40 protein-coding genes are annotated in these 46,368 nt (G+C 41.4%); 23 read left to right on the forward strand and 17 right to left on the reverse strand.

Features of this window, described 5'->3' with window-relative positions:
* Positions 1–327: 327 nt before the first annotated feature.
* From WAZ74_RS03875 to WAZ74_RS03900, 6 genes are all read left to right on the forward strand, one after another.
* On the forward strand, positions 328–1,386 hold the full coding sequence (locus WAZ74_RS03875) for a TRAP transporter substrate-binding protein (RefSeq protein WP_422305996.1): 1,059 nt from the start codon (positions 328–330) through the stop codon (positions 1,384–1,386).
* A gap of 16 nt (positions 1,387–1,402) precedes the next feature.
* Positions 1,403–1,930 (forward strand): TRAP transporter small permease, encoded by a 528-nt coding sequence (locus WAZ74_RS03880; protein WP_422305998.1) that lies wholly within the window; start codon positions 1,403–1,405, stop codon positions 1,928–1,930.
* On the forward strand, positions 1,927–3,216 hold the full coding sequence (locus WAZ74_RS03885) for a TRAP transporter large permease (RefSeq protein ID WP_422306000.1): 1,290 nt from the start codon (positions 1,927–1,929) through the stop codon (positions 3,214–3,216). Before WAZ74_RS03880 ends, WAZ74_RS03885 begins: the two co-directional genes overlap by 4 nt.
* A 229-nt stretch (positions 3,217–3,445) precedes the next feature.
* A complete protein-coding gene (locus WAZ74_RS03890; RefSeq protein ID WP_422306002.1) occupies positions 3,446–3,664 on the forward strand; it encodes a dodecin family protein in 219 nt (72 codons plus the stop codon).
* A gap of 409 nt (positions 3,665–4,073) precedes the next feature.
* Positions 4,074–5,126 (forward strand): 5'-nucleotidase, encoded by a 1,053-nt coding sequence (locus WAZ74_RS03895; protein WP_422306004.1) that lies wholly within the window; start codon positions 4,074–4,076, stop codon positions 5,124–5,126.
* Between the two features lie 36 nt (positions 5,127–5,162).
* Positions 5,163–5,768 carry a rhomboid family intramembrane serine protease gene (locus tag WAZ74_RS03900; RefSeq protein WP_422306006.1) on the forward strand — a complete coding sequence of 202 codons (606 nt, stop codon included), beginning with the start codon at positions 5,163–5,165 and terminating at the stop codon, positions 5,766–5,768.
* Between the two features lie 215 nt (positions 5,769–5,983).
* Here WAZ74_RS03900 and WAZ74_RS03905 read toward each other — a convergent pair whose 3' ends face one another.
* From WAZ74_RS03905 to WAZ74_RS03915, 3 genes are all read right to left on the reverse strand, one after another.
* Positions 5,984–6,529 (reverse strand): hypothetical protein, encoded by a 546-nt coding sequence (locus tag WAZ74_RS03905; protein ID WP_422306008.1) that lies wholly within the window; start codon positions 6,527–6,529, stop codon positions 5,984–5,986.
* 301 nt (positions 6,530–6,830) lie between these two features.
* Positions 6,831–8,699 (reverse strand): sodium:solute symporter family protein, encoded by a 1,869-nt coding sequence (locus WAZ74_RS03910; protein WP_422306010.1) that lies wholly within the window; start codon positions 8,697–8,699, stop codon positions 6,831–6,833.
* 4 nt (positions 8,700–8,703) lie between these two features.
* Complete coding sequence (locus WAZ74_RS03915; protein ID WP_422306012.1) at positions 8,704–8,964, reverse strand: DUF4212 domain-containing protein; 261 nt, start codon at positions 8,962–8,964, stop codon at positions 8,704–8,706.
* Positions 8,965–10,281: 1,317 nt separating this feature from the next.
* On the opposite strand from WAZ74_RS03915, the gene WAZ74_RS03920 reads away from it, so the two are divergent.
* Positions 10,282–10,593 carry a hypothetical protein gene (locus WAZ74_RS03920; RefSeq protein ID WP_422306014.1) on the forward strand — a complete coding sequence of 104 codons (312 nt, stop codon included), beginning with the start codon at positions 10,282–10,284 and terminating at the stop codon, positions 10,591–10,593.
* A 40-nt stretch (positions 10,594–10,633) separates the two neighbouring features.
* Here the strand turns inward: WAZ74_RS03920 and WAZ74_RS03925 are convergent, their stop codons facing one another.
* Entirely contained in the window at positions 10,634–12,550 is a 1,917-nt protein-coding gene (locus tag WAZ74_RS03925; RefSeq protein WP_422306016.1) for a 4Fe-4S dicluster domain-containing protein, read from the reverse strand.
* A gap of 423 nt (positions 12,551–12,973) precedes the next feature.
* Between WAZ74_RS03925 and WAZ74_RS03930 the strand changes: the two genes are divergently transcribed.
* The 4 genes from WAZ74_RS03930 to WAZ74_RS03945 all read left to right on the forward strand — a co-directional run bounded on the left by WAZ74_RS03930 (position 12,974) and on the right by WAZ74_RS03945 (position 16,624).
* Entirely contained in the window at positions 12,974–13,702 is a 729-nt protein-coding gene (locus tag WAZ74_RS03930; protein WP_422306018.1) for a DUF1285 domain-containing protein, read from the forward strand.
* Between the two features lie 147 nt (positions 13,703–13,849).
* Positions 13,850–14,869 (forward strand): glutamate racemase, encoded by a 1,020-nt coding sequence (murI, locus tag WAZ74_RS03935; RefSeq protein WP_422306020.1) that lies wholly within the window; start codon positions 13,850–13,852, stop codon positions 14,867–14,869.
* Positions 14,870–15,075: 206 nt separating this feature from the next.
* A complete protein-coding gene (locus WAZ74_RS03940; protein WP_422306022.1) occupies positions 15,076–16,107 on the forward strand; it encodes a DUF4062 domain-containing protein in 1,032 nt (343 codons plus the stop codon).
* 217 nt (positions 16,108–16,324) lie between these two features.
* On the forward strand, positions 16,325–16,624 hold the full coding sequence (locus WAZ74_RS03945; RefSeq protein ID WP_422306024.1) for a hypothetical protein: 300 nt from the start codon (positions 16,325–16,327) through the stop codon (positions 16,622–16,624).
* Positions 16,625–16,793: 169 nt separating this feature from the next.
* On the opposite strand, the gene WAZ74_RS03950 is transcribed toward WAZ74_RS03945, so the two are convergent.
* The 3 genes from WAZ74_RS03950 to msrA all read right to left on the reverse strand — a co-directional run bounded on the left by WAZ74_RS03950 (position 16,794) and on the right by msrA (position 19,909).
* A complete protein-coding gene (locus tag WAZ74_RS03950) occupies positions 16,794–18,290 on the reverse strand; it encodes a lytic murein transglycosylase (protein ID WP_422306026.1) in 1,497 nt (498 codons plus the stop codon).
* A 228-nt stretch (positions 18,291–18,518) separates the two neighbouring features.
* Complete coding sequence (gene tmpT / locus WAZ74_RS03955) at positions 18,519–19,214, reverse strand: thiopurine S-methyltransferase (RefSeq protein WP_422306028.1); 696 nt, start codon at positions 19,212–19,214, stop codon at positions 18,519–18,521.
* A gap of 173 nt (positions 19,215–19,387) precedes the next feature.
* Positions 19,388–19,909 carry a peptide-methionine (S)-S-oxide reductase MsrA gene (gene msrA / locus WAZ74_RS03960; protein WP_422306030.1) on the reverse strand — a complete coding sequence of 174 codons (522 nt, stop codon included), beginning with the start codon at positions 19,907–19,909 and terminating at the stop codon, positions 19,388–19,390.
* A 231-nt stretch (positions 19,910–20,140) separates the two neighbouring features.
* Between msrA and cmoA the strand changes: the two genes are divergently transcribed.
* The 3 genes from cmoA (at position 20,141) to WAZ74_RS03975 (ending at position 23,305) form a co-directional block, all read left to right on the forward strand.
* A complete protein-coding gene (gene cmoA / locus WAZ74_RS03965; protein ID WP_422306032.1) occupies positions 20,141–20,944 on the forward strand; it encodes a carboxy-S-adenosyl-L-methionine synthase CmoA in 804 nt (267 codons plus the stop codon).
* Positions 20,945–21,011: 67 nt separating this feature from the next.
* Positions 21,012–22,070, forward strand: a complete 1,059-nt coding sequence (gene cmoB, locus WAZ74_RS03970; RefSeq protein ID WP_422306034.1) for a tRNA 5-methoxyuridine(34)/uridine 5-oxyacetic acid(34) synthase CmoB — start codon at positions 21,012–21,014, stop codon at positions 22,068–22,070.
* 50 nt (positions 22,071–22,120) lie between these two features.
* Entirely contained in the window at positions 22,121–23,305 is a 1,185-nt protein-coding gene (locus tag WAZ74_RS03975) for a DUF1176 domain-containing protein (protein WP_422306036.1), read from the forward strand.
* A 35-nt stretch (positions 23,306–23,340) separates the two neighbouring features.
* Here the strand turns inward: WAZ74_RS03975 and WAZ74_RS03980 are convergent, their stop codons facing one another.
* Complete coding sequence (locus WAZ74_RS03980; RefSeq protein WP_149491020.1) at positions 23,341–23,559, reverse strand: DUF2788 domain-containing protein; 219 nt, start codon at positions 23,557–23,559, stop codon at positions 23,341–23,343.
* 438 nt (positions 23,560–23,997) lie between these two features.
* Between WAZ74_RS03980 and argS the strand changes: the two genes are divergently transcribed.
* From argS to WAZ74_RS03995, 3 genes are all read left to right on the forward strand, one after another.
* On the forward strand, positions 23,998–25,827 hold the full coding sequence (gene argS, locus WAZ74_RS03985) for an arginine--tRNA ligase (protein WP_422306040.1): 1,830 nt from the start codon (positions 23,998–24,000) through the stop codon (positions 25,825–25,827).
* Positions 25,828–25,907: 80 nt separating this feature from the next.
* Positions 25,908–26,714, forward strand: a complete 807-nt coding sequence (locus WAZ74_RS03990) for an SPOR domain-containing protein (protein WP_422306042.1) — start codon at positions 25,908–25,910, stop codon at positions 26,712–26,714.
* A gap of 105 nt (positions 26,715–26,819) precedes the next feature.
* Positions 26,820–27,914: a PTS transporter subunit IIC gene (locus WAZ74_RS03995; protein WP_422306044.1), complete on the forward strand. Its 1,095-nt coding sequence runs from the start codon at positions 26,820–26,822 to the stop codon at positions 27,912–27,914.
* A gap of 186 nt (positions 27,915–28,100) precedes the next feature.
* Here the strand turns inward: WAZ74_RS03995 and WAZ74_RS04000 are convergent, their stop codons facing one another.
* From WAZ74_RS04000 to rdgB, 6 genes are all read right to left on the reverse strand, one after another.
* Positions 28,101–29,087 (reverse strand): c-type cytochrome, encoded by a 987-nt coding sequence (locus tag WAZ74_RS04000; RefSeq protein WP_422306046.1) that lies wholly within the window; start codon positions 29,085–29,087, stop codon positions 28,101–28,103.
* A gap of 504 nt (positions 29,088–29,591) precedes the next feature.
* Positions 29,592–30,638, reverse strand: a complete 1,047-nt coding sequence (locus WAZ74_RS04005; RefSeq protein WP_422306048.1) for an SDR family NAD(P)-dependent oxidoreductase — start codon at positions 30,636–30,638, stop codon at positions 29,592–29,594.
* A gap of 245 nt (positions 30,639–30,883) precedes the next feature.
* On the reverse strand, positions 30,884–32,197 hold the full coding sequence (gene clpX / locus WAZ74_RS04010) for an ATP-dependent protease ATP-binding subunit ClpX (RefSeq protein ID WP_422306050.1): 1,314 nt from the start codon (positions 32,195–32,197) through the stop codon (positions 30,884–30,886).
* A gap of 167 nt (positions 32,198–32,364) precedes the next feature.
* Positions 32,365–33,060 carry an ATP-dependent Clp endopeptidase proteolytic subunit ClpP gene (gene clpP / locus WAZ74_RS04015; RefSeq protein ID WP_422306052.1) on the reverse strand — a complete coding sequence of 232 codons (696 nt, stop codon included), beginning with the start codon at positions 33,058–33,060 and terminating at the stop codon, positions 32,365–32,367.
* Between the two features lie 463 nt (positions 33,061–33,523).
* Positions 33,524–34,867, reverse strand: coding sequence for a trigger factor (gene tig / locus WAZ74_RS04020; protein WP_422306054.1), 1,344 nt, complete (start codon positions 34,865–34,867; stop codon positions 33,524–33,526).
* Positions 34,868–35,433: 566 nt separating this feature from the next.
* Positions 35,434–36,087 (reverse strand): RdgB/HAM1 family non-canonical purine NTP pyrophosphatase, encoded by a 654-nt coding sequence (gene rdgB / locus WAZ74_RS04025; protein WP_422306056.1) that lies wholly within the window; start codon positions 36,085–36,087, stop codon positions 35,434–35,436.
* Positions 36,088–36,642: 555 nt separating this feature from the next.
* On the opposite strand from rdgB, the gene WAZ74_RS04030 reads away from it, so the two are divergent.
* From WAZ74_RS04030 to WAZ74_RS04040, 3 genes are all read left to right on the forward strand, one after another.
* The gene (locus WAZ74_RS04030; RefSeq protein ID WP_422306058.1) at positions 36,643–37,272 is read left to right on the forward strand and encodes a superoxide dismutase; all 630 of its coding nucleotides are present in this window, start codon (positions 36,643–36,645) and stop codon (positions 37,270–37,272) included.
* A gap of 200 nt (positions 37,273–37,472) precedes the next feature.
* Entirely contained in the window at positions 37,473–37,778 is a 306-nt protein-coding gene (locus WAZ74_RS04035; protein WP_422306060.1) for a putative quinol monooxygenase, read from the forward strand.
* 74 nt (positions 37,779–37,852) lie between these two features.
* Positions 37,853–38,251, forward strand: coding sequence for an Imm7 family immunity protein (locus WAZ74_RS04040; protein WP_422306062.1), 399 nt, complete (start codon positions 37,853–37,855; stop codon positions 38,249–38,251).
* Positions 38,252–38,380: 129 nt separating this feature from the next.
* On the opposite strand, the gene WAZ74_RS04045 is transcribed toward WAZ74_RS04040, so the two are convergent.
* From WAZ74_RS04045 to WAZ74_RS04055, 3 genes are read right to left on the reverse strand one after another with little or no spacing between them, the layout of a single operon-like run.
* A complete protein-coding gene (locus WAZ74_RS04045) occupies positions 38,381–39,253 on the reverse strand; it encodes a DUF72 domain-containing protein (protein WP_422306064.1) in 873 nt (290 codons plus the stop codon).
* A gap of 32 nt (positions 39,254–39,285) precedes the next feature.
* Positions 39,286–39,792 carry a diacylglycerol kinase gene (locus tag WAZ74_RS04050; RefSeq protein ID WP_422306066.1) on the reverse strand — a complete coding sequence of 169 codons (507 nt, stop codon included), beginning with the start codon at positions 39,790–39,792 and terminating at the stop codon, positions 39,286–39,288.
* Positions 39,793–39,845: 53 nt separating this feature from the next.
* Positions 39,846–40,865: a polyprenyl synthetase family protein gene (locus WAZ74_RS04055; RefSeq protein WP_422306068.1), complete on the reverse strand. Its 1,020-nt coding sequence runs from the start codon at positions 40,863–40,865 to the stop codon at positions 39,846–39,848.
* A gap of 906 nt (positions 40,866–41,771) precedes the next feature.
* On the opposite strand from WAZ74_RS04055, the gene fadB reads away from it, so the two are divergent.
* The 3 genes from fadB to WAZ74_RS04070 all read left to right on the forward strand — a co-directional run bounded on the left by fadB (position 41,772) and on the right by WAZ74_RS04070 (position 46,173).
* Positions 41,772–43,931 (forward strand): fatty acid oxidation complex subunit alpha FadB, encoded by a 2,160-nt coding sequence (gene fadB, locus WAZ74_RS04060; RefSeq protein ID WP_422306070.1) that lies wholly within the window; start codon positions 41,772–41,774, stop codon positions 43,929–43,931.
* A gap of 229 nt (positions 43,932–44,160) precedes the next feature.
* Positions 44,161–45,333 carry an acetyl-CoA C-acyltransferase FadA gene (gene fadA / locus WAZ74_RS04065; protein ID WP_422306072.1) on the forward strand — a complete coding sequence of 391 codons (1,173 nt, stop codon included), beginning with the start codon at positions 44,161–44,163 and terminating at the stop codon, positions 45,331–45,333.
* Between the two features lie 264 nt (positions 45,334–45,597).
* On the forward strand, positions 45,598–46,173 hold the full coding sequence (locus tag WAZ74_RS04070; protein ID WP_422306075.1) for an isochorismatase family protein: 576 nt from the start codon (positions 45,598–45,600) through the stop codon (positions 46,171–46,173).
* The last annotated feature ends 195 nt before the right edge of the window (positions 46,174–46,368 follow it).

The following is a 46,368-nucleotide window of genomic DNA, read 5'->3' on the forward strand; positions in this document are numbered from 1 at the left end:
CCGGCCATGTGAGAGTAGGTCATCGTCAGCTCTCTATTCTAAAAGTAAAACCCCCTTACGCGAAAGTGTAAGGGGGTTTTCTTTGGCTGGGGTTTGCGAATTAAAATAGATGTTTTTTCTTAAAAAAACTCTATTTGTTATATTAAATATATTCTACATTAGTAATCTAAAATGATTTGACTTATATCGTTATAGCTGCTAATTTTAAATAGTGTTTTAACTTTAGTTAATTAAAACTATATGTGATGCTGATACGGATTTTGGCACTATATTGCATTGATCAGTATGAGTTCACGCCCTATCAATAGTTATCAAAAGGAATTGATAATGAAGTTAGCTCCTCTTTTTTCAATAGGTGCCTTAGCAGCTATTAGCCTTTTAGGTTGTTCTAATCAAGCTTCTGACGGTACTGATGCTTCCGCAACTAATTCTCAAGAAACAACGACATTACGCTTCTCACACTTTTGGCCAGCAACATCCTCTATTAGCACAGAGGTCTTTGAACCTTGGGCGAAGAAAATAGAAGCAGATTCTAATGGTCGTTTAAAAATAGAGTTGTACCCTTCAGCGGGTCTTGCTAAAGCCGATGTGACTTATGAATCTACAGCCAAAGGTACGATTGACATTGGCTCACAAGCACATGGCTATACCAATGGACGCTTTCCTTTAACTCAGATTACTGAGCTTCCCGGCTTATCAAATTCAGCCACTCAAATGGGTTGTATGCTTCAGACGCTGTATGAAGATGGCACTTTAGCCAGCGAATATGAAGATACTCATCTGCTATTTATGTATGGCGCTGGACCGGGCTCTTTGCATACTACCAATAAATTAATTCGTACACCTGAAGATATGAAGGGTATGCGTATTCGTCGTCCTTCTGCGGTTGCCGGTGACATTATTGAAAGTGCTGGTGCATCACCAGTAGGATTGCCTGCTAATGATATGTATACCTCGTTACAACGCGGTGTTGTTGACGGGCTTAGTTTCCCTTGGGAAGCCATTACTGCTTTCAAAATCGATGAAATTACCAAATACCATACTAATATTCCTTTTTATAGCTCGGCGCTTATGGTCACTATGAATAAAGATAAATATGAAAGCTTGCCTGATGATTTAAAAAAGGTATTGGATGACAACTCAGGTATGGCGCTTGCTAATAAAGTCGGTGAAGTCTTTGACAAGCATGATGGTATGGCAATACAAGCTGCTAAGGATAAAGGCGATGAAATCGTTGAAATTCCTGATCCACTGAATGATCCAGATTGGAAAGGACCCCTTGAAAGAGGTACGAAAAAATACTTGACTGATGTCAGTGCTCTAGGTTTAGACGCAAATGGTGTTTATGCTAAAGCCAAAGCCGCCAGTGCAGCCTGTAAGGTTTAACCTAAAGGAGTGTCACATGGCCTACTTGGTCAAACTTAGCGTTCTCATCTCAAGGCTATGTCAGTTTATTGGTGGTGTCAGTCTGATTATTATTGTGCTGACCACCATGCTGGATGTTATCGCCCGTTATATCTTTAAGCTCACCGGTGGTGAGTTTGGATTTACGGTTAAAGGTAGCGTTGAGATTGTCTCTTACTTTATGCTCTTTGCTTTGCTCGGGGCCTTTGCTGCTTTTGTTGAGCGCTCACAAATCATCGTTGATGTCTTCACCCAAAAGATGTCAAAACCTGTCAAAGGCTACATGATGGGCACCTTTATGATGGGTTTCTTTATCATCGGTATTGTGTTCGCATGGGGTCTTTATGAGAGTGCCTTTGATGCGATACAGTATGGCAAAGTTACTCAAGACCTTCGCATATCGATGATGCCTATTTATGCTATCAGTGCCTTCTTAAGTATTCTACTTGCCATTCGATCATTGATTGAATCCATCAATATCTTTAAAACAGGCGAGTTCTTTGACGCTGAGGAGACAGGCGCATGAGTCCAGAAATTATTGGTGCCATTGGTTTGTTATGTATGATTGCGATGGTCATGCTGCGTGTTCCTGTTGCGCTTGCTATGTTAGGGGTAGGTCTGGTTGGTTTTGGTGCCGTGACAGCGCCTATTGGTGCGGTGCAAATGCTAAAAGACTTACCGGTCGATGTCTTGGCAAAATATGATTTTAGTGCCATTCCTTTATTTATTTTGATGGGCGTCTTCGCCTCTCATTCAGGTATGGCAGGAAAGTTATTTGACGCGACGAGAACCATCTTTGGTGGCGTAAGAGGAAGTTTGGGTATCGCTGGTATTGGCTCGTCTGGTATCTTTGCCTCTATTTCAGGCTCATCATTGGCGACTGCCTCTACCATGACCAAGGTTGCACTGCCGCAAATGGAAAAGTATGGTTATCAACCAGGGTTTGCCTGCGGTATTTTAGCCGCTGGTGGTACTTTGGGGATTATGATTCCGCCCAGTATTGCGTTACTGGTCTATGCCATCTTAACCCAGCAGTCAGTCGGTGATATGTTTATCGCTGGTTTTTTACCAGGTATCCTTGGCATGGTAATGTATTCAATCACAGTCATGATTATGGTGCGCTGGAAGCCGCATTTAGCGAGGCGTGGAGAGCCCACTTCTTGGAAACAAAAACTGCTATCTTTGACAGGTCTGATTCCTTTTAGCTTTATCTTTATCGTGATTATTGCTGGTATTTTCTTTGGGTTGTTTACTCCTACAGAGGGGGCAGCAGTTGGTGCCTTTGTATCCTGGGCTTATGCTTTCGTCAAAGGCATGCGCATGACAGGGCTTAAGCAATCATTGATTGAGACGCTTGCTCTCTCTGCAGTGGTCTTTTTTATGCTATTGGGTGCTGAAGCGTTAGGTTACTTTATTTCAGTATCACGCTTGTCTTATAGTTTAGCGACGTGGATTGGTACATTGGCGGTTAGTCCAATGATAGTACTAATCTGCATCTTAATTATGTACTTTTTGCTTGGGTTATTTATGGATGCCCTAGCAATGCTAGTCATTACGATTCCAGTGGTGTTCCCAATCATTGTTGCACTAGGTTATGATCCAGTGTGGTTCGGTATCATTGCAGTATTGACGGTAGAGCTGGGATTAATCACGCCGCCGATGGGGATGAATATTTTCGTGATTAAAGCCATGGCACCGCATATTAAGCTGTCCGATATGTTTAAGGGGGTGATGCCCTTTATTGTGTCCGACTTGATTCGCTTGGTCCTTTTGGTAGCGTTTCCGGCGATATCTTTGGTGTTATTAAGCTAAAATTTAATCAGAAAAAAGCTAATCAATAAAAAATTATCGTCTTATATGTTCAGATCAAATTTGCGTAAGTGTAGTTAGGTTTAAATATTACTACTACATAACTTAACCTTTGGGTACTGTTGAAACAAACTGTTCAAGCTATTATGAATATGGTTCAAATGATTTAAGTAAAACTATTAGTCATTTGAGCGAAAATAATACCACTCATAATCACAAGGAAGAAACCATTATGACTATCGCAAAGAATATTGAGATTAGCAGTACATCTAAGACCAGTTTTGAAGATGCAATTCAAAAAGGAATTGCTGAAGTCGCTAAGACCATTAAGAACGTCCAAGGGGCGTGGGTAAAAGAACAAAAAGTAGGTATTACTGATGGAAAAATTGATAAATATCACGTCATTATGATCGTTAGCTTCGTTGTTACTGATGATTCTGATTTAGGCTAGCTGATTAATATCTAGGCTTATCAACTAAATATAAATTAGTTGTCAGCGTTATATCTTACAAAAAGAGACTGCATTGGCAGTCTCTTTTTTGCATAATTATTCGCTCTAAAATATATTATCAATAATGAGCTCAGAATATTTTTTCTCATTAGTCTTTGAGATTTTAGGGTTTTTGATTTGAAATTTTCTGACCCTTTTGCCATATTGTTGTGATAATAATATGGCTTTTTTATGCAATTGAGGTTATAGGCTAAAAGTGATAACAGGACGACGACATTACCATAACTTTTATCCTTATTATAAAGTTTGAAAGATGTAGTAAACTCGATACACCTTATTTACAGACCTTGTTTCTGTATTATTTTCATATAAATAGTATGCTTACACAAAATAATTAAGTAGAAAAGTTATGGCAATCGATTTTAGTAATACCTTAATAGTTGCGATATCGGCAACTGCTTTGTTTGATTTATCGGAATCAGAAGATCATCTATTACAGTTGTTGCAGCAGCGCCCTCGTGAAGCGGTTAAAGAGTTTCGAGATTATATGGCAGAGCGTGAAAATGATCCGCTTACCATTGGCGCAGGTTACCCACTGATTAAAGCTTTATTGAATTTAAATCATTATTGTAAAGAATGTAATAGCAAAGAGTCTGGTATCAATGCGCCTTTAGTTGAGGTAGTTATTGTCTCAAAAAGTAGTCCTGATACGGGTATCCAAGTACTCAATGCGATTCGTGAACATGAATTAACCATTTCACGTTCAGCTTTTATATCGGGCAGCCCTGTCGCACCTTACATCAAAGACTTTAACGTTGATTTATTTTTGACGACCAATCGAGAGGATGCACAACAGGTAGCCGATGCTGATATTTGTGCCTGTGCGATATTAGATGCAACGCCGGTAAATACTTATGAGCTAGATACGAAGCAGCTGCGTATTGCCTTTGATGGCGATGCGGTATTGTTTGATGATTCAGGTGAGCTGCTTTATAAGCAAAAAGGACTGCAAGCTTTTCACGATCGTGAGGCAGAAATGCGTGATCTGCCAATAGAGAAAGGCCCGTATGCAGAGCTATTAATCAAGCTGTCCAAAATGCAAGAGCGTCTGCCTGCAAGCTTGCACTCGTGTCCTATGAAGATTGCCTTAGTGACAGCACGCAACGCGCCTGCTGACCTGCGAGCTATCAAAACATTGCGTGACTGGGGGGTGGATCTTGATATGGCATTTTTCTTAGGCGGTCTTGAGAAAACTTCTGTATTAAAAACCTTTGCCCCACATATTTTCTTTGATGATTCAGTTAAACATATCGATGCGGCTCGTGGCTTTGTACCGACGGCATTGGTACCTTATCATTCAACCTCGTTATTACATGCCAATAGTGTTATGAATGCTGATAAAGATGCGGCATCGTTATCTTTTAAACCACTTAAAAATAAGATGTTATCTGTAAGTCATTAATAGCCACTTAATCAGATCAAGAGGATATAACAGCAGATGAAGTGGCAGCAAGTGATGACGCTCGTAATTACCCGCATTAAACAAGTGATTGGTTTATATGCTTTTGTTTTATTACCAATGTGGGTGATGTTTTTCCTGAATGAAGTGGTATTTTTCGGTCTATGGAATATCTTTGGTATTGTGCCACGTACATTGGATATGGGCAGTATGATTGGAGTATTTGCTTCGTGGACGATGCATGTCAATTTTTCGCATTTACTGGGCAATACTTTGACGTTGTTGCAAATTCTGTTTTTATTTGGATTATTTGAAAACAATGCTTATCGTACTATTCTTAAGCTGATTGTCGCCTCAGGCATAATGACTTGGTTGATAGCCTCACCATTATCTATTCATATCGGTGCGTCAGGATTGTGTTTTGCGATGCTCGGTTATATGGTAGGTGGGGCAGTGTTCGCAAGACGTTGGGGTTATTTGTTAGCTTGTATCGTGATGGGAGCAGGATATTGGCTCACCATTAAGCAAGGCTTGATACCGCAACAGGGTATCTCGTTTGCGGCGCACTTTGGTGGTCTATGCGCCGGTTTATTGTTGGGTGCCAATTCTAAGCACGCCTATACAAGAGTAAATAATCGTCATTAACTGAATTTTTAAGCAAATATGTTAATAAAGTGTGTTCAATAACATGTTGAGATATAGTCAGTCCTAACTAAAATAAGTACAAATATTACAACGCGCTACTGGGGTAAGTTTTTCTTGCTTGCTGTGCCTACGCAGACAGAGGCGGCGCAAAACTTATCCCAGTAGCACTGTGATTGTTAATTATAAACTGGTCTGTAGTCAGATCAACGACTGAATTATTTTTTATTGACACAAACATTGATAAATAGTGGATCATTTTTCTCTAATGGACGCCAAGCAGTGGTTTGTTTCACATGCTCATCGATGCTCAGCTTACTGTCTTTTTCTTGTAGCACATAATCTGCACGTGCTGGTGCTGCACAGTCAATAACTTGCGGTACTTGCTGCACACTTCTACGTCTCTCAAACAAATATAAATTGACTAAGTAAATGTCTGGGTTATCAGCATTAGCCCGAGCGTTTCCGCTATCAGCCGCTATAAAGCGCAATGTTTGTGGTTTAACATATGACCATGGGCGAAACCACGTACCTTCTTCAACCTTCTTAACGACGTGAACACCTTCTGGAAGCTGTTCGAGCTGTTGACCGAACCAGCTGTACTCTTGGTTTATTTGAAAGCCAAAGATGCCGATAGCGCCAAACAATGGAATAAGCCATTTTGGTGCCTTCTTACCGGCGAGCTTGCTGAGGTGAGTGATAACTAGTGCTATTCCAGCTAAGCCAAATCCGGCCGCTATGGTCGCGATAAACTCAAAAAGCATAATACTTTTCCTTAACGCTATCAGCGCATTTAATTCCAGTTTTCAAAAATCAATAACCGTTTTTAGATTTTTTAAGCGTACTTATTATAAAGCTTGAAGTCGTCTTTCTCATTATTTTTCTACTTTATAAACAAGTGAATAAAATAATCATTTGTTATAAATCCCATTTCTAATAATACTGTTTATAACAAGATTTTTTATCACAACAATCGGATAAAAAAATCACTCACAAGCAGCTGCTGCCTGTGAGTGATATATTATCGTAAAATAGCATTGTACTTCACTTGGTAGCTTATATAGCTTAGTGGTCGATTGCGCCACCAGCCCCACGTGGAGAACGTACACTTTCAACAAGTTCTTGGATATGTGCTGGTGGTGGAGCAGTCGCATAAGATACTGCAAATGCTACGATAAAGTTAAGCAATGCACCAACCGCGCCAAATGATAGTGGCGAGATACCAAACAACCAGTACTCTTCAGTATCAGGGAAGTTTGCAGTGCCCGTAATGAAGAACCAACCTTTGAAGACAAAGATGTAAACTAAGATACTAATCAAACCCGTTAACATACCAGCGATAGCGCCAAGGTTGTTAATACGCTTAGAGAAAATACCCATCATTAATACTGGGAACAGTGATGCACCCGCAATACCAAAGGCTAATGCAACGACCTGTGCGGCAAATCCTGGTGGATTAATACCTAAGTAGGTAGCAACCACAATCGCAATCGCCATCGTGATACGAGCATATTTCAATTCTTGCGCATCAGTAATGTTTGGATTTAAGTTACGTTTGATCAAGTCATGACTGATAGCTGATGAAATGGCGAGTAGTAGACCAGCTGCCGTTGATAGCGCTGCTGCCAAACCACCTGCGGCGATAAGACCGATAACCCAACCAGGTAGTTGTGCAATTTCTGGGTTAGCCAATACTAAGATATCAGCATTCACGTCTAACTCGTTACCTGCCCAGCCTCTGTCAACAAAGATACCATCACGCTCTAAAGCATGCTCTGCTTTTGCTTTGTCAACGGCAGCCGTTGCAGCAGCGACATCACCGCCGTCAGTTGTTGCGGCAGCTAATGCTATCTCTGCTGCACCAAGTCCACTATCGGCATATAACTGAATGCGACCATCATTATTGAGATCTTTATACTTAATAAGACCAGTGTCTTCCCAAGTATTCATCCAATCTGGACGATTATCATATTCGATAGCAGGGGCGTCAACACCTTGTGGATAAATAGTATCGATTAGATTTAAACGAGCCATCGCACCTACTGCTGGCGCAGTGAAGTATAATAGCGAGATAAACACTAGCGTCCAACCAGCTGTCCAACGGGCGTCAGCCACTTTAGGAACGGTGAAGAAGCGAATGATAACGTGTGGTAAACCCGCTGTACCAATCATCAGTGATAACGTAAATAGCACCATGTTTAGCTTGTTCGGTACATCAGCGGTATAAGCGGTAAAGCCTAAGTCAACGACGATTTGATCAAGCTTAGTTAGGATAGGAATACCTGCTTCAATATGGTTTGAGAACAAGCCAAGACCTGGAATCGGGTTACCCGTCAACTCAAGTGAGATAAAGACTGCAGGAATCGTATAGGCAATCATTAGAACCACATACTGCGCAACCTGCGTGTAGGTAATCCCTTTCATACCACCAAGTACCGCGTAGAAGAATACAACAACTGCAGCAATAAGCAGACCAGTCGTACTCTCAACTTCTAGGAAGCGTGAGAATGCAACACCAGCACCGGTCATCTGACCGATAACATAAGTGGTTGATGCGATAATCAAACAGACGACTGCAATCATAGCAGCTGTCTTGGAATAAAAACGGTCGCCGATGAAGTCAGGAACCGTAAACTTACCGAATTTACGTAGGTAAGGTGCTAGGAGCATGGCTAGTAGAACATAACCGCCTGTCCAGCCCATCAAATAAGTCGATGCGGCATAACCGCCCGTTGCAATAATACCTGCCATCGAGATAAATGACGCAGCACTCATCCAGTCAGCAGCCGTTGCCATACCATTTACTACTGGATGCACACCGCCGCCAGCAACGTAGAATTCACTGGTCGAACCAGCACGTGCCCACCAAGCAATACCGAAGTATAAAGCGAAGGATAGACCCACAAAAATAATATTAATCGTAAATTGACTCATAGGGCTATTCCTCGTCTACACCATATTGTTTATCGAGTTTATTCATGCGCCATGCATAGAAGAAGATTAGGGCGATAAATACTATAAGAGCCCCTTGTTGTGCAAACCAAAAGCTTATATCAGTACCACCTATCCTAATACCTGACAATAATGGGCGTAGCAAGATGCCAAAACCATAAGAGACTAAAGCCCAAATGACGAGGCTAATCTTAATGAGACGGAGATTGGCTTTCCAATAACCGGATGAATCGTTGTGGTTCTCCATAGGACAACTCCTTTTGCCTAACATAAAAATAAGGTTACTGATTTGAGCCTGACAAGTCATTGTGCTTTAACGTCTATCACACTGTGCGATACAGTTTGATACGCTGTCTATATTACAATTATAAAATCTGCATATAGGTTGCTAAAGCAGAATGACCAATCAGTATGAGTAACCCAAAGTTATCAAATACATGAGCAAATTTTATATCCGTTAAATCTATATAAAAATTGATAGTCATCTGCTCATTTTTGCTGAAAACTGCACTGTAAATTATTGCTATTAATCGTATCCACCTAATTGTTTAACAATAGGTATTGGCGATAGTTTTATCAAATTTATAGTATTTAAATATGGATGTTATCGAGGAGGGTCGGTGTTGGCTGACAATCCTCTGTCTTACTTATTATTATCTTCATCTTCCTGATGATATTGTTTTAATAGTTAAATTTTTTATTTATTCCGATAAATATTGCAAGTGGTATTTATGAACTTATTAGGAATATATACAATATTGACTTAATTAACAATAAATAAATTTAATTTACTTTATGTAACTAAATATTTGCTTCGTAGAAACTATGGCTCACTTATGTTAACGAAAGTTGTTAAAGCCAACAAAGTTAATAGGATAGCACGCTAACGCCTTATTTATACTAAGGATTTAATTTTATAGATATATTAAGGACTATTAGTGCTAAACGGCATTTATATGAGAAATATAAATAATAAAACAATCATTAAATGTTATGACAATACGTTTACTGATTCTAAATATGGTTTATATAAAGCTTTTTAAATATGTATAGACAATATTGAGTCTTTAAAGTTTATTAAAAATTAAGATATATAAAAAATAATTTTTATAAATAATAAAAATACTCGTTAAAAGTTTGGAATTTATTGAAGGCTAGAATAGATGTTTGAAACAGTTAAATGACTGATAGTTAGTTAAAATGTAGCGATATGATGTTCGTTATTTACTTTATAAATATACTGCCTAAATATTGAATAGATATTAGCTATTTATTAAGACGCAAAGCGCTTAATAAGTATTATTGAAATGTTGAAAATAAAGATAATTTCATTAGGGCGTGTCCTCATTTTAAAAATGGTGATAAAAATAAGATAAATTGCAGGCAAACAAGGAAAATAGCGCAGTTAATATCGGGATATTACCCAGCTATTTGACGACGTTTGACAAAATTTAGCTATTTTTATTCCATTTAGATGTCCATCGATTGAATTGAGGACACGCCCTAGTCATATCAATCTATAAAACATGCTAAAAGCATAAAATATCAGTGAGGAGAAAGTAGTATGGGCGAGGGGCTAACAGGGTGGTTTGATAACATCGTGAATTACGGTGTTAGTATAATTTGGGGTAATAATGATTGGTTGATCGCTAGTAATCCATGGTATGGGCTACTGATGTTCGTTTTGATTGGCGCGGGTCTTTATTTTACCGTTGCGACACGTTTTATTCAGTTTCGTCACTTTGGGCATATGTGGCAGTTATTACGGATATCCAGTCAGGGGCGTAAAGATGATGGCATCAGCTCATTTGATTTTTTTATAAATAAAAAAACCGCCTTTATTGCTAAGAGCGGTTTTTTTTGGAGCATTTTTTGAAAGAAGCACTTTTTTAAAAAATAACTATCTAAATCATGTTTTACATGTTTGGATAGTTAGGACCGCCGCCGCCTTCTGGCGTGACCCAAGTGATATTTTGTGACGGGTCCTTGATATCACAAGTTTTACAATGCACACAGTTTTGCGCATTGATAACAAACTTAGCGCCTTCAGCATCTTTCACTATTTCATACACACCAGCTGGGCAATATAGCCGCGCAGGCTCAGCATATAAAGGTAAGTTAATTGAAACAGGAACTGTTGGATCGGTTAGTTTTAAATGTACTGGCTGATCTTCAGCATGGTTGGTATTTGAGATAAATACCGACGATAACTTATCGAATACCAGTTTACCATCCGGTTTTGCATAGGTTGGCTGATAGGCATGAGCCGCACGCTCTAGCTGATCATAATCTTTTTGATTGTCATGAATGGTCAAAGGCATTTTGCCACCCAGCAGATTTTGCTCTAGAAAGGTGAAAGCACCACCCATCCATTGTCCCATACGGTGCATGGCTGGGGCAAAGTTACGTGCTTCATAGTTGTCTTGATATAGCCATGACTCTTCATACATGGTGCTATAGGCCACTACTTCATCATGCTGACGACCCGCTTGCACGGCCTCAAAAATAGCTTCGGCTGCTAACATACCTGATTTCATTGAGGTATGTGTACCCTTGATTTTGGCAGGGTTTAAGAAGCCAGCGTCATCACCAGCCAACACGCCACCGGGGAAGGTGAATTTTGGTAATGAGTTTAAGCCACCTTTGGTCAATGCACGAGCGCCATAAGACAGACGCTTGCCGCCTTCTAATATATTACGAATGAGTGGGTGCAGTTTTAAACGTTGCATCTCATCAAAGGGTGACATATAAGGGTTTGAATACGATAAATCGATGACCATACCAAAGCTAACTTGGTTATTTTCATCGAAATATAACCACCAACCGCCAGAAGAGCCGGTATCCGTTAATGGCCAACCTGAACCATGCATCACCACGCCTTCTTCATGCTTCTCAGGCGTCACTTCCCACAGCTCTTTTAGACCAATACCATAATGCTGAGGATCTGAATCTTTATCCAGATCAAAACGGCTGATCAGACGCTTGCCTAAATGACCACGGCTGCCTTCGGTAAAGATAGTGTATTTAGCTAGCAACTCATAACCCGGCTCAAAGCTAGATTTAGCCTCACCATTGGCAGCAACGCCCATATCGCCAGTGAGTACGCCTCTGACTGAACCATCGTCATTGTATAAAATATCATCAGCAGGGAAGCCTGGGAACATCATTACTTCTAGCTCTTCAGCTTGCGCAGCCAACCAACGAACGACATTGCCTAATGAGACAATATAGTTGCCTTTGTTGTGCATGCTGGCAGGAACGATTGAATCCATCAGTTTGGTAGATTTGGTCGCTGAACCCAGCATATAAACGCGGTCTTCAATCGCTGGCACATTTAGCGGCGCGCCTTTTTCTTTCCAATCTGGGATTAATTCATCCAAAGCGCGTGTCTCAATGACCGCACCAGATAGCGTATGAGCGCCAAACTCTGAGCCTTTTTCGACCACACAAACCATAAATTCGTCGTTACCCGCTGCGATAGCGAGCTGACGTAGACGGATTGCGGCAGAAAGTCCGGCAGGTCCACCGCCAACGATGATGACATCAAACTCCATCGATTCGCGTTCAATTTCAGGCTCTGTCGCTACAGGCTCTACGACTGGCTCAGGCGTTTTTTCTATTACTATTGTCTCAGCTGCTTGTTCTTCCTCAGCGAGCGCTTCAGCTGGTACTTCTTGCATTACAGCTACTGGCTCTGTTGTCTCTAGATTTGCCGTCTCTGTCGCTACTGGCGTTTCTGTCGTTACTGGCGTTTCTGTCGTCTCTGTATTCACAGTGTCGCTATTCACAACATCGCTATCAACGACTGGCATTTGATTGTCTTGCTCTTGCATACCTACTCCTAAACTTTTAGTGGCTTATCTCAGGGCATCATTAGCTTAACAATTGAATCATAAGGTTTGCAGCGCTAACTTTACTCAGACATATGGCTGCCCGATAAAAATGGTCTTTTCGAGATCAATTGACGACGTTAGTGTTAAAAGTTTTCTAAATAAACTTTTGCACATAACATAATTTGGCACATAACGTAAAATGTGTCATTAATACAACACCCACTAGACCATTTTAAATAAGAAATCGTTACTCATTATAAAAGAAAAGTCCGACAAACACGATAAGCATTTATAGCCATCAGTATTAAGGTAATATTGAGGTAGTGAGGGCGCAATGACGATATGGTTTCATCATACCCGAAACTAAAATTTATAGTAATAACAGATTTGCCAAACTTTGATTACTAAGTAAAGGATTCTAAGATGAATGACAACAATAAAAGGGTCGATACGACTAGCGGAGATAGTGCTCAAGCCCCAAGTGATATGGTATCAGAGTTAAATAATATCGATGCGCTTAGCCAATATTTTAAGTCTGAAGCAGGAACACGCGAAGGACGTGCTATACCACCATTAGAGAAATGGCACCCTGAACAAGTTGCTGATATGGATTTGATTATTAAAGCTAATGGTGAGTGGTGGCATGAAGGGGGGCATATGACGCGTGAGTCATTAGTCAGTTTGTTTGCTAGTATCTTATGGAAAGAGGAAAATAATGGCACCGTTGAGTATTTTTTGAAGACGCCGGTGCAAAAACTTCGTATCCAAGTCGAAGACGTACCGCTACTTATTAATGATGTCGGTATCGTTAATGAAGATGATAATAGTTGGTTGGAATTTACGACGACCACTGGTGATGTGGTACGTTTAGATGATGAGCATCCTATCCGCTTAAATAGTTATGTAGCTGACGGTAATAGTGATGCTAATAGCGTTGATAGCGTTAACAGACATGAAGAAAATAAACGTTCACAAACCGATGCGCAAATACGTCCTTATATGGAAGTTCGAAACGGTTTAACGGCGCTTATCGGTCGTAATGCATTTTATCATTTAACCGACATTGGTGAATTGACAGAGCGTGATGGTGAGACGATACTAACCCTGCAAAGTGGTGGTAAATCTTATCAGTTATCAATGCCAGCTGAATAAAAATAAGAATCTACTCATTAACGCTATTTATTTAAATTTTTAGCATTCCAGTCTCTAGAGTTCCAGTTTTTAATGTTTAAATAAATAGCAACTCTATCAGTAGGATTAGTATGACGATATTTATATGCAAACGGCGGTAAAATAGAAATGAAAATTGCTGCAAATGCAGTGAAGAATATAATCGATACAGGTTCAGTATTCTCTGATGACGATACTTTTAAAAAAAAGGCGGTCAATAGTACGGTGATCAATAGGGATGTGGTGAATAGTGATGTGGTGAATAAGCTGGTTAATAAAGACCGTAACGGCCCCATTGGTTTGTTTGATTCTGGGGTTGGTGGCTTGTCTGTGTATCTGCACTTAGCTCAGCAATTGCCCAATGAGCGCTATGTTTATTATGCTGATACCTTACATGTGCCGTATGGTAATCGCGATAGTGAAGATATCAAAGCGTTGACACTGACAGCAGTAGAATGGCTGTATCAACAAGGTTGTAAGCTCATCGTTATTGCCTGTAATAGTGCCTCTGCCTATGCGTTAGAAACCGCAAGATATCATTATCCGCAGCTGCCTATTGTAGGTTTAGTACCCGCACTAAAACCTGCCGTACTGGCGAGTAAAAATGGTCATGTCGCGGTACTGGCAACCAAAGCGACTTTAAACGGTGCGTTACTTAATGACGTTATTACTAGCATTGCCAGTCCTAACGCTACCATAGTCACCAAGTATTTTGATCCTCAATTGGTGCCTTGGGTAGAGTCAGGTATGCCAGAGAATAGTGAAACTGCTCAGCGTTTACGCCAGCAATTACAGTTATTTTCTAAATCTGGGATAGATCAGTTGGTACTAGGTTGCACTCATTATCCGTTTTTTAAGGATTTTTTATTGCAAGAAATTGAAGAGCATAATCTGTCGATGCATGTTATTGATTCAGGGCAGGCGATCGCTGAGCGCGTCAAGCAATTGTTGCTAGTAAACCAGTTATCAGCGTTGCCTACAGACAGTTTGGACGACAATGCTTCAGAGAATAATGATACAACGATGATAAATGATCAGCAGCCGTTGACTTTTTATGCGACTAAATATGATGAGAAGCTGGCTCTCTTGATACAACGCTTACTTGGCGAGCAAACATATTTAAAATATTATGTTTTCTCTAAATCTTAGCGCCCTCTTAATCTTAGCATGAACTATCCATATGATTAATAGTAAGACAGCTGTTATAATCCCGTATTACATTAGTGGTATTAGAAATAAACTGAACGCATTTTAGCAATATTATGCTAGGCTAAGCTAGAATTTGCTAAGCAGTATATTTAGACTGTATCTTCTTATTGATTTATGTGACTACCTAACTAAGCTTAGAGGTGATTGTGCCAAACCGTCGCTATCATATTCACGTCATATGCGCTGACAATGACCAGTTGTTGGTCTTGGATAGTGTGGCGGTGTTTTTTCAGGCGCGCGCCTTTTTGACCCATGACGTTTCTAGCAAATTGCCAAGAGCATCGCTATATGGTCGCCAATGTATTGATGCCTGTGATTATGCCTTGATGATTATTGGTGATAGCTATGGCACTGCGCAAAATACGGGTGTCAGTCAAATGCATTTGAGTTACTTAAATGCCAAAGCCAAGCTCAAACCTCTGCTGATATTGGTTAAGAAGCATCATAATGATGCCATTATCAGTCGGCAGTTGCATGATTTTACCAGTACAGTCATCAAAAAAGCCGATAAAATTTATTATTATGAAACAGAAAATGATATCGAACCATTGCTTGTTCAGGCTTACTATAAAATGGTTGCCGGTCACCAAGTCAGTGACGGTTGGGTAAGAGTGGGTGACGAGCTGATGAAGTCTAATAAATCAGCGGTTTCTGAAGAATCGATTAATAGGTTATTAGTGAACAAAGTAGCTAAACAAGCTCAAATCAGCTCTGTAGTTCCTAACCATCTTATGGCTGATAATGTCAGCAAACCAATTGTACTAACCGAAACATTCGAGATTCAATATAAAGCTCAAGCTTATGAAGGTGGCAATTTAACAGACGTGGCGAGATCGATGCTGCTGACGTGGCAAGAGGTGTTAATCGCTCTGATGAAAATACCTGCTACCTTTTCAAGCTACGGTTTACAAAGCGCTATCAATCGCTTAGTTGCGATTAAAGCTGAGTCAGATATTAAAAGAGATATGCCAAATGTCCACGCTGTATCACGTTGTCAAATTTCTCAAGATGACTTAAACCAGTTACAACGTCAATTGGTCGCTGCCAATTGGATACAATTAACGACTTATGGCACTCGCGTAACACAAGAGCTTTGGAAGTTAACTTTTTATGCAAAAGGCTTATCGGTAGAAAAAAAACCAAAGACAGAGAGCCCATCACCTTTACCATTGAGCTAATTTATATCATCAATTGTTCTGCTCATAAACTTCATATTTATTATTATCCTAATATTTAGAATTGTGCTTGGTGTTCTTTCCTATGTTTATATTTTGGGACTACGGCTACGTTTTGTAATACAAAGCATACGTCCAAATGCTTGTGAATATCTTTGCAAGCCGTGATAATATATAGGATAAGCACATAATAATACTGAATAACTAGGGAGAGTAGACAATGAGTAATGCTAAAAATGATGCGCTAAAGAATGAATTAAATAGCTTAGAAGAAACTATGCATGAGGCAAACCAGTTTCATACGTTAGAAGAGCAAGTGGCGGATATGAAGCGTCGCGGCACCGATCCTACCCAAGCCTATAAGGATTTAGATAGAAAAGAACAAGATGCTGACTGGGGTGATGCGACGTGGAAAGAAAATGGCAAATGGGAGCCAAAAACCCCTGCTGACCTAGATGATAAAGCTCGTGAAAATTGGGATGGTGACAACGGCAAACCGAACCCACCACCTATTGTTTAAGTTTTAAATCTGAAGATAGATATAAGTATATACTTAAGGCTACTATATAAACTGTGCCAATATATACACTGTACCAAATCATAGAAAATTAGAGAGCTAACACGATAAAAAAAGCCACGCTAATTAGCGTGGCTTTTTATTTTAGTAATAATTAAAAGATATTACCCAATTAAGAGCCTTCATCAATACGTACCAGTTTAATAGCACCATCAGTACCTGTTACGCGACGATAGCGCGTTGTGCCTGAATTTGATGGACTGATCGTTGTAGGCTGCGAGTAGCTATTTGGTGCGGTGCTTTGCTGTTGAATCAATTGTCCCATACGGTCAGCAGGGGCAGGGTTTAAAGAACGACTGTTTGCTGGTTGTCCATATTGATTGCCATATTGATTGCCATATTGATTGCCATATTGTGAATTATTAGGCGTCGTATTACCAACGATAGCACGATAAAATTTCTGTCCTGCGCGTCCATCAGCTGGAAAAATGCCACGGCTAGATTGGTATTGCTGAATGGCAGTACGAGTATTATCACCGATGATGCCATCGACTGCGCCAATGTCATATCCTGCATTTAATAATGCTTGCTGAATCGCTCGAGATTCTTGGCGACCAATACCAGGGTCGTCAGTTGGCCAAGCTGTGATAAAGTCGGTTTTACTGCTGCTCTCGCGAGTAATTAGATCTGATAAATGAGCAATCGCTAGTGCATAGCTTTCTGATGCGTTATATGAATAAAAAGTATCGAAGTTTTTACCGACTAAGAATGCAGGACCGTCTTTACCAGCAGGTAATAGTAATCCAGCACTACTTAAGTCAGAAGGTAATGGACTACCATTAGCAAGCGTTAAGCCTTGATTGCGCCAGTGGCTCATCGACTTTTTATCTTTACGATTAGAGGCTGCCCAAAATCCACTTGGCAGTTTCACTTCATAGCCCCATGCTTCACCTGAACGATAGCCACGTTTGTCCAAGAAGTTTGCCGTAGAGGCGAGCGCATCAGGAACACTATTGACTAAGTCGCGACGACCATCACCATCGAAATCAACTGCCAACTCTAAAAACGTGCTTGGCATAAATTGCGTTTGTCCAAAAGCGCCTGCCCAAGAACCTGTCATATCGCTTGGCGCAATATCGCCTTTTTGCACAATTTTTAATGCATTAGCATACTCACCTTGGAAATAGCTTTGACGTCGATCAAAGCAAGACAGTGTCGCTAAAGACTCGAACAAAGGCTTTTTGCCTAATGTCTGCCCAAAGTTAGACTCCACACCCCAAACGCCTAATACGTGCTCGGCTTTGACACCGTAGCGCGATTCAATTTTACGCAACGTATCTGCCCACTGACGTTTGGCACGGATACCGTCTTCTACTCGTTCGGTGTCAACGAGTGATGATAGATAATCCCATACGTCTTTTTGAAATTCAGGCTGATAGTTGAGCGACTGAATCACACTCGGGTCAGGCTCAGAAGGACGATAGTTGTTAAAAGTATAGCTATCGACACCGCGGAATTTACTAGAGTTTTTTAGTCCATCTAGACACTGCTGAAACTGAGCATTAGACAAGTTTGGTGCGTCTGGCTTGGCAGCTTGGGCGGTACTGGCAAGACTTAAACCAATGGCTGCCGTCAATAAAGATAAGGTGGACAAATGAGTCAAGCGCATAAAAATATCCTATAAACGTCAAAGTAGCTATTAAAAGAGTAGTTATTAGAAACTGGCTATTAGAAAGTAAAGCAAGGCGACTAAAAGTCGATTTTACTTAGAGTAACCAATCTCAATAGTAAAGAAAAGGTATCGCAGCACTCAGTTACTATAAGCTGACGCTGGCGTGAGGTTAGGAGAGGGTTTTGGGAATAGGAAAAATTATGATTGTAAGGTTATTTTTATATTTTATTGACTCAATAACCAAATATATTCTTTCACTGCCATCTCAGGTGCGGCATTCAAAACTGATGCTTTGCCTTCAAGCTTATTTATTTGGTAGTGAGCGCTATAATACTGCTGAATTTGCTCATGAGTGATTGAAAAGGGCGGTCCTGCTCGCTCATTTTGATCGTAATTGAGTGTCAGTAATAATTGAGGTGAATTTTGACTGAGGTCGATTACTTGCTGGCTATATTGGGGGCGCAACTCTGGTGGCATGGCAATCAATGCCGCTCTATCATACACCGCGTCAACGTGACCGATATTATCAGCGCCTAAAGTGAAAATATCGGCAACCCATAGCTCTATTGTTTGACTTAAAAGCTGTCCTTGATAGCATTTAATATTTGAATTTTCACTATGCGCTTTTATCGTGTAAGAGATACCTTGCTCAATAAAGAACTCTTGCACTGCTGACTCGACCAATTCGATACCTACAACGTCGTAGCCTTGGTCTATCAGCCATAGCATGTCAATTGATTTACCGCATAAAGGTACAAAGACTCGGCTACTTGCTAGCAAGTCTAAAGTTGAGAAGTATTTAATCAATAATGGATTGACCTCCGGTTGATTAAACCCAATCCGCTTGTTTTGCCAACGTTCTTGCCAAAATTCAGGGTTCATATTATTACCTTTATTAGTGGTGTTTTTGGTGTGAGGCATTTTGGGGCCATACACTTTTATAGTTACTGACCTTTTCCAATCTACGTTAATACTAACATCATAGTAGCCAATAAAAAGGCCAAGCAGATTAGTACTTGGCCTATTATTGTTGATTTGGATGATAGGTTAAATTTAAACTTTTGATTCACCCTTTTATTTAGCTGAGCATCATTCTAGCTAGTCATATACTGGCTAAATTCTTTGCGTAATTTTGCAAGTTTTGGTGGGATTGCAAAATTACAGTAAGCTTGACCGGGGTTTCTGTTGAAAAAGTCTTGATGGACTTCTTCAGCTTCATAGAACTCAACAGCAGGATGTACTTCAGTAACGATATTAAGACCCATATCGCGTAGCTTATTGATGGTGCGATCGATGGTCGGCTTTTGATCTTCGTTGGTATAATACACCACGCTACGGTATTGGCTGCCGACATCATTACCTTGGCGGTCTTTAGTCGTAGGATCGTGCGTGCCAAAGAATACATCAAGCAATACTTCTAAGGGTAGAACAGACTCATCAAAGGTAATGTTAATCACTTCGACGTGTCCGGTATCGCCACCACAGACGGCTTGATAGTTAGCGGTAGTAGCTTCGCCACCCATATAGCCTGATACGACAGACTGTACACCTTTAAGGGCTAAAAATACCGATTCGGTGCACCAAAAACAGCCACCGCCTAATATAATATTTTGCATAAATTTTCCTATTCTTATCACTGTAAAATATGAGCCAAGCATTTTTTGCAAATCTAGTTTGCTTAGCGATATACATTTAGCTTAACAGCGCAGTTGCCCGCGATAAGTAACAAACAGTAATGTTATAATGTGCTTTTGCTATCCTTATTTATTTTCTATAAATAGCATCAAAAAAACTGCTAAATACTTTTAAGCGCTTAATACTCTTAATCTAAGTTCTATTATCCAAAAATGAGTCACCCCATGAGCCAATCTAAGCCTGCTACTTTTAATAAAGAAATCATTAAGCATGACACCCTTTTTACCACGCCACTCGATAAGGCAGCGCGCTTTTCCTTTGATGAGCAAGTAGTGGCCTGTTTTCCCGATATGATTCGTCGCAGTGTTCCGGGTTATGGTCAAGTGCTAGCAATGTTGCCAATATTTGCAAAGCGTCATTGTAAATATCGTCAACAAAATGAATCGGGTCAGCGGGTTAGCCGCATTTATGATTTGGGCTGTTCTCTTGGTGGCGCAAGTATGGCGCTAGCTGGAGAGTTTGCTCCGCATGATTTACAAATTAAAGCAGTCGATATTTCACCAGCCATGACTACTGAAGCTAGTACGTTATTAGCAGATAACTATCCTGAGCATAATATAGAAGTTATCACCGCTGATATCAGAGATATTGAGCTCGAATCTTGTGATATGGTCATTTTGAATTTAACCTTACAGTTTTTACCAGCTACCGATAGAGTGGCGGTGCTTGAAAAAATTTATGCCGCATTAAGTGAAGGTGGGATACTGGTATTGACCGAAAAAACCCATGCTTTTGATGAGCAATATGATGCATGGTTGGTAGAGCGTTATTATGATTTTAAACGTGCTAACGGTTATACCGAAATGGAAATCAGCGGCAAACGCAATGCACTAGAGAATGTTCTCATTACCGATACCTTAGATGAGCATCATGCGCGTTTGGCGCAGGTTGGCTTCCAGCGGCATTTAACGTGGTTCCAGTTTTTAAACTTTGTCTCTATCGTGGCGTTTAAATAGCATTTACTATTCGAATATTAGTTTTTAATCTCTTTTTACTCTCCAATAATCACGGTAATCCGCTTTTATGCTTAACGACACTATTCTCCACGCTGAACGTGAACTGTATTTAACCTTGTTGACACTGGCGCAGCAACAGCCAATGGCTTATGAATGGCTCAAGCAGTTACCAACGTGGTTAAATGACATAAAAGACAAAGCCAACTATGCCCATGCGCCTGCTTATCAGGCATCGGTAGCACGATTGCCAAAATTAGCCGTCGACAATGTGCAGTTAGATAGCGATATCTTGACAGTTAATGCACGGTTGAGTGACTCTGAGCGTAAACAAGCGACTGCTCTGTTAAAGCAATTGATGCCGTGGCGTAAAGGGCCTTTTCAAATTGGTAGTAGCCAAAATGAAGGGGAGCAAGCTGAGCCAATTTTTATCGATACCGAATGGCACAGTGATTGGAAGTGGCAAAGAGTTGCCCCGCATTTGGGTAATTTAAAAGGGCGTCGCGTTTTAGATGTAGGCGGTGGTTCTGGTTATCACGGTTGGCGTATGGCAGGAGCAGGGGCGGATACCGTTATTATCATTGATCCATCATGCTTGTTTTATCATCAGTTTATGGCTATTCGTCATTTTGTTGGCGCAGCAGATACTCGTGCTCATGGTACGGGCAGTTACCGCACTCATTATATTCCAGTACCACTTGAGGCATTACCTGAGAACAGTCAGCTGTTCGATACGGTATTTAGTATGGGCGTGCTCTATCATCGCCAGTCGCCATTTGAGCATTTACAACAGCTTAAAGGACAATTGGTCAAAGGTGGCGAGCTGGTACTTGAAACCTTGGTTATTGAAGGCGATGCCAATACGGTACTGGTGCCGCATGACCGTTATGCGCAGATGAATAACGTGTATTTTCTACCGTCTGTAGCGGCACTAATTGGCTGGCTAGAAAAAGCTGGATTCTCAGAGGTGCGCTGCGTCGATGTGGCGGTGACTTCTACCGATGAGCAGCGGAAAACGGAGTGGATGACCTATCATTCGTTAGAAGACTTTTTAGATGTTAATGACTCAACGAAGACTATCGAAGGCTATCCTGCACCGATGCGTGCCACGATTCTTGCAAAAAAATAGCACTTATGACGGCAGGCGGCAGGTGAGCATAAAAACAAGGAAAAGAGAGTGTGAGAATATCGACTACTGTGATTATGATTGCTGCCAGCTTGTTATCAGTGCCTGCGATAGCGGATGATGCTTATGGCACGCCGTTTGACGGCTGGGGGTTTGTCAAAGACGACTGGCAACTGGTCTGTGATAATACCTTGACTTGCCGAGCAGTAGGTTATGCAGATGAAGGTTTGATATCTGAAGAAATACTTTCAGCTAGTATATTGATGACGGTCGTAGCCGGTGAAAAACTGCCTAGTGCAGAAGTTGTTTTGAGTAGCGAGGACTATGATGAGCAAGAAAAATTGGTGAGTGATCAATTATCAGAAAATACTAATAAAGTTGAGCTGTCATTAAATGATAAGTCTTACGGTATGGTGCAGTTTTCATCTGACGGCAGAGGGCAGTTAAGTCGCGCCCAAATACAGCAACTGCTCAAGCTTGCTAGCCAGAATGCTAAGATACAGTTCATGTCAGGGGTTTATCAATGGCACGTATCCGATCAAGGGTTGGCGGCGGTATTGCTGAAACTTGACGAAGTACAAGGTCGCGTAGGCACATCGCTCGCATTTATCAGTAAAAACAATCCCAATCGACAAACACCTAAAAAAGCGTTGAAAATACCTATCGTTAAAAAAGACTATGGCTATCTAGACGATGCCGCGCTAAAAGAAGGTAAGCAAGTGCTCGATCCGAAAAAACTGGCGTACTTCCAAGCAAATATAAGTCGTTGGGTCGATGTTGATGCTAAGCAGTTTATAGGCTCTGAAGATACTACAGGTGATTGTGAGCTTATAAATCCTAAAAGTGAGTCTTCTATTAACCTAGCGAAATATTCTAGTAATAATCTTGATTGGGATTTTACACCGGTTAATGCCAACTATACCTTGGCCAGTCACCTCTGTTGGCAGGGTGCCTATAATATGGGTGCAGGATTTTGGCTGATAAATCATGCTAAACCAAGCAAGCCACAACTGATTACGACATCAGCGAGTGATTACTCTGATGGTGAAATTTACGCTATTCATAAGGATAGAGGAATAGGTGACTGCTGGAATAGCAAAACATGGGTATGGAATGGCAAAACCTTTGCAATGACGGAAGATTCCAGTACAGGAATGTGCCGAGGCTTCGCCGGTGGCGCATGGAATTTACCAACTTACACCAGTAAAGTCATCAAAAGCGATAGCAAGGTTCAGTGAGTCGTAGCGGTACTTAAGGGGTATTGAAGCGATACTTAGATAAACCACCGTGTAAATGCCATTTCTATTAATACTTTTAAAATAAAACCGATAAACCCAGCACCAAGCGCTAAAAACATCCAAAATGTACCCGCACGCCCTGCATCGGACTTTTTAGATAGATCCCAAATAATAAAAAATAAGAAAGCAATAAAGATCGGTAATAAAACGTACATTCCCCAACTGGTGACTGTACTAGCAGCAATCGCAAACATGGCTTTATCCTATATATGGATGAGTAAATTACCAGCTTCTCTATTATTTATTTTTATGGCTTTTAATAAAATACTTATCAATAGTCGAATAAGATTTCAAAAGTCACAATATGTAGAGAAGTGAATAATAGATGGCGTTATTATAACGTGGAATAGACTGGGTATAAATGTTTCGTAAACCTCAAGCAACAGGAACGCTACAATAGCTCTGACCCGCAAGTCATTTGGCGCTTATAATAGTTATTAAAAGTAGTAATCAAAAACAGCTATCGAATAATAAGCAGTGCCAATCAACTATAATAGTTAGAATTTTATCGCTATTTTTGGTTCAAATAGTGCAATAGCCTGTAAAGGTTGTTATATTTATAGGTTACTTATCTTTTCGCCTTATTTTATATTCCATCAATTTTCTGTTTATTTATGTGAGTTTATAGTCCTATGTCACAAGCCCAAATCGATACGCTCGCCTCACTATTTGACAGTGCGATTCAAGTCCTCAAAAATGACGGCGAACTACCGGCTGATTGGCAAAATAACAGCCAAATTACGCGTACTAAAGATGCCAGCCATGGTGACTTTGCAAGCAATATCGCCCTGACCGCTGCCAAAGCAGCAAAAGCCAATCCACGCCAGCTCGCTGAAAAAATCGTTAATGCCTTGCCTGAAAATCAAGATATCCGCCAAGTAGAAATTGCAGGTCCAGGATTCATTAATGTATTCTTAAATAGCGAAGCCAAATTTGCGGTCTTAGACGATATTTTTAATCTGCAGGAGCGCTTTGGTTTAAGTAAGCAGTTTGATGGACAAAAAATACAGGTTGAGTTTGTATCAGCGAATCCAACTTCGAGCTTACACGTGGGTCACGGTCGCGGTGCCGCATTTGGCATGAGCGTATCAAACTTGCTTGAAGCGATTGGTTATGACGTGACGCGTGAATATTATGTCAACGATGCTGGCCGTCAGATGGATATCTTAGCGACCAGTACTTATTTACGTTACTTAGAAATTAATAACGAAGCAGTTATTTTCCCATCAAATGCTTACGTTGGCGACTATGTCCGCGATATCGCAGAAACGCTAAAAGTGCAGCATGGTGATAGTTATGTACATAGCTTCGCAGAAGTCGCTAAAGATGTACCAGAAGATGCGCACTATGAGATCAATACTGATGGCGAAAAAGTACTGCTATCAGGTGATAAAGAAGCCCATATCGATGGTCTGATTGTTAATAGTAAAGCTTTGCTTGGTGAAGGCTATGAGCTGTTTTTAAATGCAGCATTGATTAGTATTTTGGCTGATATCAAAGATGATCTAAATGACTTCGGTGTAAGCTACGAGTGCTGGTTTAGCGAAAAATCGATTGATAGCGAGATTGAGCCAGTCTTACAGATTTTAGACGATAAAGGTTATCTATACGAGAAAGACGGTAATATTTGGTTTAAATCGACGGATTTTGGTGATGAAAAAGACCGTGTCGTCCGCCGTGCCAATGGGCAAAGTACCTATTTTGCCTCTGATATTGCCTATCATAAAAATAAGTTCGATCGTGGTTTTGATAAAGTTGTGAACGTTTGGGGCGCAGACCATCATGGTTATGTCCCACGTGTGAAAGCTGCCTTATTAGCGCTAGGTATCGATGCCGATCGCCTTGATGTCGTACTGGTACAGTTTGTGGCATTATGGCGTGGTAGCGAAAAAGTACAGATGTCATCACGTTCTGGCAAATTTGTCACCTTACGTGAGCTGCGTCATGAAGTAGGCAATGATGCCGCGCGTTTCTATTACGTCGCGCGTAAGCCTGAAGTGCACGTTGATTTTGATTTAGAGCTGGCAAAATCACAAAGTAAAGATAATTTGGTTTATTACATTCAGTATGCACATGCGCGGGTGTGCCGCGTCCTTGAGAAATTAGCCAGTAGTGGTTTAAATGTTGATGATGCTATTGGTGCCGAGCAACAGCAGTTACTTACTGCGCCTAGCGAAGATGAGCTGATTAAACTACTAGCTGCTTATCCAGCTACTTTGTTACGCTCAGCGACAGGCTATGAGCCGCACATACTAACCAATTACCTGAAAGAATTAGCCGCGCTATTTCATGGTTGGTACGACAGCAATCGTATCCTACCAGTCAGTGTGACCTCAGGCGAGACACCAAGCCAAGAAGAAACTGATATGATGCAAGCCCGTCTACGCTTGTCTAAAGCAGTAAGGCAAGTATTGAGCAATGGGCTAGGTTTATTAGGGTTATCTGCACCGTCTAGCATGTAAGATAAAAGCAGACGACTGATAGTAATAATTCGACGATAATTTGATAACGACAGATATATTCAGTAGGGAGAACGAGATCCATGTTAGCCAAAAAACCAAAAGGTGCCACTGAAAAGCGTAAAACGAGTAGTGTGTCAGGCTTATTATGGATGTTTGTTGGCGCGGTTTTGACACTCATGATTGGGGTGTTTTTATACCTTTCACCGTTGTTTAACTTTAGTCCTGGTGATGGCAATGCCGTTACGGATCCTAATAAACAAGTACAGCAACGGGTTGATACTGATACTGATAACGGTGATTATGAGTTCTACGATATTTTACCCAATCAAGAGATGGCGACTATCCCTGATGAAGATTTCGGTCAGATAGAAAACGGTCAAACAGGTCAAATCACAGATTTTGAACCTGATGTCGTTGTCAATCAATCTGAAAGCACGACGCCAAATCGTAACGATGATGCGGGTAATTTTGGTATCTCTGAAAGCACGGTTATTGAACCAAGTCGTGGCAATAACGCTGGCAGTAGCAATAATAGCGATGATATTGTCATCGTTGAAGAAGATGCGACTTATGATGGCACACCAGCTGCTAGTAATAGACCAAACACGGCTAATGCAGGTAACGCGAGCATCCAACCAGCCAAACCTGCTGCAACTTATATTTTGCAAATAAACAGCTTTGGTGATGCGGATGAAGCGGATCGTCGCCGAGCGCAAGTGCTTATGGCTGGTGTCGATGCTAAAGTGGTAAAGAATACGACTGGTAATGGTTTGCCTATTTATCAGGTTATCTCGCGCCCGATGAATAATCGCCAAGCAGTTGCTACTGCGCAACAGCGTTTACAAAACAACGGTATCGATTCTATTATTGTTGAACAACGTCGTTAAGATTGGTGTTTTAGTATCATTTAACAAGTAAAAAGCGTCACAATGACGCTTTTTTTATCCCTTTTTTTTAGTACCTTCTATCAAACTTCATATAAGAGCATAATGATGACTGTCACTAATTCAGAAGCTGCAACCGTCGGTATGATGAAAGCTTTCTTTCAAAAATACTTTATTGATGCCTTTACGGGCATGGCATTGGGACTTTTCGTTACCTTAATTGCTGGTCTTATTATCTCGCAAATCGGAGGCTGGCTAAATATACCAGCACTAATTGCGGTTGGTAAGCTGGCATCAGTGCTGATGGGCGCGGGCATCGGTGTGGGTATCGCTTATTATCTAAAAGCACCAACGTTAGTGATGCTGAGCTGTTTGGTAGCAGGTATGCTGGGCGCGCATTCTGAAGCGCTGATGACAGGAACGTTGTTTACCCCACAAGTGGGTGGACCTGCAACGTTTGTTGCGCTGCCAGGCAATCCGATTGGTGCGTACTTAACTTCCGTCTTTGCTTATCGAGCTGGTACTTGGGTCGCTGGTAAGACTAAACTTGATATTTTACTAGTGCCTTTATTGGTATGCGCGGTCGCATTAGCAGTATGTGCGCTACTTAACCCCCCTGTCGTTGCTGCTGTCAATGCGATTGGTCAAGGCATTCAAGCAGCAACGACTTTACAGCCATTATTGATGGGCATCGTGATTGCGGTGGTGGTGGGTATATTACTAACGATGCCGACGTCTAGTGCTGCTATTTGTATTGCGATTGGACTTGGTGGCGTGGCGGGTGGGGCAGCGGTAGTCGGCTGTGCAGCCCATATGGTTGGCTTTGCAGTAGCCAGTTATAAAGACAATGGTATCAGCGGTGTGATATCTCAGGGTTTGGGAACCAGTATGCTGCAGATTCCCAATGTCCTCAAAAAACCACTCGTTTTATTGCCTGCTGTGATTGCTAGCGCCATCGTTGGTCCTATTGCGACTGTAGGTTTTGGACTTGCTTGTACCGCAACAGGCGCCGGTATGGGCACGGCTGGATTGGTCGGCGTGTTTGGTGTGATTGAAGCGTCACAAGAGATGATGAGTACGGGTCAGTTATGGACAGCGATTATTTTATTGATGTTTGTATTACCCGCTGTGATTGCTGGACTGGTGGCTTATATGATGCGCCGAGTTGGTTGGTTGGTCGATGGTGATATGAAGCTGCCTTAGATTCATGCACAACTCTCAATGTACAACGCTCAATGCTTAAAATTATCCTAATAATTACTTATAAGAAAGCCCAGCTATTAAATAGTTGGGCTTTTTTTATTCTACATTTTATAGATGCTTTTTTTTATAAAAGCTTTGTTTATAAAGGCTTTGTTTATGAAAGCTTTGTTTATCAAACCTTTAAAATTAACGACGTACATCTTTAGGCGCATCGCCATTTGGCCAATCTTTATCTTTATTGGCTTTTACAGGGCGCGGTAAATGGGTAAAGTAAGCAGCAATATCGACCGCTTCTTGATCACTTAGTGAATTGCCTTGACCAAAGGGCATTTTACCTTTAATAAATGCAGCGGCAGTATAGGTACGTGCCATACCTGCACCATCGTTAAACGATTTATCGCCAGCAACCGCTGGATAGAGATAAGTACCATCGTCATTGTACTGGCCTTCACCTTCAGCGCCATGACAAACGGTACATTTCTCAGCAAATAGTTTTTTACCGTTATCAGTATTTGGCTCTAAAGTTTTATCCACTTTAACAAAACCGCGACCTTCAGGTGAAACCCCGAAAGGGAGATCTTGTGACAACCAGCTCATGTAAGAAACCATCGCATTCATGTCATCTGAACCTAGATCAAGCGCTTTCCCATTCATGGAGCGCTCAAAACAGCCATTAATGCGCTCTTGTATCGAGTTGACGCGACCAGCTCGTGTACGATAAATAGGATAAATACTTGGCATGTTATTCCAAGGCGCAGCAAAGGCTTCTGAGCCGTTACCCAAATGGCAGCTGGTACAGTTCAGCTGATTACCAACATTATCTGGCAACTCTTTATAAGTATGATTAGCGATTTGTAAACCACGGCGTACCGCTGCGCCATACTCGTCATCGGGAATAGTAGACTCGTCTGGCATTTTAATAGCAGGTTTGGCACTTGCTGTAGCGTCGCCGCCTACAGTAGCAGTAGTGTCATTGGCCGCTGGCATACTACCTTTTAAGGTATCGGCATAGGCTTGAAGGTCTTTTACGCGTGCTATTGCTGCTGCTTCTTCGACACGGTCAACGGCTTTGATATCATTGCTATCGCTACAGCCGGTCACACTGGCTGCACTAATCGCAAAAATACTGGCTAATAACAAGGAGGAGGACTTGGCGCGCGGGAAATTTTTCATTGGAATATCCTTATTTTAAAAAATAATATATGAATCTGGATTTATGTGATAATTTAGCTGCTCTAGTGGCAGAACTAACCTTTTATTTGGGATGGACAGAATACTCAAAGTGCTAAAACTAAGGGTGATGGCTAGAGAAATGATAAATATATTTAAGAGTTCAGAGCAATCTTATTCCTTCTTATTCCTTCTTATTCCTTAATCAGTCTAACCCTAGCTATCAAAATATAACAAGCAATCAATCTGTAAGTTGCTAGTAACATAATTGTATCAAATACAAATATGTAAAGTGTTTTAAAATTGAAATTAAAAGCCAATTTAGCGCATTAAAGATCAGATTTAAGCAAAGTGCTTATTATAAAATGGCTATTATGAAGTAATTTTTATAAGGTGCTTAGTATTTTGATGATTAAAAAAGCGCTTAAACGTTATCGCGTTTAAGCGCTTTTTTAATCGAAGTGTTTTTTATAATAGCTTGCTTGCTATTACTGATTCAATATTGAGTTACTTAGCGATTGCAGCCTTGTTAGCAGCATTTTTAGAATACTTTTTACCTTTGATTTTACGAGACAGCTTATTCATATCATTTAATACCTTGCTATAACGTGATGGGAACACGCGCTGGACAGCATCTATCATTTTGGCGTCACTTCCAATCAAGCAGCGCGGCTGGTTCGTCGCTGCGGCATGCAAAATAACCCAAGCAGCATCACTGGCATCAAATTTTAAAAACTTATTAAAGCTACTGATGGATTTACGACCGCCGCGCATACCGATATCTTTGATACTGTCGTTACCACGTGCGCTATTGGCGATGTTGGTTTTAATACCACCAGGATGAATACAGGTTGCTGAAACGCCGCAATGTTGAATGTCTAGCTCTTGGCGCAAGCTCTCGGTAAAGCCACGTACGGCAAATTTACTGGCATTGTAGGCAGATTGTGAAGGCTGAGCGGTTAAGCCAAATAGGCTTGAGGTATTCACGATATGACCATGTTCTTTAAACTGGCGGTATTTTTCATTCTTATCATTACTATTGAATTTATTAGCACTAATATCAATTTCGCTTTCTTTAACACTATTTTTAATTAACGGCAAAAATGCTTTAGTCCCATAGACGACACCCCAAAAATTAATATCCATGACCCATTCAAGCTCGCTAATGCTGCTGCCTTCGACCGTGGAATACAGCGCTACGCCTGCATTATTAAAGATGAAATTCACTTTACCGTGCTCTGCCATGACATTATCAGCCCATGCTTCAACGGCTTTATTATCCGAGACATCAAGTACCGTTGTAGTCGCTTTAATATCGTAATTAACGAGCATCTCTTTGGTTTGTATGAGCTGCTCAGCGTTGATATCAGATAACGCCACATGACAGCCCATTTTGGCTAAATGAATGGCAAGCTCGCGACCCATACCAGAGCCTGCGCCAGTAATAGCAGCGACATGATTATGATAATAAGGCGCAATATCAAGGTCTGGATCGACAGAAAAAGGCAAGTGTTGACGTAGGGAGGTTGCTATAGCAAATACGTTATTAAGCATGATGAACAATCCTTTGTTTCATTAATAATTTTTATTTCGTTAATAATATTGGTAGACAATGGGGGTCTACGGATATTTCTACCTTAGCATGCTTTATGGGAAATACTGATAGCGATTGATAAACGCAGCTGTCATTTTTAACCACTATATTGGCTGTAATAAATAAAATAATAAATATTAGACATAAAAAAAGCGTCTAGCATAAAATATGCTAGACGCTTTTTTTATAAAGCAGGTAAGACTTTTTAAGCGTCTATCGCTATTTGCTCTGAGTCATCGGTAGAAAAGGTGATTTCAGGGATTTTACCTTCGTTAATCACTTGTTCATCAACAAGTACGGTCTTGGCATTTTCCATAGAAGGCAGCTCATACATCGTCTCAAGGAGTGCGTTTTCAACGATAGAGCGCAGTCCACGTGCACCTGTCTTGCGCGCCATTGCCTTTTTAGCAATCGCATCAAGCGCTTCTTTAGTAAAGGTAATGTCAGCACCTTCCATATCAAACAGGTACTTATACTGCTTAACCAAGGCGTTCTTAGGTTCTGTCAATATCTGAACCAATGCATTTTCGTCTAGCTCTGTAAGAGCAGCAAGCACAGGAAGACGACCGATTAGCTCAGGGATAAGTCCAAACTTGATCAAATCTTCAGGCTCTACTTGTTGCAGCAGCTCTGAGCTACGTTTACTATCGTCTTTTGAGCTGACATCAGCATTGAAGCCAATGCCTGTTTTTTCAGTACGCTGCTGGATGACTTTGTCAAGACCTGCAAATGCGCCCCCAACAATAATCAAGATATTACTGGTATCGACTTGGATCAGCTCTTGCTGCGGATGCTTACGACCACCGTGTGGCGGAATAGCAGCAACCGTACCTTCGATAAGTTTTAGCAGCGCTTGCTGAACGCCTTCGCCTGATACATCACGCGTGATGGAAGGGTTGTCGCCTTTTTTGCTGATTTTATCAATCTCATCGATATAGATGATACCTTGTTCCGCTTTACTGACATCATAATCTGATGCTTGTAATAGCTTTTGTACGATGTTTTCAACATCTTCACCGACATAACCTGCTTCGGTCAAAGTCGTTGCATCTGCCATCGCAAAAGGCACATCGAGTAGACGTGCTAAGGTTTGGGCAAGTAAGGTCTTACCAGAACCAGTAGGACCAATCAGCAAGATGTTACTTTTAGACAATTCAACCATCGCATCATCAGCGCCGATCTTCGCTTTTTTGCTGTCATTGGCTAAGGTTTGGCTGACTTTTAGACGTTTATAATGGTTATAAACCGCAACCGCCAATGCTTTTTTGGCAGCGTCTTGTCCGATGACGTATTCATCAAGTTTGGCGCGCAATTCTTTTGGCGTTGGTAGCTTTTTATTGACCCAAGAAGTGTCAATGTCGCTATCGTCGTCACTATCTTCGTCAGTGTCGGCAATGAGGTCAGTACATAGCTCAATACATTCATTACAGATATTGGCATCGTCAGCAGCAATCAGCTGCTTCACTTCACTTTTTTCTTTGCCACAAAACGAGCACTGCGGGGTATTATCTTCTGCCATAAAAGGCGCTCCTAAAATTTAATGCTTATAAATATGCTGAATGTCTACGTCGATGCTTAAGCGTGTGATGCTTTAGTATATAGAGCATGGCACTCGAGCATCGCGGCTTATCAAGGCTTTTATACAGTTACTGTTATGGCAACTATTAGAGTCACTACTTATAGCGACTATAAAGAAGCAGGACGGCGCTCTAATACTTCATCGATTAGACCATATTCTTTTGCTTCTTTAGCATCTAGCCAATAATCACGCTCGACGTCTTTTTCAATTTTTTCTACTGGTTGACCCGTACGCTCAGCCAAGATCTCATTTAAGCGCGCACGAGTTTTTAGGATTTCGCGAGCATTAATTTCGATATCACTTGCTTGACCTTGCGCACCGCCTGAAGGCTGATGAATCATCACGCGAGCGTTAGCCAATGCGTAACGTTTGCCTTTTTCGCCAGCAGCCAATAAGAATGAACCCATGCTGTACGCACCGCCCATACAAATGGTTGATACTTCAGGTTTGATAAAGTTCATGGTATCAAAGATTGCCAAACCGGCACTGACTGAGCCGCCCGGTGAGTTGATATATAAATGAATGTCTTTATCAGGGTTCTCAGCTTCCAAAAATAGCAGCTGCGCGACGATCAAGTTGGCCATATGGTCTTCGACTTGACCAGTCAAAAAGATAACACGCTCACGTAATAGACGCGAGAAAATATCAAACGAGCGTTCACCGCGCGCTGATTGCTCAACGACCATAGGAACTAATGCCGCTTGTGGCGCGCTGTGGGTATGTTGTGCACTTTGTACATCGTTGTGCGCACTCATCAACATATCAAAATGCGGGTTGGCAGTGATGCGATCATAATCTGTCATAAAAATATCCTGTTTATAAATATAAAAGAGTAGAGGCGTGCAAATCATTAATTTTTTATTGGTGTTTATCATTGTAAGCATTGATAGCTTGTAATAAAAGCTATCAGCAAATAAAACTTATTGAGCTGAGTAAAATTACCTATCGCACAAGTAGCTGAGAAATCATGGCGATTGATCCTAAAGGTAGTGTTAGCTGCTAAAAATAATTGAGCTAATGGTAACTTTTTTATCAGCGTAATAGTAACTTTTTAATGTGACAAATTAATGTGACAAATGATAAATGACTCCCTATTAATAAGGCGTCTATAGCCATTTATCAAGGGCATTACCAATAAATTGTTTATAAAGATAGCATATACGTTACCAATAAAAATGCCCTAACAATCTGTTAGGGCACTGTATTAGAGCATTTTTGCAGCAATCTTAGCAGTCATTGCCAATAAATGGCAAAGGGCTTGCTAGATTACATCGCTTGCTGCTGTTGTTGCTGAGCAGCTAGTAAGTCTTGATAGCTCACTTCTTTATCAGTCACTTTACCTTGAGCGATTAGATAGTCAACCACTTGGTCTTCTAGTACGACAGACTCAATGTTCGCGCGCTGCTGCTTGTCATTGGTATAGTACTCGATCACTTCACTTGGATCTTCGTAGTTTTCAGCCGCTTCTTTGATGAAAGTCTCAACGCGTTCTTGATCTACTTCTAAGCCTTTGGTGTCGATAACGCGAGCAACGATGATACCAAGACGGGCCGCACGTAATGCTTGTTCTTCGAACAATTCATTCGGTAGCATACCTTTATCAAAGCTATCAGCGTTTGCGCCGAACTGCTGAGAAAAACGTTGCATCATCATGCTGCGTTGACGGTCGATTTCTTGCTCTAACATGGCGTTTGGTACGTCAAACTCGTTCTTTTCTAGCAAAGCATCAAATGTCGCTTGTTTTACTTGGCTACGCGCTGCGTTTTTGATTTCGCGTTCCATGTTTTTACGAACGTCGTCTTTTAACTTCTCAACGCCGCCTTCTTTAACACCGAACAGCTCAAGGAACTCTTCATTGATTTCTGGAAGCTTAGATTTTTCAACTAATTTTACGTTGATTTTGAACTGAGCTTCTTTACCCGCTAAGTTTTCAGCTTGGTAATCTTCTGGGAAAGTCACGTCGATAACTTTCTCTTCGCCAGCTTTCATGCCTTTGATGCCTGCTTCAAAACCAGGAATCATTTGGTTGCTACCGATAACCAGTTTGAAGTCCTCAGATGAGCCGCCTTCGAACTTCTCGCCATCGATAGAGCCTTCAAAATCAAAAGTGACTTGATTGTCTTTATCCGCTTTGCCTTTTTTGACGACGAATTCTTCACGTTGTTTTTGTAGGTTTTCGATCATAGTATCAACGTCAGCTTCATCAACCTTGGCAGTATGACGCTCAACTTCGATTTCATCGATACCTTGTACGTCTACTTCTGGGAAGATTTCAACGGTCGCTTGATAAACCAAGAAATCATCTTCAAGTTTTACGTCGTCGATGTTAGGCATGCCAACCGCGCGGATATCTTCAGATTTGATGGCTTCAAAAACGGTATCACGGATCACATCGTTGATCACTTCTTGTTGAATGCCAGCACCGTACTGTGAACGGATATGGGTCATAGGGACGTTGCCTTTACGGAAACCGTCAATCTTGGCGGTTTTCGCGACTTGGCGAATACGACCTTCAACTTTGTTTTGAATCTTTTCGACAGGTACTTTAACTGTCAGCTGAGTTTCTTTGTTAGATAACTTGTTGGTTGTGACTTGTAAATCTGTAGCCATGTTGATTACACCTTTAGGATTAAATAGTACTTTGGATAAAAAAGTACTTAGGGTTAAATAGTAATAGACAACCATGCTGCAAAATACGCGTGTGCTACTGGTTGCCGTTGGAATAAATAGGGGATAGTGACCGCTATTTTACCACCAATGCCGCAAGCAATCGCCTTTGGTCTTGGTATAAAAAATGATAAATCTCAATAGCAGCTATCAAATATCAATATTAAACCGTTAATGGCTCGCATAATAACGCTTTTTGGCGAATAATACAGACAAATAACGGCTTTCAACAAAATTTTAAAAGTAGAACAGTATAATCTATCTAATTATTAAAGTAAAAATTATCTCTTTAATAGGGGCGTATATGATTTTTGCAAGTTTTACTGTAGTTAGTAATAACTAAAATAAGTACAAATATTACAACGCGCTACTGAGATAATTTTTTCTTGCTTGCTGTGCCTGCGTAGACAGAGGCGGCGCAAAACTTATCCCAGTAGCAATGTCAGTACCAAGGTCAGCAGCACTTTGCTTGTTTTATAGTAGATCAACTATAATTATATCAAATATAGCTATAACGGCAGTTGCGCCAATAACTGCTGAATTGCCTGACCGCGATGGCTGATGCGGTTTTTATCAGCAGCGCTTAAGCTTGCTGCCGTCGCTTGCTGCTCTGGCAACCAAAACAGTGGATCGTAACCAAAGCCACCATCACCGAGCGGCGACGCTAAAATCTCACCGTGCCATAAACCCTGCGCGATAATCGGTAGTGGATCATCAGCATGACGTACCATCGCCAGTACGCAAACAAATAACCCTTTGATAGGCCCGTTAGCCTGCGCATCGCGAATAGGCTGCAAGTCAGCAATAAGCTTGGCGTTATTTTTGCCATCATTGCCGTGCTCACCGGCATAGCGCGCCGAGTATATGCCCGGAGCGTTACCCAATACTGGCACACATAAGCCAGAATCATCTGCAATCGCAGGTAATCCACTAATACGGCTGGCATGACGGGCTTTTATGATGGCGTTTTCGATAAAACTCAAGCCGTCTTCGATGGCATCGTCGATATTGAGCTGACCTTGCGGTACGATAACGACATCCAAATCTGCTTCGGCAAACAGTTTTTTAAACTCAGCCAGTTTGCCTTTATTATTGCTGGCGAGCACCCATTGGTTGTGAGGTGTTGCTTGGATAGAAGGTTGCGATGTATGGGTAGCGCTCATAATATCATTCCGTCAAATAATTTTTAGATGTTGATTGGCTAGCTGTTAATTCTTGGCTATATTTTAAAAACTGCATTTATTAACCTTATACTCAGGCTAAGATCTAGTGTAAAAAGCGTTAAGATAGATAGGTTCGTCCGTCAAGAAATTAGTAATGGTTATACTAATTATATAATCTATAACATTTGTTAACTGAGATTCATCACTACTATTGCTATACTAGCTGCCAAGCTATCGTGAATTATATCTTATAGCTTGTGAATATTAAGTTAATAAATGCTTATAAAGTCAAGTATTTGGCTTTTGGGTGCACAGCAAGAAAAAAACAACAGCTCGTAAGTTCATTTTGGATTCATAATAATACGTGATATTGTATTAAGAAATAACACGTCCCAAACGATAGTATTCATTTCAAACAATAAACTCAGCCAATTTAGCTCGCTATTTTATAGGGTTTTTTGCGCGGTAAAAATAGCGTAAAATCTGATTTCTATTATTGATTTCTATAATATTAGTTTCTATGAATTAACGGCTAAACAGCAAGGATAAAATAATATGTCAAAGATTACCTTACCAGAATTACCCTATGCAAAAGACGCGCTAGAACCACATATCAGTGCCGAGACGCTAGAATACCATCATGATAAGCATCACAATGCATACGTGACTAAGCTAAACGAATTGCTACCAGGTTCTGGTCTAGAAGACAAAACTTTGTCAGAAATCATCGTAGCAACGTCTAAAGATGACAGCAAGCAAGGTATGTTTAACCAAGCAGCCCAAGTATGGAACCATACGTTCTATTGGAACTGCATGACGCCAGACAATGGCGGTGGCGAACCTACTGGCGATCTAAAAGGCAAAATCGAAGAAGATTTCGGTAGCTATGATAAATTCCGTGAAGAGTTCAAAAACGCAGCAATGACTCAGTTTGGTTCAGGTTGGGCATGGCTAGTTGCTGATAAAGTCGGTGGCAAATTGTCTATCGCTAAAACTGCCAACGCTGATACGCCACTTGCACATGACCAAGTAGCAGTATTGACTTGTGACGTATGGGAACATGCTTACTATATCGATTATCGTAACCGTCGTCCTGATTATGTAGATACCTTCCTAGACAAACTAGTGAACTGGGACTACGCAAACGCGAAATATAAAGGTCAAGATGCTGGTGTTGAAGAGTAAATAACTCTTTAATCATTAGGTTATCTTAGCTTTATAAGTAAGAAAAAAGGACGCCGCGAGGTGTCCTTTTTTTGGTTTAAAATTTATCGTAAGTAGTGTTCAAACATATCCTTACTTATGTTTATTATACATCTGATTAAAATAAGAATATGGTTTGTTTCTAAGAAAGTCATTTCCACTACCTTTTATAGGAAGGTATTATGCCAAATAATCATTCTTTACCGCTATCTTTGATAATACTCATCGAAACTAAAATAAATTGTGCTAGTCAACAAATTCAAGCTTTTAAAGAGCTACAACCATTAGTCTTAACCGAGAAAGGTTGTTTGCAATATGAACTGACTCAAGATGTTGAAGATGAAAATCAGTTTGTATTAATAGAAAAATGGGCAACTCAAGTAGACTTAGACGCCCATGATGTTACTCCGCATATGATTAAGGCAGATAAAACTAGCATTAGTTTTCGAGCCAGACCTGCAACTGTTTTTAAATTAAAGTCAATTTAACTTGTCGTAAGCTACGCTCAACTTACGAAGCACGATAAGAAAATTGAAATTGTCTAAAGAACTAAGGTATCGCAATGATAGAGTATCAAGGATGGTTCGTTATTAGAGAGTCTTTCAGTGAACTTGATGAGTCAAAAGATAAGATGAAGGAAGTTTGGCAAAAGCTGGAATTTTTTGTAGCTAATATCAATTGTAATAGAAATATTTGTCAGATGAAAATTACTAATGGTAGTTACAAGCTGATGATTGCAGGAATGGATAATCATAAATCATATTCATGGACTGAAATATTGGAGTTTTTAAATTGGATAGCCATAGAAGCTAAAGGATCTTACGGGTTGCTGTATTTTTGTGATGACGAAGATAAAGACGGCCTAGATAATCAATTTCAAGTTATAGTATTAAAGAAGGGGAAAATCAGCTTTGAGTTAGATAAATTTCTATCTCCTTATAATCCTGAAGTAGAAGAGTGAGCTAACTAATACATTGGTGGAGTAGTTATGTGTGAAATGCACCTTACGCAACCATTCAATATTACGATTTTATATAACTGTTCGCTGGGCTAAAGCTACAGCCTACAAAAAAATCTCTAAGGCCTAACTCTATAAAACGTTAAAGTTATGCACTTTTAAATCTTCCCTCAACATCGCAATGTTATAAAACGCATGCGCATTCACCGTATTTTGAAAGAAGATATATAACGTATCAAAATGCTGACGCTGATTGGCAATCGCTTGCGCCCAATCCTGCATCTCTGCTTCGCTATAGCGATAATCATGGCGGTCGGCAGCACTCATCGCATCCCACCAGTTTAAGTTATTACCATGCATACGCAGATAACCAGTACGCTCGGTAAATATCAGCCGTGACGGTGGTAGACCGCTGACTTTGGGATAATCAACGCTGCACCAAATCAAACCTTGCTCGGTAAAACTATCGACCACTTGCGGGGTATGCCAGCCGTTATGACGAAACTCGATGGCTAATGGGTAGTCTTTAAACCAGCTGACTAGATTTGCTAGATAAAGTCTATGCTCGCGAGTACGGTCAAAGCCATGTGGGAACTGTAATAATAGTGGCGCTAGAGCGTTGGCTTCGATAAGTGGCGTGAGAGCAGTCAGAAAAGCTTGCGCGTGTTCGGCAGTGCCTTTTCGAGCATGAGTGAAGTCTTGATGTAGTTTGACGGCGAATTTCAATTGGCTATTTGCTTCGGCATAGGCTTTATTAACCATACCTGCAAAGGCTTTTTGCCCTATAGGCGCGTAAAAGGTGCTATTAATTTCGACCGCGCCGTATTGCTTGGCGTACTCACGTAAGAAATCCGTCTTTTTGGTGCCCGTTGGATATAGCGTACCGAGTAGGTCGGTATCGCTATAGCCGCCAGTACCGAGGTAAATAGTCTGCGATGCATTAGCCAGTTGAGTAGAAATATTTTGGTCTGAAGGAATAGACGAAGTGGGATTATCAGTAGTCATAAATTAACCACGCATCATTTAAAATATCAAAGTTAGAATAGCAAGCTAGATAAAGCCATTAGCCATAAGATAAATAGCAGTGTTAATGATAGAAATTGTGCTGCTGATCCTACGTCTTTACCTATCTTTGCTAGCGGATGTTGCTCCGTAGAAGTATGGTCAATACTGGCCTCTAACCCAGTATTAAACAGCTCAACAATAATAGATAAAAATGAAGCGATAAGCAGGATCATTTTCATAGTGATAGCCAAAGGTATAAATATCAGCACGATAAGCAATATGAGATTGAGCCAAAATGCTTGTCGAAAAGCCGCTTCATTTTTATATGCTGCCATAAAGCCATCAGCAGAGTAACCAGCGGCTTTCACGATTCTCCCAAATCCTGCTTTGCCTTTTACAGTATCGGCGAAGTTTTCAGCAGCTTCCGTTCCCACATCTGGCGTATGAGCAGCATGATCATGATGATGGTGCTGATTAAGCGGCTTAGGAGAGCTAGAAATCGGCTGTTTATCAGAGTTAGGCTGTTTAAGGTCGCTCATATAAAAATCTCAATCATCGTTATAGAATAGCGGACAGTTTAGCATGCACAAACTTACTTTTGTCTAGCCCACAACCATTCGATGAGCGCCATCAGCGCATCATTTTCTTTATTACCACTCAGTTCACGAGTAAGTGCTGCGCGCCCATCATCAAATAGCGATTGTGCATAGCTGGTCGCATCTTCGACACCCATCAATTTCACATAGGTAGATTTATCTAATTTTTCATCACTGCCAGCAGGTTTGCCTAGCGCATCTGTGCTAGTCGTCACATCTAAGATATCGTCTTGCACTTGAAAAGCTAGACCAATATGTTGAGCACATTCCTGTAGTGCCATACGCTGCGGAGCGGTCGCACCAGCACAAATACCGCCCATTAGCATCGCCGCCTCAATCAATGCGCCCGTTTTATCACGGTGGATAGCTTCTAAATGGTTTTGTGAAATGCCAATCGTGGCTTCGGCATTAAGATCAAGCATTTGACCAGAAACCATACGACGAGCACGTGGGGCAAAAATGGTAAATAGCTGGCTTGCGATAGCTGAATCAAAAGGCGCAAAAGTTGGCATCTCTGCCGTTAATACTTCAAATGCTAACGTCTGCAGTACATCCCCTGCCAGCAGGGCAGTTGACTCTTCAAAGACGATATGTGCGGTTGGCTGACCACGGCGCAGCTCGTCATCATCCATACAGGGCAGGTCATCGTGCACCAATGAATAGGTATGTAGCAGTTCTACCGCCAATGCAGCACGGCGACACATATCATAATTTGAGTCGCTTTCTAGCAAAGCTTCCAAACCATCAGCGTTAGCCATACTTTTTTCATTATCAGTGTCATTATGAGCATTAGTACTAGCAAAGGTGCTAGCCACCAATAACGGGCGCACCAATTTACCGCTACCGGTCATCACATAACGGCATGCATCAAGCAGCGGACTTGGCAACTCAGCATAAGCAAATAACACGTCAATATCTTGCGACAGTTGCGTGCGCACATCGTGATGAAATTGCTTAGTATCTATAAAAGGCATAAAGCTAGCATCTGCAGGGTTTGGCGTAAAAGAAACAGTCATAATCCAGCCATCTATCAGGTGAATAATAAAAATATCGTTAGTGTAGCATGATAGATTATATTCCTTCTGCCACACGTATAGTCAGTCCCAAATAAAAGAAATAAAAACATTATAACGTGCTACTGGTATCAATTTTTCTTGCTTGCTGTACCTACGCAGACAGAGGCTGCGAATAATTAATCTCAGTAGCACTGTATTCTTTTAAAAGTGGATCTACTATAGCCTCCGTGAGTCAGCCTCCGTGAATCATTTTTTATGCTTTAGGGTTAAAAAAGCCGTTTGAGCAACTGAAATACGATAACAAGCCGTTGTTACGTATTGGCGACTTAACTTAGCGGCTGAATATGTTTTGATAAGAGGTCGCGTTAAGTGTTTGCTTTTCACGCGCTAATTCCAGTATACAAACAATCACTTAAGGTAGATTGCTAGTCAGGTAAAGGGCTGCTGTCGATTTAAGAGTGACTTGCGAGTATGGTATTAGCTTGTGACAGTCGGGGGCATAATCCCCTACACTAATTGGCGTGAAATTGGTCTAGCGATTAACGAGTGGCGTTTTACACCATTATTTAATCGAAAAACTAGTATACGACCAAGTGTCAGTCAACAGCGACAACGACAGTAGTAATATAATATAAGTACATAGAACATCAGTACACAGCTATAAATGTACAAGCATAAGCGCTGGATAATAAAGATATCTGCACTGTTTAATCTGGCTTGCTTTTATCAAGGCAATATCACGACGACATCACGACAACATCAAGACGACGTTGCTTATGATAATTGTGATAAAAGGTCAGATTAGCGGTGCTATTACCCATTTTTCTAACAATAACTGGCTATGTACTTTAATTTTAAAACTTTTAATTTTAAAACTAGCTTTCGTTATATAGCAAGGAGTTCCAAATGGTATACCAAGGAAATCGCATTACGGTGACAATGCTAGAGGATGGCATCGCCAACATGCAGTACAACGCCGAAAATGAGAGCGTGAATAAGTTTGATGCTGAAACCAATAAGCAATTTGCCGAAGTGGTTAATGCTTTAGAAAAAGCCGATGACGTTAAAGGTTTAATTGTCACGTCAAGCAAAGGCGTATTTATCGCTGGTGCTGATATTACAGAGTTTGTGGCGTCTTTTAAGCAGCCAGAAGAAGAAATTAAAGATTGGGTTATTAATATCAATGACGCCTTTAATCGCTTTGAAGATTTGCCATTCCCGAAAGTAGCTGCCATCAATGGCGCGGCGCTTGGCGGTGGTTGTGAGATGACCTTGGTTTGTGAATACCGTGTCATGAGTGACAAAGCCATCATCGGTCTACCAGAAACCCAATTGGGTATCTTCCCAGGTTTTGGTGGTACGGTTCGTACTACGCGTGTCATTGGTATCGATAACGCGCTTGAGCTGATTGCGACTGGTACGCCAAAGAAAGCACTTGATGCGCTAAAACTAGGCTTGGTTGATGCGACCGTTGCTGCTGATGACTTGCAAGATGCGGCCATTGATTTGGTCAAAAAATGTATCTCAGGTGAGCTTGATTGGAAAGCGAAGCGTGAAGAGAAGCTTAACCCAGTTAAATTAAACCAGCTTGAGCAAGCGATGGCGTTTAACAGCGCAAAAGGTATGATCTTTGCCAAAGCCAATCCTAAGCAGTACCCTGCGCCAGCACTTGCTATCGCTGCGATGGAAAAACACGTTAACTTACCACGTGATAAAGCGATTGAAGTAGAAGCAGCAGGTTTTGCAAAAGCGGCGAAAACCCCACAAGCAGAAAGCTTGGTTGGTCTATTCTTAAGCGATCAGTTGGTTAAAAAACTAGCCAAGCAGCACAGTAAAAAAGCACATGAAATCAATGAAGCTGCGGTACTTGGCGCTGGTATCATGGGCGGTGGTATCGCTTATCAAGCAGCCATTAAAGGCTTGCCAATCATCATGAAAGATATCAAGTCTGAGCAATTAGACCTTGGTATGGGCGAAGCCAGCAAACTGCTTGGCAAAATGGTTGAACGCGGCAAAATGACCCCAGCGAAAATGGGCGAAACCTTAAGCCGTATCCGTCCTACTTTGAACTATGGTGATTTTAGCGAAACAGATATCGTGATCGAAGCCGTCGTAGAAAATCCAAACGTGAAGCGTAGTGTTTTGAAAGAAGTAGAAGGGCTGGTAAAAGACGACTGCATCCTAGCGTCAAACACGTCGACTATCTCTATTACTTTCTTAGCAGAAGCGCTTGAGCGTCCAGAAAACTTCGTCGGTATGCATTTCTTTAACCCAGTACACCGTATGCCATTGGTAGAAGTGATTCGCGGCGAAAAATCCTCTGAAGAAGCCATCGCGACTACTGTCGCACTAGCCTCTAAAATGGGCAAAGTGCCCGTTGTGGTCAACGACTGCCCAGGTTTCTTGGTAAACCGTGTATTGTTCCCATACTTTGGCGCGTTTGACTTGTTATTAAAGCAAGGTGCTGATTTCGCTCATGTCGATAAAGTCATGGAAAAATTCGGCTGGCCAATGGGTCCTGCTTATCTCATCGACGTGGTCGGTCTAGATACGGGCGTCCATGGCGCAGAAGTGATGGCAGATGGTTTCCCAGATCGTATGAAGCCTGATTATAAAGGTGCGATTCAGCATCTATACGAAAACAAGCGCTTGGGTCAAAAGAACGGCGTTGGTTTTTATAAGTACGAAACGGATAGCCGCGGTAAGCCAAAGAAAGTCGCTGATGACGCCACTTATGAGCTGCTTAAAACCACGACAGACAGTGATAAGCAGACGTTTGACGATCAAGCCATCATCGATCGCACCATGCTGGCTTTCTGTAATGAAACCGTACGCTGCTTAGAAGACAACATCGTGAGCACGCCAAGCGAGGCTGATATGGCAATGATCATGGGCGTCGGTTTCCCGCCATTCCGCGGTGGCCCTTGCCGTTATGTCGATCAAATGGGTTTAGACAACTATTTGGCACTGTGTGAAAAATACGCGCATCTTGGCAAAGCGTATGAAGCCCCGCAAAAGATTCGCGATATGGCAGCAGCAGGCGAGACCTTTTACGCCACTGCGTAATAGGCGTCATTACTAGGATGAAGTGCCATGCGTTTGCTTTTTGAGCAAGATAGCCATTGATAAAATTATATTTTCAATCGCAGACGTACGGTTATAGTCGGTTCAATTGAAGACCAATACAGTGACATCAAGCGCCAGAGTAAGTATCGTGCTTTGGGCAAGATTGGTACTGTAATAGACTCAACGTGAACGGACTACACTGACAATAAAAATTGAAAAGGAAGATAGTATGACAACTTTAAGTCCAAAAGATGTGGTCATCGTAGATGGCGTACGCTCAGCGATGGGCAAATCTAAAAACGGTATGTTCCGTCATGTTCGCGCTGATAGCCTGTCTGCTGAATTGGTACGTGCGCTGGTTGAACGCAATGACTTTGATCCGCGTGATGTCGAAGACATCATCTGGGGCTGTGTGAACCAAACGCTAGAACAAGGCCTAAACATCGGTCGTAACATCGGCCTATTGGCTGGTATCCCAAAAACGGCTGGCGGTCAAACCGTCAATCGTCTATGTGGTTCTTCTATGCAAGCGCTACACACTGCCGCTGCCCAAATCATGACCAACCAAGGTGACGTGTTCATCATTGGTGGTGTTGAGCATATGGGTCACGTCGGTATGATGCATGGCGTTGATCTTAACCCTGCGGCCTCTAAGCACTATGCAAAAGCCTCGAACATGATGGGTTTGACCGCTGAAATGCTGGGCCGTATGAATGGCATTACGCGCGAAGAGCAAGACGCCTTTGGTCTTGAATCACACCGCCGTGCTTGGGCGGCCACTACTGAAGGTCGTTTTGACAACGAAATCATCGGTATCGAAGGTCATGATGCGGCTGGTCGCTTGCAGCTATGTACCGTCGATGAAGTGATTCGTCCAGATGCGACAATGGAGCAAATGCAAAAGTTACGTCCAGCCTTTGATCCAAAAGGCGGCACAGTGACGGCAGCGACTTCATCTGCGCTATCTGATGGCGCAGCGGCAATGCTGGTCATGAGCGCGCAAAAAGCCAAAGACTTGGGTCTAAAGCCACGTGCTCGTATCCGTAGCATGGCGGTCGCTGGTTGTGATGCGGCTATCATGGGTTATGGTCCTGTACCTGCTACGCAAAAAGCGCTAAAACGTGCTGGCTTGAGCATTGATGATATGCAAACCATCGAGCTTAACGAAGCCTTTGCCGCGCAAGGCTTGTCTGTACTTAAAGCATTAAACTTGACTGGTAAGCAGGACATCGTCAACATCAACGGCGGCGCGATTGCACTCGGTCATCCACTCGGATGCTCAGGCGCTCGTATCACCGTGACCTTGCTAAATGCGATGGAGCAATCAGATACAGAAATCGGTCTAGCGACGATGTGTATCGGTCTTGGTCAAGGTATCGCAACGATCATTGAGCGTGTTTAAGTCTTAAATTGCCAGTCGATTTTTTAATACTTAACGACTGCGAATATTTTAATAACTGACCCCTAGTCATCATGACTGGGGGTTTTTTATTGAGTAAATCAAGGCGGTTTGGGCGCGCCCACTACTGATAAATTGTTATTAAAAATTATCTCCATTGACGTATTCACCAAACTATGACTAAATAAGAGTCAGTTAAACCACGACACTATTGTTAGGTTTACAATAGCTTTTGATGGTAAATGTCAGTCGTACAAGGAGTGTACTATGTCTACTATGATTACCGATCGCACTTATCGAATTGCTCGCGAAAACACGCAAGCGATGATTATCGATGTACAAGAACGCTTAACACCGCATATCTATGATCATGAAAATATCATCAAAAAAACTGTGACGCTTATCAAAGGTCTGCAAGCGCTTGGGATTCCCATCATGCTCAATGAGCAATATAAAAAAGGATTGGGTGATACGTTACCCGAGATACGTGATGTACTAGAAGGTGATAATGCAAAAAGCTTTGAAAAAGTCACGTTTAGCGCCTGCGATAACAATGATACATGGCATCATTTAGCGCAGCAGAATCGTAGTACTATTTTGTTATTGGGGGTCGAAGCACACGTTTGCGTGCTACAAACGGCGCTTGATTTGCTTGATAATGGGATGCAGCCCGTCATTATTGGTGATGCGGTTGGTTCGCGTTTTCCCTATGATAAAAAACAAGCCATTCGCCGCATTCGCCGTGCCGGTGGAGTCATTACGACCGTAGAAACCATTCTGTTTGAATTGTGCCGCAGCAGCGAAGACCCAGCTTTTAAGACCATTAGTAATTTGATTAAATAGCGGGTTTAACCCATTTCAGTAGATTGAAAAGAGATAGCGCTTGTTAATATAAGCGCTATTTTGTTTTTAAGTAGAGAGAAATATGTCCTTAATCAATTCTATATCATTGACCAGTCCAAAACTTGCCTCAACTATCGACATCGATGACGTCACTCATTTTTTATTAGAGTTGGATGCGCTCAAACGTGTCAATCG

This window comes from Psychrobacter sp., from assembly GCF_049295055.1.
Classification (GTDB): Bacteria; Pseudomonadota; Gammaproteobacteria; order Pseudomonadales; family Moraxellaceae; genus Psychrobacter.

Bases quoted from the DNA above. Each gene is read 5' to 3' on its own strand.
- rdgB (WP_422306056.1), bottom strand. From the start codon at position 36,087: ATGAGCGCTACCCATACATCGCAACCTTCTATCCAAGCAACACCTCAC.
- WAZ74_RS03895 (WP_422306004.1), top strand. From the start codon at position 4,074: ATGGCAATCGATTTTAGTAATACCTTAATAGTTGCGATATCGGCAACT.
- argS (WP_422306040.1), top strand. From the start codon at position 23,998: ATGTCACAAGCCCAAATCGATACGCTCGCCTCACTATTTGACAGTGCG.
- WAZ74_RS03885 (WP_422306000.1), top strand. From the start codon at position 1,927: ATGAGTCCAGAAATTATTGGTGCCATTGGTTTGTTATGTATGATTGCG.
- WAZ74_RS04055 (WP_422306068.1), bottom strand. From the start codon at position 40,865: ATGACTGTTTCTTTTACGCCAAACCCTGCAGATGCTAGCTTTATGCCT.
- WAZ74_RS04050 (WP_422306066.1), bottom strand. From the start codon at position 39,792: ATGAGCGACCTTAAACAGCCTAACTCTGATAAACAGCCGATTTCTAGC.
- cmoA (WP_422306032.1), top strand. From the start codon at position 20,141: ATGAGTCACCCCATGAGCCAATCTAAGCCTGCTACTTTTAATAAAGAA.
- WAZ74_RS03875 (WP_422305996.1), top strand. From the start codon at position 328: ATGAAGTTAGCTCCTCTTTTTTCAATAGGTGCCTTAGCAGCTATTAGC.
- WAZ74_RS03910 (WP_422306010.1), bottom strand. From the start codon at position 8,699: ATGAGTCAATTTACGATTAATATTATTTTTGTGGGTCTATCCTTCGCT.
- fadB (WP_422306070.1), top strand. From the start codon at position 41,772: ATGGTATACCAAGGAAATCGCATTACGGTGACAATGCTAGAGGATGGC.
- WAZ74_RS04000 (WP_422306046.1), bottom strand. From the start codon at position 29,087: ATGAAAAATTTCCCGCGCGCCAAGTCCTCCTCCTTGTTATTAGCCAGT.
- fadA (WP_422306072.1), top strand. From the start codon at position 44,161: ATGACAACTTTAAGTCCAAAAGATGTGGTCATCGTAGATGGCGTACGC.
- WAZ74_RS03945 (WP_422306024.1), top strand. From the start codon at position 16,325: ATGAGTAATGCTAAAAATGATGCGCTAAAGAATGAATTAAATAGCTTA.
- WAZ74_RS03995 (WP_422306044.1), top strand. From the start codon at position 26,820: ATGACTGTCACTAATTCAGAAGCTGCAACCGTCGGTATGATGAAAGCT.
- WAZ74_RS03950 (WP_422306026.1), bottom strand. From the start codon at position 18,290: ATGCGCTTGACTCATTTGTCCACCTTATCTTTATTGACGGCAGCCATT.
- cmoB (WP_422306034.1), top strand. From the start codon at position 21,012: ATGCTTAACGACACTATTCTCCACGCTGAACGTGAACTGTATTTAACC.
- msrA (WP_422306030.1), bottom strand. From the start codon at position 19,909: ATGCAAAATATTATATTAGGCGGTGGCTGTTTTTGGTGCACCGAATCG.
- clpX (WP_422306050.1), bottom strand. From the start codon at position 32,197: ATGGCAGAAGATAATACCCCGCAGTGCTCGTTTTGTGGCAAAGAAAAA.
- WAZ74_RS03980 (WP_149491020.1), bottom strand. From the start codon at position 23,559: ATGTTTGCGATTGCTGCTAGTACAGTCACCAGTTGGGGAATGTACGTT.
- WAZ74_RS04070 (WP_422306075.1), top strand. From the start codon at position 45,598: ATGTCTACTATGATTACCGATCGCACTTATCGAATTGCTCGCGAAAAC.
- WAZ74_RS03990 (WP_422306042.1), top strand. From the start codon at position 25,908: ATGTTAGCCAAAAAACCAAAAGGTGCCACTGAAAAGCGTAAAACGAGT.
- clpP (WP_422306052.1), bottom strand. From the start codon at position 33,060: ATGACAGATTATGATCGCATCACTGCCAACCCGCATTTTGATATGTTG.
- tmpT (WP_422306028.1), bottom strand. From the start codon at position 19,214: ATGCCTCACACCAAAAACACCACTAATAAAGGTAATAATATGAACCCT.
- WAZ74_RS04035 (WP_422306060.1), top strand. From the start codon at position 37,473: ATGCCAAATAATCATTCTTTACCGCTATCTTTGATAATACTCATCGAA.
- WAZ74_RS03905 (WP_422306008.1), bottom strand. From the start codon at position 6,529: ATGCTTTTTGAGTTTATCGCGACCATAGCGGCCGGATTTGGCTTAGCT.
- WAZ74_RS03890 (WP_422306002.1), top strand. From the start codon at position 3,446: ATGACTATCGCAAAGAATATTGAGATTAGCAGTACATCTAAGACCAGT.
- WAZ74_RS03915 (WP_422306012.1), bottom strand. From the start codon at position 8,964: ATGGAGAACCACAACGATTCATCCGGTTATTGGAAAGCCAATCTCCGT.
- WAZ74_RS03925 (WP_422306016.1), bottom strand. From the start codon at position 12,550: ATGCAAGAGCAAGACAATCAAATGCCAGTCGTTGATAGCGATGTTGTG.
- WAZ74_RS04040 (WP_422306062.1), top strand. From the start codon at position 37,853: ATGATAGAGTATCAAGGATGGTTCGTTATTAGAGAGTCTTTCAGTGAA.
- WAZ74_RS03900 (WP_422306006.1), top strand. From the start codon at position 5,163: ATGAAGTGGCAGCAAGTGATGACGCTCGTAATTACCCGCATTAAACAA.
- WAZ74_RS04045 (WP_422306064.1), bottom strand. From the start codon at position 39,253: ATGACTACTGATAATCCCACTTCGTCTATTCCTTCAGACCAAAATATT.
- WAZ74_RS03920 (WP_422306014.1), top strand. From the start codon at position 10,282: ATGGGCGAGGGGCTAACAGGGTGGTTTGATAACATCGTGAATTACGGT.
- WAZ74_RS03880 (WP_422305998.1), top strand. From the start codon at position 1,403: ATGGCCTACTTGGTCAAACTTAGCGTTCTCATCTCAAGGCTATGTCAG.
- tig (WP_422306054.1), bottom strand. From the start codon at position 34,867: ATGGCTACAGATTTACAAGTCACAACCAACAAGTTATCTAACAAAGAA.
- WAZ74_RS04005 (WP_422306048.1), bottom strand. From the start codon at position 30,638: ATGCTTAATAACGTATTTGCTATAGCAACCTCCCTACGTCAACACTTG.
- WAZ74_RS04030 (WP_422306058.1), top strand. From the start codon at position 36,643: ATGTCAAAGATTACCTTACCAGAATTACCCTATGCAAAAGACGCGCTA.
- WAZ74_RS03930 (WP_422306018.1), top strand. From the start codon at position 12,974: ATGAATGACAACAATAAAAGGGTCGATACGACTAGCGGAGATAGTGCT.
- murI (WP_422306020.1), top strand. From the start codon at position 13,850: ATGAAAATTGCTGCAAATGCAGTGAAGAATATAATCGATACAGGTTCA.